This window comes from Halanaerobium kushneri (assembly GCF_900156285.1).
Taxonomy (GTDB): Bacteria; Bacillota; Halanaerobiia; order Halanaerobiales; family Halanaerobiaceae; genus Halanaerobium; species Halanaerobium kushneri.
This window is the reverse complement of sequence record NZ_FTNC01000023.1, coordinates 1-42376: the sequence shown is the minus strand read 5'-3', so window position 1 is coordinate 42376 and position 42376 is coordinate 1. Positions and strand designations below refer to the sequence as shown.

At 36.4% G+C, this 42376-nt stretch carries 39 protein-coding genes, 1 tRNA gene and 1 riboswitch; of the genes, 4 read left to right on the top strand and 36 right to left on the bottom strand.

Annotation, left to right across the window (positions count from 1 at the left end; translation table 11 throughout):
• Window positions 1-156: 156 nt before the first annotated feature.
• Window positions 157-256: riboswitch (purine riboswitch) on the bottom strand.
• A 147-nt stretch (window positions 257-403) separates the two neighbouring features.
• From ade to BW929_RS12265, 25 genes are all read right to left on the bottom strand, one after another.
• Window positions 404-2152 (bottom strand): adenine deaminase, encoded by a 1749-nt coding sequence (gene ade / locus BW929_RS12385; protein ID WP_233493629.1) that lies wholly within the window; start codon window positions 2150-2152, stop codon window positions 404-406.
• A 28-nt stretch (window positions 2153-2180) separates the two neighbouring features.
• A complete protein-coding gene (locus tag BW929_RS12380; RefSeq protein WP_076545801.1) occupies window positions 2181-3266 on the bottom strand; it encodes a 4Fe-4S dicluster domain-containing protein in 1086 nt (361 codons plus the stop codon).
• Between the two features lie 33 nt (window positions 3267-3299).
• Complete coding sequence (locus BW929_RS12375) at window positions 3300-4007, bottom strand: nucleoside-triphosphatase (protein ID WP_076545800.1); 708 nt, start codon at window positions 4005-4007, stop codon at window positions 3300-3302.
• Entirely contained in the window at window positions 4007-5002 is a 996-nt protein-coding gene (locus BW929_RS15585) for a xanthine dehydrogenase family protein molybdopterin-binding subunit (protein ID WP_076545799.1), read from the bottom strand. Before BW929_RS15585 ends, BW929_RS12375 begins: the two co-directional genes overlap by 1 nt.
• On the bottom strand, window positions 5002-6348 hold the full coding sequence (locus BW929_RS15580; RefSeq protein WP_084566210.1) for a xanthine dehydrogenase family protein molybdopterin-binding subunit: 1347 nt from the start codon (window positions 6346-6348) through the stop codon (window positions 5002-5004). Before BW929_RS15580 ends, BW929_RS15585 begins: the two co-directional genes overlap by 1 nt.
• On the bottom strand, window positions 6341-6826 hold the full coding sequence (locus BW929_RS12360; protein WP_076545798.1) for a (2Fe-2S)-binding protein: 486 nt from the start codon (window positions 6824-6826) through the stop codon (window positions 6341-6343). Before BW929_RS12360 ends, BW929_RS15580 begins: the two co-directional genes overlap by 8 nt.
• Entirely contained in the window at window positions 6826-7740 is a 915-nt protein-coding gene (locus BW929_RS12355) for an FAD binding domain-containing protein (protein ID WP_084566209.1), read from the bottom strand. Before BW929_RS12355 ends, BW929_RS12360 begins: the two co-directional genes overlap by 1 nt.
• A complete protein-coding gene (ssnA, locus tag BW929_RS12350; protein WP_076545797.1) occupies window positions 7679-9010 on the bottom strand; it encodes a putative aminohydrolase SsnA in 1332 nt (443 codons plus the stop codon). The genes BW929_RS12355 and ssnA overlap by 62 nt, the downstream gene beginning before the upstream one ends.
• Before the next feature lie 15 nt (window positions 9011-9025).
• The gene (locus BW929_RS12345; RefSeq protein WP_076545796.1) at window positions 9026-10390 is read right to left on the bottom strand and encodes an 8-oxoguanine deaminase; all 1365 of its coding nucleotides are present in this window, start codon (window positions 10388-10390) and stop codon (window positions 9026-9028) included.
• A 1-nt stretch (window position 10391) separates the two neighbouring features.
• Window positions 10392-10865, bottom strand: coding sequence for a (2Fe-2S)-binding protein (locus BW929_RS12340; RefSeq protein WP_076545795.1), 474 nt, complete (start codon window positions 10863-10865; stop codon window positions 10392-10394).
• Window positions 10858-11733: an FAD binding domain-containing protein gene (locus tag BW929_RS12335; protein ID WP_076545794.1), complete on the bottom strand. Its 876-nt coding sequence runs from the start codon at window positions 11731-11733 to the stop codon at window positions 10858-10860. The genes BW929_RS12340 and BW929_RS12335 overlap by 8 nt, the downstream gene beginning before the upstream one ends.
• Window positions 11734-11735: 2 nt before the next feature.
• Window positions 11736-14027 (bottom strand): xanthine dehydrogenase family protein molybdopterin-binding subunit, encoded by a 2292-nt coding sequence (locus tag BW929_RS12330; protein WP_076545793.1) that lies wholly within the window; start codon window positions 14025-14027, stop codon window positions 11736-11738.
• Window positions 14028-14394: 367 nt separating this feature from the next.
• Window positions 14395-15741 carry a uracil-xanthine permease family protein gene (locus BW929_RS12325; RefSeq protein WP_076545792.1) on the bottom strand — a complete coding sequence of 449 codons (1347 nt, stop codon included), beginning with the start codon at window positions 15739-15741 and terminating at the stop codon, window positions 14395-14397.
• A gap of 253 nt (window positions 15742-15994) precedes the next feature.
• A complete protein-coding gene (locus BW929_RS12320; RefSeq protein WP_076545791.1) occupies window positions 15995-17278 on the bottom strand; it encodes a TRAP transporter large permease in 1284 nt (427 codons plus the stop codon).
• Window positions 17279-17282: 4 nt separating this feature from the next.
• Entirely contained in the window at window positions 17283-17867 is a 585-nt protein-coding gene (locus BW929_RS12315) for a TRAP transporter small permease (protein WP_076545790.1), read from the bottom strand.
• A 59-nt stretch (window positions 17868-17926) separates the two neighbouring features.
• On the bottom strand, window positions 17927-18970 hold the full coding sequence (locus tag BW929_RS12310) for a TRAP transporter substrate-binding protein (protein ID WP_076545789.1): 1044 nt from the start codon (window positions 18968-18970) through the stop codon (window positions 17927-17929).
• Window positions 18971-19201: 231 nt separating this feature from the next.
• Window positions 19202-20185, bottom strand: a complete 984-nt coding sequence (locus BW929_RS12305) for an ornithine carbamoyltransferase (RefSeq protein ID WP_076545788.1) — start codon at window positions 20183-20185, stop codon at window positions 19202-19204.
• 42 nt (window positions 20186-20227) lie between these two features.
• A complete protein-coding gene (locus BW929_RS12300; protein ID WP_199505737.1) occupies window positions 20228-21469 on the bottom strand; it encodes a YgeY family selenium metabolism-linked hydrolase in 1242 nt (413 codons plus the stop codon).
• A 93-nt stretch (window positions 21470-21562) separates the two neighbouring features.
• Complete coding sequence (locus BW929_RS12295) at window positions 21563-22114, bottom strand: helix-turn-helix domain-containing protein (protein WP_076545787.1); 552 nt, start codon at window positions 22112-22114, stop codon at window positions 21563-21565.
• Window position 22115: 1 nt separating this feature from the next.
• Entirely contained in the window at window positions 22116-23363 is a 1248-nt protein-coding gene (locus tag BW929_RS12290; RefSeq protein ID WP_076545786.1) for a threonine synthase, read from the bottom strand.
• 25 nt (window positions 23364-23388) lie between these two features.
• Window positions 23389-24861, bottom strand: a complete 1473-nt coding sequence (locus BW929_RS12285) for a pyridoxal-phosphate dependent enzyme (RefSeq protein WP_076545785.1) — start codon at window positions 24859-24861, stop codon at window positions 23389-23391.
• A 224-nt stretch (window positions 24862-25085) separates the two neighbouring features.
• Entirely contained in the window at window positions 25086-25499 is a 414-nt protein-coding gene (locus BW929_RS12280; RefSeq protein ID WP_076545784.1) for an OsmC family protein, read from the bottom strand.
• Between the two features lie 109 nt (window positions 25500-25608).
• Window positions 25609-26016, bottom strand: a complete 408-nt coding sequence (locus BW929_RS12275; protein WP_076545783.1) for a DUF134 domain-containing protein — start codon at window positions 26014-26016, stop codon at window positions 25609-25611.
• An 88-nt stretch (window positions 26017-26104) separates the two neighbouring features.
• On the bottom strand, window positions 26105-27451 hold the full coding sequence (locus tag BW929_RS12270) for an FAD-dependent oxidoreductase (RefSeq protein ID WP_076545782.1): 1347 nt from the start codon (window positions 27449-27451) through the stop codon (window positions 26105-26107).
• Window positions 27452-27558: 107 nt separating this feature from the next.
• A complete protein-coding gene (locus BW929_RS12265; protein WP_076545781.1) occupies window positions 27559-28833 on the bottom strand; it encodes an L-serine ammonia-lyase, iron-sulfur-dependent, subunit alpha in 1275 nt (424 codons plus the stop codon).
• Window positions 28834-29165: 332 nt separating this feature from the next.
• On the opposite strand from BW929_RS12265, the gene BW929_RS12260 reads away from it, so the two are divergent.
• The 3 genes from BW929_RS12260 (at window position 29166) to BW929_RS12250 (ending at window position 31784) form a co-directional block, all read left to right on the top strand.
• Window positions 29166-29241, top strand: a tRNA-Glu gene (locus BW929_RS12260).
• 184 nt (window positions 29242-29425) lie between these two features.
• Window positions 29426-30325 (top strand): acetamidase/formamidase family protein, encoded by a 900-nt coding sequence (locus tag BW929_RS12255; RefSeq protein WP_076545780.1) that lies wholly within the window; start codon window positions 29426-29428, stop codon window positions 30323-30325.
• A 151-nt stretch (window positions 30326-30476) separates the two neighbouring features.
• Window positions 30477-31784, top strand: a complete 1308-nt coding sequence (locus BW929_RS12250) for a 3-deoxy-D-manno-octulosonic acid transferase (protein ID WP_076545779.1) — start codon at window positions 30477-30479, stop codon at window positions 31782-31784.
• Between the two features lie 50 nt (window positions 31785-31834).
• On the opposite strand, the gene BW929_RS12245 is transcribed toward BW929_RS12250, so the two are convergent.
• The 11 genes from BW929_RS12245 to BW929_RS12195 form a co-directional block, all read right to left on the bottom strand.
• On the bottom strand, window positions 31835-32284 hold the full coding sequence (locus BW929_RS12245) for a PepSY domain-containing protein (protein ID WP_076545778.1): 450 nt from the start codon (window positions 32282-32284) through the stop codon (window positions 31835-31837).
• Window positions 32285-32398: 114 nt separating this feature from the next.
• On the bottom strand, window positions 32399-33049 hold the full coding sequence (locus BW929_RS12240; RefSeq protein WP_076545777.1) for a hypothetical protein: 651 nt from the start codon (window positions 33047-33049) through the stop codon (window positions 32399-32401).
• Window positions 33050-33100: 51 nt separating this feature from the next.
• The gene (locus BW929_RS12235) at window positions 33101-34060 is read right to left on the bottom strand and encodes an ABC transporter permease (RefSeq protein ID WP_076545776.1); all 960 of its coding nucleotides are present in this window, start codon (window positions 34058-34060) and stop codon (window positions 33101-33103) included.
• 24 nt (window positions 34061-34084) lie between these two features.
• Window positions 34085-34897: a COG1470 family protein gene (locus tag BW929_RS12230; RefSeq protein ID WP_076545775.1), complete on the bottom strand. Its 813-nt coding sequence runs from the start codon at window positions 34895-34897 to the stop codon at window positions 34085-34087.
• A complete protein-coding gene (locus BW929_RS12225) occupies window positions 34898-35821 on the bottom strand; it encodes an ABC transporter permease (protein WP_076545774.1) in 924 nt (307 codons plus the stop codon).
• The gene (locus tag BW929_RS12220; protein ID WP_076545773.1) at window positions 35793-36542 is read right to left on the bottom strand and encodes an ABC transporter ATP-binding protein; all 750 of its coding nucleotides are present in this window, start codon (window positions 36540-36542) and stop codon (window positions 35793-35795) included. The genes BW929_RS12225 and BW929_RS12220 overlap by 29 nt, the downstream gene beginning before the upstream one ends.
• A 239-nt stretch (window positions 36543-36781) precedes the next feature.
• Window positions 36782-38902, bottom strand: coding sequence for an LssY C-terminal domain-containing protein (locus BW929_RS12215; RefSeq protein ID WP_076545772.1), 2121 nt, complete (start codon window positions 38900-38902; stop codon window positions 36782-36784).
• Between the two features lie 130 nt (window positions 38903-39032).
• Window positions 39033-40421: a sensor histidine kinase gene (locus BW929_RS12210; protein ID WP_076545803.1), complete on the bottom strand. Its 1389-nt coding sequence runs from the start codon at window positions 40419-40421 to the stop codon at window positions 39033-39035.
• On the bottom strand, window positions 40411-41094 hold the full coding sequence (locus tag BW929_RS12205) for a response regulator transcription factor (protein ID WP_076545771.1): 684 nt from the start codon (window positions 41092-41094) through the stop codon (window positions 40411-40413). Before BW929_RS12205 ends, BW929_RS12210 begins: the two co-directional genes overlap by 11 nt.
• A 42-nt stretch (window positions 41095-41136) precedes the next feature.
• Window positions 41137-41403 (bottom strand): lipid-A-disaccharide synthase N-terminal domain-containing protein, encoded by a 267-nt coding sequence (locus BW929_RS12200; protein ID WP_076545770.1) that lies wholly within the window; start codon window positions 41401-41403, stop codon window positions 41137-41139.
• A 3-nt stretch (window positions 41404-41406) separates the two neighbouring features.
• Window positions 41407-42048 carry a glycosyltransferase family 2 protein gene (locus BW929_RS12195; protein ID WP_268762636.1) on the bottom strand — a complete coding sequence of 214 codons (642 nt, stop codon included), beginning with the start codon at window positions 42046-42048 and terminating at the stop codon, window positions 41407-41409.
• Window positions 42049-42228: 180 nt separating this feature from the next.
• On the opposite strand from BW929_RS12195, the gene BW929_RS15660 reads away from it, so the two are divergent.
• A partial coding sequence (locus BW929_RS15660) for a transposase (RefSeq protein ID WP_200805247.1) occupies window positions 42229-42376 on the top strand: 148 nt, incomplete at its 3' end.

The window sequence follows — 42376 nt, the reverse complement described above, 5'->3', positions numbered from 1 at the left end:
AAACCCGAGAAAATAGATACCTCAACTAAGAGGAATCTACCTTCCCGGGTTAAATCCGAAAGATAAAACATGGGCTCCATGTATAAACTAATCTCCTGCTTTCTACCTAAAAACATCTCTACAATTAAATAAACTTTTTCCAATTAAAAAGCAGTTAGATTAATTTATTTCCCTCATAGTTGTCAGTTATCGGCTGACACTAGAAACTTGTGAACCATATCATCACAATTATACGAGGCCTATTTAAAATTTAATTTTAAGCTGAAATATTTATATATTTTAAAAATAATGATCTGACTTTAATTCCATCTATTATTATAGATAAACTTAAGCAGCTTGTCAATAAAGTTTTGAATTCAGACCATAAAAATACATAAATAGATTATTTTAAACAGGCTTTAAATCATTCTATAATTAACTCAACATTTTCAAATTTACTAACATCAAATAGTCCCTGATCAGTTAATTTCAACTCAGGAATAACCGTTAATGCCATAAAAGATAAAGTCATAAATGGCCCATCACGATTGACACCAAGGCTATTTGCAATTTCACGCATCTTCTCTAAACGATTTGCTACTTCTTTAACCGACTTAACAGCCATTAACCCTGCAACTGGTAGTGGGAGGGTCGCTTCTACTTTTCCATTCACAACTATTACCAATCCCCCCTGCATTTTTTCAATCTCACGCACTGCAAGTTCCATGTCTCTAGCTCCCAACCCTGCCACAACAATATTATGAGCATCATGACCAATAGAAGTCGCAATTGCTCCCCGACGCAGGCCAAAATTACGCAAAAGTCCCAGACCAACATTGCCAGTTCGATGATGTCTTTCTACAACCGCCAACTTAACCAAATTGTGTCCAATTAATTCAATTGCAGGTGGTTCGTCATCATATTCTGCCTCTGTGTGATAAATTGATTTTCCTGTTACTACCTGATCTTTAATTAATTCTATTACCCGATATTTCTTAGCTGCAGGCAGACGAAAATCACTTTCTGAAATATTGCCAATTCTAACCGAATTGAAAATTTTTTCTTCAATATCTTTATTCATAAAATCGTCTTTATCAAGTGAAATCTTATCATCAATTGACTTTAACAGAGTACCATCTTCAGCCACCAGGCGGCCATCTTTGTAAACTTTTTTTACAGCAAATTCTCTTAAATTATCGAAAACCAGCAAATCTGCTCTGTATCCTGGAGCAACAGCACCGATTTTTTTAATTCCCAGTGCCTGAGCAGCATTAATGGTTGCCAGCTTAACCGCCCTCAAAGGTGAGAGCCCATACTGTATTGCTTTTCTAACTGCAAAGTCAATCTGTCCTTCTTTTATTAAATCTCCTGGATGTCTGTCATCTGTTGCAAACATAAAACGAGAAGAATTACTGCTGTTGACCGCTGGCAGCAGACTAACTAGATCTCTGGTTACCGATCCCTCTCTAATCATGATATACATTCCCTTAGCCACTTTTTCAATTGCTTCAGCAGCTGTTGTAGCTTCATGATCAGCTTCAATATCTGCCAGTAAATAAGCATTCAAATCTTTTTCTGAAAGCCCTGGCGAATGACCATCCTTAAATAAATCAGCAGCCATTTCAATCTTATCCCAGATTCCAGACTCACCATTAATTACTGAGGGAAAGTCCATTACCTCTCCCAGACCAAAAATTCCTTTTTCGTCAATTAAAGTCTTTAAATCTGCTGCCGATAATTCTGCACCAGAATTTTCAAATTTTGATGCCGGAACACAGGAAGGAAGCATTAAATTAAAATTCCAGGGTTGAGCATTTCCAGCTTTAAGTAAATATTTAATTCCTGTCAGACCAGCAACATTTGCAATTTCATGAGGATCAGCAACAATTGTAGTAGTTCCTCTGGGAATAATCACTCGGGCAAATTCATCTACATTGGTCATCGAAGACTCAATGTGCAGATGAGCATCAATCAAACCAGGAGTAACAATTCTCCCTCCTAAATCAATTTCTTCTTTTCCTTCATAATCACCAATTCCAATAATAATCCCATCTGCAACTGCAATATCGTTTTCAATCAATCTTTCATTAAAAACGTCTACGATTACTGCATTTTTAAACACTTTATCTGCCTTTACCAGACCGCGAGCCTGCCTTAATATTTCCTGTTTCAAGATAAGCTCCCCCCTTTCTCTTTCTTTATTAAGCCAGTTTTAAGGCATCAAAATTACAGCGAGTTACACATAGTCCACAGCCAGCACATTTAGCTGCATCAATTACAATTTTATTGTCATCGTCTAGATAATTTGCATCATAAACACAGCTGGTAATACAGAGGCGACAACCGGTACAACTTTCTCTAATAATCTCTGGAACTTTCGTCCTGTAATTGGCTTTTTCTGGTGCTGCTTTTTGAGCCAGACCTCTAATCTGATCCAAATTATCATAATCATGTTCTTCCAGGTAATCATTAATTTCTTTAGCAATTTTACCATAAATTTTAGGGCCTTTAAGTATAGCAGCTGTACAGGTCTGAACCGCACTGGCTCCTGCCATTATCATTTTAACTGCATCTTCTCCAGTGGAAATTCCACCAACTGCAAGAACCGGAATATCAACCGTTTTTACAGCCTGAAAAACAGCTCTTAAGGCAAGTGGGAAAATTGCTTCACCCGAAAGCCATCCGTAACCATCTTCACTACCCATTAGTGGTTTTCCGCTTTCAATATTAAAATCAAGTGTTGGGCCAAAAGAATTGATCAAAACAAGACCATCGGCTCCTGCCTCTTCGGCAGCTTTTGCAAATTTAGGAATATCAATCTGTGGACTTAACTTGACCATAACAGGCTTATCAGTAGCTTTTTTAGCTGCCTTAATACTTTTTACAACTGGTGAAGTATCACTGCCTAAATAATGTGTAGATAGCTCAAAAGCATCTGCATAAGGCTCCGTCTTTTTTACCAGCTCATTAATCTGTTCTGCACTGTAGCCAAGCCCGACTATTACCGGTAAACCTAATTCTTTAATTTGAGGATATTCATTTTTGAGCCAGTGATCGGGTCCCATTTCTGACCAGAGTTCTGTATTCATAAATCCACCGCGGGTCTGTGCCATATTAGGCCTTGGCACTTCTGCTGCTTCAGTAGAAATTGTTTTAGTTACAATTGCTCCTGTTCCTCCATCTTTAGCTTTTTTAGCCATTTCTGCATCTTTGATTGGTGGGCCAGCTGCCGGCATCACCGGATTTTTTAAAGTCAGATCAAATAGTTTAACACTTATATCAGCCATTTTTTCCACTCTCCTATTTATTTTTATTTAATGTTAAAGCTTATCTTGATTATTATTTTTTAAATTTTCTAAAATATCAACTAAAATTTTTCTTCTCTGCTCCTGGTTTGATGCTGTTAATTCATAAATTTTTAGATCATCTCTCTGGCGAATTCTATCCAGAAATGGGTTTGATTCATTTTTTATAACTCCGATGACAATTTTTTCTGAATCAAGCAAAGAAAATACTTTTTTCTGAAATTTTTCTGCTTTCAGTTCAAATCGCCCCAATTCATCCATTACAACAATCTCACCCGACTGGTCCAGGAGTTCAAAACCTAAGTTATTAAAAACATCAGTCTGGATATTAAAATTATCAGAAGTAACTTCACGATAGGCGAAAATTTTTTGATGTCTTAAAAGCTTAAGTGAATCACCTGCTGCAGCTGAAAGATTTAACGTTTTTGGAGCACCTTCAAAAAGTGCAAAGGTTTCCTGACAGCTTTTTGCCTCCTGCTGATCCCGGGCTACAAGCTCCGCTGCTGAAAAATCAGTTTCTGCAGTTTTAATTAAAGCAGCAGCCCCTTTTTCCATCAATTCTGAGGCTTGATTTAGTTTAAATACTAATGGCTTTCCATTTTTGGCCCTAATTCTGGCAACTGCAAAACCTGCTATTTTTAGATCCACCTGCTGGAGCAGCTGGGTCAGCAGTGATGATTTGCCAACCCCTTTTTCTCCAGTAATTAGATAATTATTAGTCATCAGCTATTTTCTTCCTTTTCTTTTAAAGCCTTTTTAATTTTAGAAGGACTAATTGGTAGATCAAAAAATCTAACACCGATTGCATCATAAACTGCATTTGCCAGAGCTGGTGCTGCCGCAATCAAAGTTGGCTCTCCTACACCCTTAGCTCCAAATGGTCCCTCGGAATCTTCTTCTTCAACCAGATAGTGTTTAAATTTAGGCACATCAACACTTGTCGGAACCAGATAATCTGTCATTCCCGCATTTAAAGTCTTACCATTGCGGATTACCTGATCTTCCATCATTCCCATTCCCAGCCCCTGTACAGTTCCACCTTCAATCTGTCCTTCCACATTTTTAGGATTAATTGCTTTTCCTAAATCAATAGCAGAATAAACATCTAAAAGATCAATTATACCGGTATCAGTATCTATTTCAATATCAATCACCTGAGAAAGAAAAGTATAGGCAACATAAACTTTATCAGCCTGACCATTCTCATCAGGACTATAAGTCACCGGGAAAAAGCTCCCCTCTGCTTCCAGTTTTTCGCCTCTTTCTTTAACTCTTTCAGCCATTTCCCAGTAAGTTATATAGTCATCAGGATCATCATACATATAGATTTTTCCATCTTCAATTGCAATTTCGGGATGATTGCTGCGAAATTCAAGACTTCCATAGTGATAAAGATTAGCCAGCATATCTTCGGCAGCTTTTTTAACTGCATTCCCGGTAAAATAAGTCTGTCTGGTGGCAGAAGTTGAGCCAGAATTTTTTGTTTTATGGGTATCACCCTGAACAACTTCGAAATAATTAGGATTGATCCTTAAAATTTCAGCAGCAATTTGAATTACTGTTGTAATAACTCCCTGTCCGACATCTGCTGCCGCTGTTCTAATAACTATTCTCTCATCTTCTTTAATTTCAATCGAAGCAATTGAATGATCAGGAAAACCCTCGCCATAACCAAATCCAAACATAATTGTTGCCATTCCGCGTCCAAATTTTTTCATTATTTTCTGCCTCCTTTCCAGTCACTGAGCTCCATCACTCGTTTAATTGTTTCTTCAGCATTTACACTGTGAGTTAGCTGCTGACCGTTAGGAGTAATTGAATCTTTTTTGTAAATATTTTTGAGTCTAAATTCAGCTGGATCCATATTTAATTTATGAGCCAGGATATCCATCTGCTGTTCATAAGCAAAAGCTCCCTGGGCAGTACCAAAACCACGCATTGCACCGGCATAGGTGTTATTTGTATAAACCGCATGAGAAACTCCACGTAAATTGGGACAGTTATATGGTCCTGTAGCATGGTACATTCCTTTATGCACAACTGCAGGTCCACTTGAGGCATAGGCTCCCGTATCCCCAATAAATTTAGTTTCCCAGGCAGTTAAGTAACCATCCCTGTCTACACCTGTTTTATTTATAATTGTAATTGGATGCCGTTTCGACTGGGTAATCATTGATTCTTCTCTGGTAAAACAGAGTTTGACCGGTCTTCCTGTCCTCATGGCCGCAATTGCCAGATGAATATGAACCGAAACATCTTCTTTTTTTCCAAAGGCTCCACCAATAGTAGGCTGAATAATTCTAACCTGATCTTTTGATAATCTTAGAGACTGAGCCACATCAGCCTGAGTATCATGCAGCCACTGAGTTGCAGCCCAGATATCAACAACCCCATGGCGTTCATCATAAAGAGCAACCCCAGCTTCATTCTGCATCGGCAGCTGATCAATAAACTGAGTCTGATAGCGATTTTCTTCTACTATTGCTGAATCTTTAAAAGCTGTATCAACATCACCACGATTTAAATGGTGAGTTATTACAATATTACCATCAGGATGAATATTTGGAGCATCATCTTCCATAGCTCTAAACGGATCAGTGATCACTTCTAATTCTTCAACTTTAACTTTAATTAAATCCCTGGCCTTTTTGGCTGCTTCTTTAGTTTCGGCAACTACAATTGCCAGAGCATCTCCCATATAGCGCATCTTTTCTCCTGGGGCAATTAAAACCGGTTGATCACGAATAATTAAACCAAACTGTCTGACATCAGGAATATCTTCGGCAACTATGATATCAACTACTCCCTGAACCTTTTTGGCTCGAGAAATATCAATATCTTTTAAAATTGCATGTGGGTGAACTGCCCGTTTAATTTTAATGTATAGCATATCATCGAAACTGATGTCATCAGGATATACTGCATCACCTGTTACCTTATCCCAGGCATCTGCTTTAAGGACATCATGGCCGACAAAACGCTTACTCTTTTTTACTCCCTCTATTGTACAGCGGGTTGTATGCTTGCAAAAATAATCTTTAATTCTCTTACTTTGATCAGTCATTACTATCACTTCCTTCAACAGCAAGTTTATCTGCTGCCAGCATTACGGCATCGATAATCTTAGCATAACCTGTACAGCGACAAATATTACCGGAAAGTCCATAGCGAACTTCTTTTTCTGTTGGTTTGGGATTTTCATCCAGAAGTCTTTTACCAGCCAGCACCATTCCTGGAATACAATAACCACACTGTACTGCACCTGCTTCTACAAATGATTCCTGAATTGGATGTAGATTATCCCTGGTGCCCAAACCCTCTACTGTTATAATCTCAGCCTGATCTGCCTGAGGTGCAGGTACCAGACAGGAAGCAGTTAATTCTCCATTCATGATAACTGTGCAGGCACCACATTCGCCCTTGCCACAGCCCTCCTTGACTCCTGTCAAACCGAGATCTTCTCTTAATAAGTCGAGCAGCCTGGTATAGGGAGTAACTTCCAACTCTCTTTGCTCTCCATTAACTGTTAAAGTAATCTGCATCAGCTGCTCACCTTCCTTTCTATCTCTTTTAAAGCTCTAACCATCACATCAACTGCAACATCTTCTCTGTATTCTTTAGTTCCTCTTAAATCATCAATCGGATTAATACTTGCTTTAACTTCTCTACCCAGAGCTTTATAATCCAGATCTGTAAGTTTCTGATCTACCATTACGGCTTCTATTCCCTTCAGTCTGACCGGGGTTGGAGCCACTGAACCCATTGCAATACCTGCCTTAACAATTTTTTCTCCTTCAAATTCCAGTACAACAGCCAGAGTTAAAGTAGAAATAACAAGTGCTTTCCTCCGTCCAACTTTAATCCAGGAACCTTCTCTTTTATTATCTGTAAGTGGAATTATAATTTCAGTTAAAAGTTCGTCTGTTTCCATTGAATTTCTTTTTGGTCCTGTAAAAAATTCTTCTGCTTTTACAATTCGTTCTCCTTCTGTACTCTGCAGTTTAAAACTGGCTCCATAACTTAACAGTGGAGCTAAGAGATCGCCTGCCGGAGAAGAAGTACATATATTACCACCAATTGTTCCTCGACTTCTGATCTGCGGTGAACCAACATCTTCAGCTGCTGCAGCCAGCACTGCCAGATTTTTCTTAATTAAGTCTGACTTCATCAGCTGTAAATGAGTTACCATTGCTCCAATATGAAGCTCATTATCTATAACCTCAATTTTTTTCAGTTGATCCAGCTTAACCAGATCCAGCCAGTATTTAATTTCGTGCAATTTTTCGTAATTTGCAACCAGTAAATCTGTCGAACCTGCAGCTACTTCAATTTGATCCCCATATTCTGCCCTAATTTCTAGAGCTTTTTGAATACTTTCTGGCTGAAAATATTCTTTAAAATCTACGCCAGAAATCGTCTGCCTGCTCTCCTGTTTCATGGGTGATTTTCTCATCATCAACTACCTGCACCTCCCGATTTTCCATTAAAATTCTTCCTTTTACAATTGTCGTATCAACCATTCCACCATTGATTCCAAATAAAATATGCGCATAGGTATTATCACTATTTATCTCAGTCGGTGATTTATAATCCACCACAATAATATCTGCAGCTGCTCCTGCTTCTAAAACTCCCAGACGGGGCCCAAAAGTTTCTGTTGCCAGCTCTGCATTAGTCTTAAATACCATTTGAGGAATTTCAGTCCAGCCCAGACGAGGATCCCGATTCTGATGTTTGAGAATTAAATTAGCAAACTTGATACTCTCAAACATGTCAGTTGTATAACCATCAGTTCCCAGTCCAACTTTCAAGCCTTTATCAAGTGCCTCTTTTAACGGAGCTGCTCCAACTGCATTACCCATATTAGATTCCGGATTATTAATCAGATAACAATCATTATCTCTTAAAATCTCCAGCTCACCTTCCTGCAGATGCACACCGTGGATAGCCATTGTTCCCGGCCGCCAGATATTATACTGATCAAGCCTTCTGACAGCTCCATTATAACCTCTAAGTCTGCTGTCTTCTAAATCAGTCTGACCCTCAGCAACATGAATATGAAAAGAACTGTCCAGGTCATCTGCCAGAGCCGAAACTTGCTCTAAAGTCTCGTCCTCTAAGGTGAAAGAAGCATGCAGTCCAATTCTTCCATTTAAATGATCTAAATTTTTTTCCCTAATCTTGCGCAAAAAGTTCTCGCTTTCTGCAATCGAATCCTGAGACTGCTCTGGACCATTGCGGTCTGAAATTTCGTAACAGAGATCTGCTCTAATCCCGAGTTCTTCCACTGCTTTAGCAATCAAATCGAGGCTGTATCTAACCTGGCCATAGCTTGCATGGTGGTCAAAAACAGAAGTAACCCCCTGCTTTAAACCTGTCAAAAATGCATAAAGGGCGCTGAAATAAATATCATCTGCCTTTAGAGTACTGTCAACTCTCCACCACATCTTCTCTAAAATTTCTAAAAAATGACGGGGAGGTTGATCTGTTTTTAAGTCCATCCCCCGGGCAAAAGTACTGTAAATATGCATGTGGGTATTAATCATACCCGGCATAATTACTTTACCCTCTACATCCTTAACTTCAGCTTCCGAATACTTTGATTTTAAAAGCTCAGTTTCTCCTAAAGCCTTAATTTCTCCCCCATCTATTAAAACTGCTCCATTTTTGATAATCCGATTTTCCTGGTCATGAGTAATCACTGTTCCATTTGTTAATAAGAGCAAAAAACCACTCCTTTCTTAGCCATTAACCATCTCAGCAGAAATAGAATTAGCTTTTGTTATAATCTCTTCCTCATTAACTCGAGTCAACTCACCGTCCTCAACTACTATCTCTCCATTGACAATTGTATAGTCAACAATCTGAGTATCTCCTGTATTGACAATAGCTGAAACTGGATCATATAAGCCACCGGCAAAACCAAGCCTTTTAGAATTAACCAGAAACATATCTGCTGCTTTACCAACTTCCAGACTTCCAATTTCCGGCTGAGATAAAACATCACGACCACCATTGGTGGCTAAAGCCAGCACATCTTCGGCTGTAATTGATTTCATCCCGTGGACCAGCCGGTGCATCAAAAAGGCAGCCTTCATCTCTAAAATCATATTTGAAGAATCATTGCTGGCACTGCCGTCAACTCCCAGACCAACGGGTACTCCTTTTTTTATCATCTCCGGTACCTTTGCAGCTCCAGAAGAAAGCTTCATATTAGAAACCGGACAGTGGGAAACTCCAGTTCCAGTTTCAGCCATCCGGGCCAGCTCATCACTATTTAGATGAACCCCGTGGGCATACCAGATATCACTGCCAACCCATCCCAGTTTCTCCATATAAGCCAGTGGTCTAAGACCTGTTTTTTCTAAAACAAACTCTTCTTCATCTCTGGTTTCAGCCAGATGAGTATGGGCCTTAACGCCATAGTCCCGGGCCAGCTCAACAGACTCTATCATCAGCTCTTCAGTCACCGAAAAAGGCGAACAGGGAGCTAAAGCTACCCGCTGCATAGCAAAAGGAGATCTGTCATGATATTTTTCGATTACTCTTCTGGAATCCTTAAGAATTTCGGCATCAGTCTGAACAACTGAATCTGGAGGAAGACCTCCATCTTTTTCACTTAAAGACATACTACCTCGAGTTCCATGGAAGCGAATTCCTATTTCTTTAGCAGCTTCAAACTGGTTATCAATCAAATTATCAGGTTGAGATTTTGGAAAAACATAAAAATGATCACTGGTAGTTGTACAGCCAGTTTTTAAAAGCTCTCCTGCTGCCAGCAGGGTTGAATAGTAAACTGCATCCGGATTAACCCGGGACCAGATAGGATAAAGATATTTTAACCAGTCAAAAAGTTCTGATTCCTGAGCGTCAGGAAGATTACGGGTTAAGGCCTGATAAAAATGATGATGCAGATTAATCAGACCGGGAAATAAAAAGTAATCGCGACCATTAATAATTCGATCAATTTCTTCTTCAATTTCAATACCTCTACCCATTCTGGTAATTTTTCCATTTTCAATCAAAAGATCAGCATTTTTAAGCCGCTCCCGATTTTTATTCATTGTAATGATTTCTTTAACATTTTTGATTAAAATTCTGCTCAACTCAACCACCCCATTCCTCGGCAGCCATCTCAACTGCATCAATTATCTGTTGATAACCTGTACAGCGACATAGATTACCTTCCAGAGCTGTTTTAATCTCTTCTTTACTCGGCTCAGGATTGGTATTTAATAAAGCCAGTGCTGACATCAGCATTCCCGGAGTACAGAAACCACACTGGACAGCCTGTTTTTCAATAAAAGCTTTCTGCAGGGGGTGAAGTCCACTTTTTGACTCCAAACCTTCAACTGTAATAATTTTACTGCCATCAACCTGAGCTGTCAGCACCATACAGGAATTAACTGCCTGATCATCGACAATCACCGTACAGGCACCACATTCCCCAACACTGCAGCCCTCTTTAGTTCCAGTCAGTTTTAACTGTTCCCTAATTGTATCCAGCAGTCTCTCCTGACTACCTACCTGCAATTTATAATCTTCGCCATTAACTTTCAATTCTACATCTAACTTAGCCATTATATCCTGCCTCCTCAAGTAAATCTTCAACTGCTCTTTCCACCAGTTTCCCTAGAGCAGGCCGTTTATAAGGGGTTGACCATCTTTCCCCGGTAATACCTACCATCTCATCGGCTGCAATATTGCCGGCTTCAACCGGATTAATTGCTGCAAAGTTTTTCCCATTTAAATATTTATTAACCTTTCTAAAAGGAACAGGAAAAGGAGTTGCAGCACCAGATGCAACCTGGGCTTTTTTTACCGATCCATTTTCTACCTCAGCTAAAAGAGTCAAAGAAATCCTCGAAATACTTAAAGCTTTGCGGCGTCCAATTTTTTGGTAGCTGCTGTAATATTCACCTTCTGGCATCGCAAAAATAATTTTTTCTAATACTTCATCAGCTTTTATTATTGTCTGATATGGCCACTCCACAAAGTCCTCCAGTAAAATTTTTCGGGCTCCTCCTTTTGACCTCAGCACAACTTCTGCCTCCAGCGCAATTAATGGTGAAAAAGAATCAGCACAGGCAGCTGCATTAGCCAGATTACCACCAATTGTAGCTCTGTTCCTAATCTGAGTTGAACCAATACTGCTGGCTGCTGCCGCAATAAAAGGCAGTTTTTCGTTTATTGCAGGACTGTTTACCAGTTCAGCATGTGTAGTAAGTGCCCCAATTTCGCCCTTTTTATTTCCGAGTTTAATTCCTTTAAGTTCATTAACAGCTGTAATATCGAGCAGATAATCTATTTTTTCAAATTTATCATCCTGATGGTGAAGATCAACCATTAAATCAGTTCCACCAGCTAAAATTTGTACATTCTCTTTTTCGTCCAGTATTTCTAATAATTCATCCAAACTATGCGCTCTAAGTAATTGATATTCTACCATTATTATTTACCTCCCTTATGCAGAGCACGACCGATTAAAACCCGCTCTAAGTTAAGGGGAAGAGACCTAATTCTCTTACCTGAGGCATGAGCTACTGCATTTGCTATTGCTGCACTTCCAAGTTCTAATGTTGGTTCTCCAATCGATTTAGCGCCAAAAGGGCCATCTGGATCAGGATTTTCTACAATCACAGGTTTAATATCAGGCATATCTTTAATGGTCGGTATCATATAATCATGAAAATTAGTTCCCTGGATAACTCCATCTTTTAATTCCAGTTCTTCCATAATTCCATAACCAAGCCCCATCATTACACCACCATAAATCTGACCTTTAACATTTTCGGGGTTAATTGCCCGCCCAACATCATGAGCTGCAGCCATATTGATTACACTTAATTCTCCAGTTCCAGTATCAACTTCAACCTCAGCTATCTGACAGCCATAAACATAGGTAAAGTAAGGGTTACCACAACCTTTTTCTTCATCCCAGGAAATTGGAGGAGATTTGTACCAGCCATAAGCTGACATCAAAATACCGCTATTGCCCATTTCGCCTGTCAAATCAGCAAAAGTAGCCAGTCTGTTACCCTGGCCATCATATAAAAAACCATCTTTTAATGCCAGTTCTTCTGCACTTAAATCATATTTATCAGCAGAAAAATCAATTATTCTCTGTTTTAATTTTTCAGCAGCATCTTTAACCGCATTTCCACCAATTAAGGTAGCACGAGAAGCAACTGTTGAGCCGCTGTCTGGAGTAAAACTCGTATCCAGTTCTTTAAACTCAACCTCATTCATTGGCACACCCAGGATTTCAGCAGCTATCTGAGAAAAAATAGTTTTTAGACCCTGGCCATTTTCTGCCAGACCACTATAAACTGCTACACTTCCGTCTTTATTAATCTGAATCACAGAAGCCGCTGCATCAATTGCTTCTGCCCCCAGGCTGCAGCCTCTAAAGGAAATAGAAAGGCCAATTCCACGTTTTTTATCACCGGGCTGTTTCTTTGAATATTGCTCATACTTTTTCTTATAATCAATAGCTTCCATTGCTTTATTCATTACTTCATTTAAAGAAACAGTATGTCTGTCCAGTTTCTGACCACTTGCTGTAACTGAGCCCTGCTGATACATATTTTTCTTTCTCAGTTCCACAGGTGAAATCTCAAGTTCTTCAGCCAGTTCATCCATCAGTGACTCCTGAGCAAAAATCACCTGGGGTGAACCATAACCACGCATAGCCCCTGTATAAGGATTATTGGTATAATAGCCATAGGTATCAGTCTTTACATTTGCAACTTCATAAGGGCCTGTCGCCTGAACCACACTGCGCCAGGTTACAAAGGGAGTCTGACAGGCATAACCACCACTATCTGCAACAGCTTCAATTTCCATAGCTGTTAGCTTTCCCTCTTTTGTAGCTCCCAGCTTATATTTTAAATGATAAGGGTGACGCTTATAACTTTCAGTAAATGATTCTTCACGCGAATTAACCATCTTTACTGGCCTGCCGGTAGCAAGGGCCATAACTGCTGCCCGGGCAGCCATTGCTGAAACAACCTCATCCTTACCTCCAAATGAACCACCAATATGATTTTGAATAACTCTAACCTCAGCCAGTTCAACTTCCAGAACGGAAGAAACCGCGTTTCGGGTTGCATAGGGATTCTGAATAGAACCATAAACAGAAACCAGATGATTCTCTTCGTTAGGGACAACCACAACTGCTTCTGGCTCCAGATATGAATGTTCAATAAACTGAGTTGTATACTCTCTTTCTAAAATCAGATCTGCCTCTGCAAAACCCTGAGCTACATCTCCCTTCCTCAGTGGGTGATGAATCACCTGATTATCATCTTTTTCCGGGTGTAATTTTAGAGCTCCTTCTTGTCGAGCATCTAGAGGATCAAATACCCCTTCCAGTTCTTCATAATCAACTCTTATCTTTTCTATAGCTGCCGCAGCTTCTTTTTCACTTTCCGCTGCCACCATTGCTACACCATCTCCTGCCAGCACAACTTTTTCCTCAGCCAGCACTTGCTGATCCTGAACAATTACTCCAAAAAGATTATTGGGAATGTCTCTGGCGGTAAATACTCCTTTTACCCCGGGCATTTTCTCTGCCTCAGAAGTATCAATATTAAGAATTTTAGCATGAGGATATTCAGTTCTTAAAACTTTTGCCTGAAGCATATTAGCAAATTCTAAATCTGCTCCAAATTTGGCCTTACCGGTAACTTTCTCATAGGCATCAACTCTTTTGACACCTTTATTAACATGTTTAAAAGCCATTACTGCACCTCCATAATTAAGATTTAATAAAATTTATTCTGTCTGGCTGTACTTTAAACTGCTAAAATTTTTCTTAATCTAAAACAATCTTCAATTAGAAAAACTTCATCCTGAACACAGATGGACTTTCACCATTTTTGCCAACCTAAACCCTGATTAAAACCAGTATCCAGCCCGGACAGCATTCGACTGCCAGTACTAAACCTGTAAATCAAGTATGGTTACGGCATTTATCTCAATCTCAGTTGAGAGAAATGTTAAAATGGGGAAAGTCCATGAAATCTAATTTACAATATTTAATTCTTATTTATATTATATAACAAAATATTTTAAATTAACAGATTTTTAACATAATTTTTTCTTTTTATTAACAGATTTTTTTCTCATCTTTCTCAGGAAGTAATAAGTTTAAAGCAATTGCAAGTATGGCACCCACTGTAATTCCTGAGGATAAAACAGTTGAAATAACAGCTGGCAGCTGAGCAACAACATCCGGTCTAAATGTCACACCAAGACCGAAACTTAGGGCAATAGATAAAATAAAAATCTTTCTATCAGTCAATCCACCCTTGGTAACAATCTTCATTCCAGAAGTAGCTACCATACCAAACAGGGCAATTGTCGCTCCTCCTAAAACGGGATTTGGCATTACACTAACTAGAGCCCCAATTTTAGGAACCAGACCGAGTAAGAATAAAATTCCGGCAACTGCTATACCGACAACTTTACTACCAACCTTTGTAATTTGAATAACACCAATGTTCTGGCTGAAAGTTGAGTTAGGGAGAGAATTAAATACAGCTGCGATTGCACTACCAACACCATCAGCCATGATTCCACCACTGAGTCTTTCTATATGTTCTTCACTGGCAACATCTTCACCTGAAACTTCAGCTACTGCAGTTAAATCTCCAATAGATTCTACAGTCGTAATAATATAAGCCATAACCCAGGGTAGAAGATGGCTCCACTGAAATGATAAACCATATTTAAAGGGTCTGGGAATAGTAAACCAGCCGGCATTTGCTACTTCAGCCATATCAACTAAACCTAGAGGAATAGAAACTATATAACCTATGATCAGACCAATAGCAACTGCTCCAACTTTAATTAGACCTTTACCAAAACGATTAGCTATAATAATAATCGTTAAAACAAACAGGCCTAAAATTAAATTCTGAGGTGCACCAAAGTTTTCTGCTCCTGCTCCACCACCAAAATCTGTTATACCAACTTCCATTAAACCAAGACCAATCAGCATAACTACTGTCCCGGTTACAACTGGAGGAAATATTTTTCTGGTCTGTCTGATAAATCTGCTCAATATCATCTCAACCGGAGCAGTAATGAGTCCCATGCCCAGTACTAAAGGGAGACCCCCTTCACTTGCTGCAGCAATCGCCATTGGCACAAAGGTAAACGAAGTCCCATGAACAGCCAGCAATCCTGACCCAACAGGACCTACCTTTGTAACCTGAATATATGTTGTAACTCCAGAAACCATTAATGCCATACTGACAAAGAATCCAGTTTCTGCAGCATTTAAACCAGCAACTCCGGCAATAATTAAAGGTGGGGTAATAATACCAACAAACATAGCAAGCATATGCTGTAAACCTAATAACAAAGTTTCAACTAAAGGCGGATTATCATCTAAGCCATAAAAAGGTTCTTCTTCAACATAATTCTCCTGCTTCTCAATACTATTCTGCATATAATCTCTCCTTTTTATTTTTGTCTTAATATTATATTATCCCAACAAAATAATTTACCTTCTTCAATTAAGCATTTTTCTCTAATTTATAATTATTATAGCTGTATACACCTCCTGATTATTCTAAATTTTTAGAAAACTATTTCTGCAAAAATACTACTTAAAGCTTCAGTAAGTTCTCTAAAAGTTAAAAGATTATAACTTAACTTTCGGCAGTATTTAAGCTAAAATTAGAAATATTCTATTCTTTTATTTAAAAGCCCAATAATCTCGGTAAAAACATTGAAATAGGTTCGATAAAGGTAATCGCAAACAAGGTAATAATTTCAACTACAATAAAGGGCCAGATAGCTTTTGAAATCTGTTCAAGTGACAGTTTGGTAATTCCACTAACTACAAAAAGGCAGGCACCAACTGGAGGTGTCATTAAAGCAACATTTAGTGATAAAACCATAATAATTCCAAACTGAATTGCTGGAACCCCAAGGCTAACAGCTAGAGGGTGTAATATTGGTCCTAAAATTACTAAAGCTGCAGCAATATCCATAAACATCCCAACAACTAGCATTAATAAATTAATCAAAAGTAAAATTACATATTTATTATTACTAATCTGCATAAACATATTTGCTATTTGTTCTGGCACTCTCTCCGACGCCAGGATCCAGCCCAGAATTGAAGCAGCAGCAATAATTAAAAATACTACTCCTGTAGTTCTTGCAGTCTGTTCTAGCAACTCTGGAATATCTTTTAGCTTTAAAGACTTAAAAACAAATTTACCAACAATAAAAGCATAAGCAACAGCAATTGAAGCAGCCTCTGTTGGAGTAAATACTCCGGATAAAATACCACCAAGAATAATTACTGGCATTAAAAGAGCTAAAATAGCATCCCAGAAAGCTACTACCATCTCTTTAATTGAAGAACGTTTGTCTTTTTTAGGATAGCCTCTTTTTTTAGAAATAAATCCGGATAAAATCATTAACATTCCACCAAGTAAAAGACCCGGTAAAAAACCAGCAGCAAATAACCCTGCTATAGAAACCCCCATTAGAGAACCATAAATCACCATCATATTACTGGGAGGAATTGTTGGCCCAATAATTGAAGAAGAAGCAGTGACTGCAGCACTAAAATCTTTATCATAACCATCTTCAACCATTGCCGGAATCAGCATTGTACCAATTGCTGCTGTATCAGAAACGGCTGCTCCAGTCATCCCGGCAAAGAAAATACTGGCAATAATATTGGCGTGAGCCAGTCCTCCCCGCAGATGCCCTACTAAAACATTGGCAAAATTAACAAGTCGGTGAGTGATTCCAGATTTGTTCATTATCTGACCGGCCAGAATAAAAAATGGCATAGCCATCAGAGTAAACATATCCAGACCGGCAAAAAACCTCTGAGGTACCATGTTAAACATAACCGGCATATCCATCTGATAAATTGCATACAGAGCCACACTACCGATTGTAAAACCAATTGGCATCCCGGCAAACAATAAGACTATAAATGTAATAGCTATAGTTCCAAGCATTTTATCACTCCTGACCTTTTTCTGTTTCAATCTGCACTTCTTTTACTTCTCGTAATGCTTCATCTACTTCTGTTTCTCCTAAAATATCAGAGATTTTCATTCCCGGTTTAAAGATCAAAAGCAGCTGAATAAACTGCTGAATAATTGCCAGAAAACCAGAAACAGGAATACTCATCAAAGGCCAGAACATCGAAATATTTAGGGCAAGTGAAAGCTGATTTTGTGCCTTAACCGCTACCTGATAACCCTTAAAAGTTAAAACTGTCAAAAAAACAATGGTGATAACATAAACAACAAAGGTAATTAACTTTGTTATAATTGGAGGAAACTGTTTAATTAAAAGCTGAATACCGACGTGCTCTTTGTCTTTTATTCCAACACTGACTGCAAGTAGAGCTGCCCAGATCATTAAATACCGGGCCAGTTCTTCTGTCCAGCTTAAAGAATCGCGAATGATATAGCGGAAAAAAACTCCGGTTAATACTGTAATAACAAGAATCCCTGTTAGAATTATGACTATAAATAAAGTTATTTTTCCCAGCCAATCTCCAAAGTTTTCGAGTTTATCAAAAATACTAGTCTTTCCCAATTCCCTCACCCCTCAGCTTGATAAAAGGGACAGAGACTCTGTCCCTTTTAAATTTTAATTTACATTCCAAATTTCTCCTGAGCAGCTTCAATTGCATCAAGATAATCCTGAGCAAGTTGAGCTCCTTCTTCACCATACTCTTCTTCAATAAATTCCATTGAAGCAGGAATTGCAGCATCTTTAAACATCTGCATTTCTTCAGCTGTAGGTTTATATACTTCCATCTCTTCTGCTAAATAAGGAAGACCCTCATCAGAAGCTTCAATTAATCTGTTAACACCACGGCCAGCCAGGTTAGCCACTCTTGCCGCCTCGTCAACCACAACCTGTTCCTCAGAAGTTAAGGAAGAATAGAAGTCAGAGTTTAAAACCCAGACATAAGGTGTATACATATGATTGGTCAGAGTTAAGTACTTCTGCACTTCTTCCAATTTACCAATTTTGATAATTGGGATTGGGTTATGCTGACCATCAACTACTCCGGTCTGGAGAGCTGTATAAAGTTCTGCCCAGGCAATTGGAGTAGGTGAAGCACCAAGTGAACGCATAAATTCCATATGAATTGGAATAGTCATTGTTCTAAATTTTAAACCTTCCATATCAGCCGGGGTTTTAATCGGACGTTCACTATTTGTCAGCTGGAAAAACCCTCCTGATTCACCAAAGCCAAGTACTTTAAAACCTGTTTTTTCTTCAATATCTGCTGCCATTTGCTGACCAAATTCACCGTCATATACTTCATAAGCTACAGAATAATTAGAAATAGAGAAAGGAATATTTACTATAGAAAACATTGGATAGAAGGTTGCCATTCCTCCACCAGATGCTATATAACTTTGAGTAACTCCACTTTGAACCTGTTCCATACTTTCTCTTTCATTTCCTAAAACACCATTTGGATAAATTTCTACTTCTATACTGCCATTGGTGCCACTCTCAACCATTGATTTAAATACTTCTGCCATAGCTGCTGTAGCAACTTCTTTTGGCTGCTGTGGGTTTAAGTGGCTGAGTTTCAATACTTTTGTATCCTGAGCCATTGCTGTTAGGGATGCTGTGATCGCCATTACTAAAATTAAAGTAATAATTAATGTTTTTTTCATTTAAACTCCTCCTAAGTTTTAATCAAAGACTCAATTAAACAACTGCTAAACTTCTCATTATCTACTGGACAGTCCTTCCTATCAGACCAATAATTAGAGCCCAAATACTCTTACTTTAATTTTTTTCACAGCACCTCCTTAAATAAATAGCACAGGATATTTAGAAGTGTATTTCCCTCCTCCAGATACTTAAAAGAAATAATCCTCAGGTACCCGGTACTTTAAATTATTTTACTTACCACCCATTGTTAGGGTCATTACAGCTTTTGCAGTGTGTAATCTATTTTCAGCCTCAGTAAATACAATTGAATGTTCACCGTCAATTACAGAATCCTCAACTTCATTACCCCGGTCAGCAGGTAAAGCATGCATATACATTACATCATCATCAGCAAGTGCCATTCTCTCTTCTGTACACTTCCAGTGTTTATTTGATTCTAAAAGATCATCAATTACTGCATCATCCTGATTTGTAACCCAGCTGCCCCAGTTTTTCGGAATAACTATATCAGCATCACGATAAGCTTCATCCTGATCATGAGTAATTTTAAAAGTTCCATTATGCTTTTCAGCATTTTCTCGAGCCTGTTCGATAACCCAATCCGGCATCTCATATCCCTCAGGATAGGCTAAGGTCACATCCATACCATAACGTGGGAAAAGTAAAGCCTGAGTTAAAGGTACAGAAATAGGCTTTTTATGACTGGTGGCATAGGCCCAGATAATTGAAACCTTTAAATTTCTAGTTTCTTTTTTCTTTTCTTTAATGGTCATTAAATCGGCAATCCCCTGCATTGGATGATAAAGGTCACACTGTAAGTTCATCACCGGAACTTTTGCATGATTAGCCAGAGAGCGCAGATATTTATTACCAATTTCCCAGACACAGTTACGGCAGGCAATGGCATGTCCATAACTTCCCAGAATAATACCGGTATCTTTAGCCACTTCCCCGTGAGAAACCTGCATAGTACTGGTATCTAAAAAGTTAGCATGCCCACCAAGCTGAGCCAGGCCAGCTTCCATTGAGTTTCTGGTTCTGGTTGACTGTTCAAAAAACATTAAAAAAGCTGTTTTATCTCTTAAATATGGTGTGGGTTCACCCATAGCAAATTTTCTTTTTAAATCAAATGAAACATCCAGTAAAGTGTCAATTTCATCTTTAGTCCATTCCTGTAGTGTAATAAAATCTTTTCCTTTTAATTGAGTTTCCATTTTATAATTCCTCCTTTGATTTTTGTTCGGCACCCTTAAAAACTAAGCTAAAAGATTTTCTGTTTCTTCCGGCATCTGATCGGCATACTTTTCCACAAATAACTTTGGAATCACAGCATAAATTGCAGCCGCCTTAACCAGTTCTGATTTCCATGTTTTTTCGTTTGGTGCATGAGCCTGATCTTCGTGACCGGGTCCAAAACCAATACAGGGAATACCATGACGTCCCATTATTGAAACTCCATTCGTGGAAAATGTCCATTTATCAACTAGAGGATCTTCTTTAAACAATTCTTTATAGGCTTCAACTGTCGTCTGACAGACAGGATGATCTTCTTCAATCAACCAGGTAGGAAAATAAGAATCAATTGGATATACCAGACCGGTATAGGAAGGTCTTTCATATTTATACATCTCTACTTCTGCATCTGCATCATTAACTGCCGGTAAGTTTTTAACCTGCTGGACAGCAAACTGCCAGCTTTCTCCTGCAGTCAGACGGCGGTCAATTGAGATACTGCAGCCATCTGCAACTGCACAGCGAGAAGGTGAGCTGTAAAATATTTCGGAAACAGTCAGACTTCCTTTACCCAGAAAATCATGTGGTGTTAAATTCGGATGCAGGGCTTTTAATTCATTGATAATTGGTGCCATCTTGTAGATCGCATTATCTCCTCTTTCTGGAGCTGATCCGTGACAGCTAACACCATGAGTACTAACTTTGATTTCCATTCTGCCCCGGTGGCCGCGATAAATATTACAGGATGAAGGTTCGGTAATTACAACAAATTCGGGTTTGATTTCATCTTCTTCTATAATATAATGCCAGCAGAGGCCGTCACAATCTTCTTCTTGTACTGTACCGGTAATAATCAGGGTATAGTCATCTTCTAAGCCTAAATCTTTAATTATCTTTCCGGCATAGACCATTGAAGCCATTCCACCCTCCTGATCGCTGGCTCCCCGTCCTACAATTATTTCATCATCTTCATAACCTTCATAAGGATCATAATCCCAGAGAGAATCATCTCCGACACCAACAGTGTCAATATGAGCATCCATGGCAATTACATGGCTTCCATTACCTATATAACCAAGGATATTACCCATTTCGTCAATTTCTATCTTATCAAAGCCTACCTTTTCCATCTCTTCCTTTATTCTTAAAACTACCTCTTTTTCCTCACAGCTTTCACTCGGAATTCTGATCATATCTCTTAAAAACGCACTAATTTCTGAACGATAGCTTTCAGCTTTTTCCATTATTTGATCAAATTCTATCACTTAACTGGCACCTCCATTAATTTAATATTTATTACCGGTCAATTATATTTATAATAAGTACCCAAATGCTATTTCATTTCTAATTAATACAACTTAGAAGTTTGGGGGAGTAATCGCTGATATGAAATGAAGATCTTCTTCACCAATACTCTTAATTTTATGAGGCAAGCTCGCCTTATAGTATATGCTGTCACCTTTTTCCAACTCATACTCCTGATCACCAATCTGAATAAACATCTTCCCCTGCATAACAATCGTACATTCCTCTCCCAGATGATTTAAAGGTTCGTCTGTTGTCTCAGCACCTGGCTCCAGTGTTGCCTCGATAACTTCCATATCTCTATTTAAATCTGGAGAAAGCAGTTCAAAGGTCAGATGTGAACCGGGAAAATTCAAAATCCTGCGTTCATCTTTGCGCACCACTGCATTATGATTCTCTTCCTCAATCAAAAAGTAGAAAATCGGAACTTCCAGTGCTCTGGCAATCTCCCGCAGAGCAGTAATAGAAGGTTCGGCAAGCCCCCTTTCTACCTGACTTAAATAACTTGAAGTCTTCTTTATCTTCTCTGCTACATCATTTAAACTCATACCTCTAGCCTGACGTTTTTTTCTAATTCTCTGTCCAAGTCTTATATTATCACTCATCTTAAGTCACACCCTGTTCGACAAAAATAGCAGTCAATTTTTCCAGATCCGGCTCAACTTCAATAGGATTACCGGCTGCACGACGGGCATTTTTAACATCCTTTAAACCATTCCCAGTAATTACAACAGCTGCACTCTGATCTCGCTTAATAATTCCCTCTGCTGCAGCTTTTTTGAGTCCTGCCATTCCAGCAACTCCTGCAGGCTCGCCAAAAATGCCTGTCTTTTTACCTAAATTTCTCATCATAGCTAAAATTTGATCATCACTAACATTAATCATTTCTCCCGCTGAGTCTCTAATTGCTCTAACCGCCTTTAACCAGTTTCGGGGTTTACCAACTGCAATACTATCTGCTATTGTGTTCTCAGCTGTAACCTCCAGTTCCTCTCCGGTCCTAAAAGCTTCAGTGATTGGAGCACAACCTTCTGCCTGAACCCCCAGTAACCTGGGTATCCTGTCAATAAAGCCAATCTGTTTTAGATCATATAAACCTTTATAAGCTCCCGCGATAGTACAGCCATCACCAACAGAAAACACAAGCCAGTCCGGCATCTCCCATTCCAGCTGCTCAGCCAGCTCTAAAGAAACGGTTTTTTTACCTTCTACCAGATAAGGATTAATGGCAGCATTACGATTATACCAGCCCCACTTTTTAATGGCTTCTGCTGAAAGATAAAAGGCTTCTTCATAGGAACCTTTAACTGAAACTACATCAGCTCCATAAATTAACAGCTGGGCCAGCTTTCCTGCAGGAGCTCGGTCAGGCACAAAAATAACCGCATTCATTCTTCCCCCCATAGAAGCAATATTACCAGCCAGAGAGGATGCTGCATTACCGGTCGAAGAACAGGCAACTGTTTTTGCATCCGCCTCCTGTGCCTTAACAACAGCCATTGCTGAGGCTCTATCTTTTAAAGATGCAGTTGGGTTTAAGCCATCATCTTTAATAATCAACTTTTTAATTCCAAACTCTTCAGCCAAAACTGGAGAATTGTAAACTGGTGTATCTCCAACAGCAAGCTTAGGCTTTTCCGTCTCCGGCTTAATCGGCAGAAGTGGTTCAAAACGCCAGATGCGCTGATCTGGATTTGCTTTTAAATCTTCTTTTGACCATTCAGCCATAATTTTTTGATAATCATAATCTACATCTAAGATCCCATCTTCACAATCGTCACAGAGATAACGCTCAGGATCTGCTTCATACTCTTTACCACACTTAATACAGTGCAGCCCTGTTACATATTTCATCTGCTTCACCTCAATTACTATTATTCTACAGCTCTTCTAATAAACCTGTTTTGTGATTAAATTCTTCTATTAATTTGTCAATTTCTTCTGCCTGAGAGTGAATTCCACCCCAGTAATTGTCATAATCATACCACTGAGCATTGAGTTCTTCAGAATCTCTACCCTGCTGTTCAATCCAGGTATAATATTTCAGGTTATGCACCCGTCTTCTTTCTTCCAGACCCATTTCCAGAGTATATTCTGTATTAATCCCTCTCAGATAACGGTGATAATCTTTAATTGCATCTTCTCTTGTATATTCTCCTCTTTCTTCCCTCATTTCTTCCAGACGGGATGTATAGAGTTCTAATGAGTCAGTCAGCACAGTCATCAGCATTTGATTCTGATCCAGTTCATAAAATTTAGCCATCTTAATAGCCCCAACTAAATTAGCAATTCCTGAAATCCCTAAAAGTTCAAGTTTCTCAACAAAATCTTCTGAAACTCCCTGTTCTATCAAATACTCTCGTCCAGCTGTCTCATTAAATAAACGCAGCAGAGACATTGTGCGCTCATCATCAATAGCAATTGCCATATCTGTATTTTTTACATTATGAATCCAGGGTATATGTTTATCTCCAATACCTTCAATTCTATGAGCACCAAAACCATTACTTAAAATGGTTGGACATTGCAGTGCTTCTCCAACTGCTATTTTGCTCTGAGGGAACTGATCTTTAAGATGATCTCCGGCTCCCAGGGTACCTGCAGAACCAGAAGTTGCAAAAAAACCAAAATAATTATCATTATCTCTCATTTCATCTCTAATTACTTCTTCCATTGCTGAACCAGTAACTTCATAATGCCAGAGATGGTTGCCAAATTCTTCAAACTGATTAAACACTGTGATATTATCTCTTGTCTCCCGCAGTTCCCAGACTTTATCAAAAATTTCTTTTACATTACTTTCCGTACCGGGAGTCGGGATTACCTCACCTGCTACCTTCTGCAGCCAATCAAATCTTTCCTTACTCATGCCTTCTGGCAAAATTGCAATCGAATCACAGGCCAAAAGCTGAGAATTATAGGCTCCACCTCGACAGTAATTACCAGTTGAAGGCCAGACTGCATGACTGGAGGTTGGATCAAACTGTCCGGTCACCAATTGCGGAGCAAGACAGCCATAAGTTGCACCTACCTTATGTGCACCAGTGGGGAACCATTTACCCACAACTGCAAAAATCCTGGCATCAACACCAGTCAATTCGGAAGGGAATTCAATATAATTTACCCCATCATAAAGACCCCCATCTTTTTTAGGCTCATTTTTCCAGCTAATACGGAATAAATTATAACTGTTTACATCCCAGAGACCAATATCTTTCAATTTTTCTTTGATTTTAGCCGGAATTAATTCCGGATTTTTCATCTGCTCAAAAGTTGGCAGAATTATATTTTTTTCTCTTGCTCGTTCAATTGCTTTTTCTAACTGTTTTTCATTGACTTCTAAATTAATCATCATTATCCTCCCTTTTATATTAAGAGTATTTAGAAAATTATATGTTTAAAAATTTAAATCTCACTTTATATATTCAATGAGATTTAAATTAATCCTGCAATAATTTGTAGATAAAATAAAAAAAATACCCGGATATCCGGGTATTCAATAATTTCAATCATTTTTCTGTAATATATTTACTTAAAATTATTAATTCTTCTTCACTTAACATATATTAACATAATCTAATCTGTAGACTCAATTTCATAACTTGAAGTGATTTCTGCATTTAAAGAGTTGCTGGCCGAGCAGTATTTTTTTTCCGAAAGATTAATTGCTCTTTCCACCCTGCGTTCATCTAATTTTTTCCCTTTAAACTTATATTTAATATGAATTTTAGTAAATCGCCTCGGAGGTTCTTCTGCCCTTTCAGCATCAACCTCCATTGCAAAGTCTTCTAATTCAGTTTTCATCTTTTTAAGTATCAAAACAACATCAATTCCAGTACAGCCAGCCAGTCCACTGAGCAGTAATTCCATTGGGCGAGGCCCCTTATTATGCCCTCCACTTTCTGCTGCTGCATCAACTGTTAATTCATGACCTGATGGCAGTTGATTTTTAAATTCCATTTCTCCCTGCCAGTCTACATTAATTTTCATAATCGAATTAATCCTCCTTTTTGTGCACTCAACTTCTCCTTAGAGCAATTTACTCAATTAAATTTATAATCTCTTGATTATTAAAACAAGCACTAATAGATTCAGGATTTTAAGCCTCCTGATCCTCATCACATTCCGGGCACTTCTCTTTAGACATATTTTTCCCGTGCTGATGAGTTCTACCTCTTCTCATTTTTTTGCCGCATTCCGGACAGTGGCCCGGTCTCACCAGACGATAATCTCCCCCAGCAAATTTAATTGCCTTACCACAGGTTAAAGCCTCAGCAGCCTTTTTTCTGGCTGAAGTTAATACCCGCTGAAAAGTTGGGCGAGAAACATTCATCAGTTCTGCTGCTTCTGCCTGAGTTAAACCTTTAACATCTTTTAGGCGCAGGGCTTCCACTTCTTCCATAGTCATCTCTACTATTTCCAGCTGATGTCCGGGGACTCCTGCTGGTTTAAAAAATTTTATTTCAGGTAATTTTTCAATTATCCGATCTTTGGTTGGACGGGCCATACTTTTTCACTCCTGTTACATTTATTTAAAGTTTAGTAAAATACTCTATTATATTTATTATAACAGATTGGTGAACAAAGAACAAAAGTTATATCTTCTTTTCTGCAACCATTCCCAGTATTGCTACTGCATCTTTAGGACCGGAATAAGGAGGAGCATAGGCAAGATCAACTTGAAACAGTTCTCCTGCAGTCATTCTATTGTAAATTGCTGTAGCCAGCACATCAATTCTTTTATCAGAACCTTCACCGCCGATTACCTCTGCTCCAACAATAACTCCATTTTCTCTATCAAAAATTCCTCGCAGATGAATTGGAGCAGTACCCGGATAATAGCTTGCATGATTATGAGCTTTAATTTTGACAGCCACAGCATCGATTTCTTCTTTTTCTGCCTCCTCCAGATCCAAACCAGTTTTTGCCACTGTCAGGTCGAATATTTTTGTAATTCCTGTTTTTAAAATACCATAATGTTTATAATCTCCACCGGCTGCATTTTCGCCAGCTGTTCTTCCCTGCTTATTTGCAGTAGAACCAAGAGGAACCCAGACATCTTTATTGGTCAGCAGATCAGTTGATTCCGCACAGTCACCTGCAGCATAAATATCTTTAAGATTTGTTTCTAATCTCTCATTAACTTTAATAGCTCCTGTTTTACCGATTTCAACTCCAGCTTTTTCTGCCAGCTCTGAATTGGCCTTAACTCCAATCGAAAGTAAGACAAGATCAGTTTCAATTTTTTTGCCAGAAGCAGTTACAACTTTCTCTACCCTGTCTTCACCCTCAAAATGATCCACTCCATCATCTAAAATCAGTTCAACTTCCTTTTCTCTTAAATGTTCTGCTACAATCTCGGCCATTTCTTTACTATAAGGAGGCAGCACCTGATCTTCCAGTTCAACAATTGTAACATCCATCCCCAGCTCCCTAAAAGATTCTGCCATCTCAAGACCAATCAGGCCGGCACCAATAATTACAACCTTTTGAGTTTCTTTTCGACTTAAAGCCACTTTTATCTGGTCGGCACTCTCAACAGAGCGAAGAGTAAAAATATTTTCCAGATCCAGACCTTCAAATGGGGGTTTAATTGGAGAAGCACCGGTAGCAATAATTAATTTATCATATTTATACTCACCCGTTTCTCCTGTGTTTAAATTCTTATATTTTAATTTTTTGCCATCTGTTTCAATTTGAGTAACCTCGTGTTGGAGCCTAACTTCGACATTATATTTTTCCTTAAAATCTTCCGCTGTATTCATTACTATTTCAGAACGGGAAGGTGTTACGCCAGAGATATAATAGGGAAGTCCACAGCCAGCATAAGAAATATCCGTTCCCTTTTCAAAAACTACAATTTCTGCTTCTTTATCTGTTCTCCTTGCTTTAGCTGCAGCACTTGTACCTGCTGCAACAGCACCAATAACAGCTATTTTCATCTTAAATTCCTCCTGTTAAAAATTTATTATAATTCAGTAAAGCATTTACTTAATTTAATCAATGTCTTCAGCCAGAAAAATACTTAACTGTCTGGAATAAATGTTTTTCAAATTTCACAGGCATTTTTCTCAACAACCTTAAATAGTGTATTATTAACTGTATTTTCTGAAGGTCTTGAAATAGCAGCCAGGTTTTCAAATGTTTTACTTAAAGAACAGTTAATAAATCCTGAAGGAAGATGACAGTTCAGATCCTGCATAATCAAATCAAAATGCCTCAATGCAAGTTCAGCTGCTGTAAGCGACTTTAAAGCACAGCTCCCCTTGGCTCCATCACAGTAAACTCCACTTGTATCACTGATTAAATTATTGATCGCCTCTTCTATTTTATCTTCTTTACCGGCCAGATAAAGTAAAGCTGCCAACACTCCCGGTGCTGCAGCATAAAAAAGCCCACAGAGTGCAGAAAGACGCCCCAGGTAAATTTTGGCATAATGACCAACCAGATGAGCAATCATTGTTGCCTTAAAAATTTCTTTATCTGAGATATTAAAATAATGTCGGGCACTGTGATAGGTAACCAGCGAAATAAAAATGCCCTGGTTACCACTACCTGAAGATGCCAGGGCTGGAGAAGCTGCTCCGGCCATTCTGGCTCCTGTACCATCAGCAGCTTTAGCTGCAATTTCATTTAGCTCATTAAAATCAGTTCGTTTTCTATATTTAACCCCAACTTCCGAACCAACTCCCTCTCTGCCAGCTCGGGCGATTACCGAGTTTAGTTTCAAGCCATCTTTTAATAACTGAAGCTGCCTATCTGAAAATTCTTTTTCTACTAGCTCAATTAACTGATAAATATTCATCGTCTTTAATTGAGCATTAAGATTTTTTAACTGCTGGTCAGCAGAAATTTTACTCTGATTTTGATAAACTATTTTACCATCAACTGTAATCTTTTTTAAATCATCATGACTGCCTTTAATCAGAGAGCGAACCTGATTATCAGCTTCAATAATTGCTTCCACATAAACTGGCATCTTTTCTTCCAGAACCTCAAATTCCACTCGCTCAATAATCCCCAGGGCCTGATCCAGTTTATCTTCTAGATCAGCTAATATTGTCAGTTTTCTTGCTAAGGGTTTATCGGCAAAATAACCTAAAGCGGCTGCTGTTTTATTTCCATAATACTTATTAATCCCCGGCAGGCCGGTTGACATACCATTTTTATAAACAAAACCATCAATCTTAATCTTGATTTTCTTTAGCTCACCCCGACTGTGTTCGGCTGCAGCAGCCACTGCAAAAGCCACCGCTCCCGGTTCAGTACATCCCTGAGCTAGAACAAGCTCTTTTTCTGCAAAAAGGTCCAGCAGTTCTGACATTTGATCACCTCAGCTTAATATTTTCTTTAAAACTAACCAGTAATAATAATCTCTTTAAATTTATAAACAGAGCATTTCCTTTATAAAGAATAATTCCTACTCTTAACTATACTATTCTAGATTTAACTGCTACTTCCTTGTCATAAAATTAATTATTATGAACAAATGTCAAAAAGATTAATTGTTTCAAAGAAAAACAGGCCCAAAACACTGACAGAACAGTAAGGAATAGAGAGAAAATTTTAAATTATATTTCTTCAGCAAAATTCTTGACGCCAGTTAGTTCTTATGCTATTATATTTATTGCAGTCAACAAAATTATATAAAAATTTGCCCTCATCGTCTAGGGGTCCAGGACACCAGGTTTTCATCCTGGCGGCAGGGGTTCGAATCCCCTTGAGGGTACCATTTTGAATCTAAGACAGCCAATTGGCTGTCTTTTTTGTTTATGCTCGTTTATGTTTGTTTATGTACACGCACCGTGAACCTGTCAGTTTTTGTCGATTAGCTGACAGTAGAAAAATTCTATGTTATAATTTATAATAAATATTCTCAATTTTAAATATATTTAATTAAAATCTGGAGGGATAGAATGAAAATATCAGCCGACAAGCATATCTATTCAATGTCTGCCCACAATAAGGAGGCTGCCAGCTGTCAGCCAGGTGAAACAGTAATTTTTGAGACACAGGACTGTTTTAGTAATCAGATTCAAAGTGAGGAAGTACTTTTTGAGTCGACAGACTGGGAGACAATTAATCCAGCAACTGGACCTCTAAAAATTGAAGGTGCTGAACCTGGAGACACACTGAAAATAGAAATCAAAAAAATCAAAGTAAAGGATCAGGGAGTTATGATTACCTCTCCGGAAATGGGATTTCTGGAAGAATTTATTACTGATTCGGAGACTAAAATTATTCCTATCGAAAATAATAAGGCTATTTTTAACGAAAAAATTAATATTGATCTCGATCCAATGATTGGAGTAATTGGTACTTCACCTGGCAAAGACGAGAAAGCTGTTCCCTGTGGTACACCAGCCTCCCATGGAGGAAATATGGACACCAAAGTAATTAAGGAAAATGCAATTCTTTATCTTCCGGTTAGAGTTCCTGGAGCAATGCTGGCAATAGGAGATCTGCATGCAGCCATGGGTGATGGCGAAGTTGTTGTAACAGGTATTGAAATTGCTGGTGAAGTTACTGTCAAAGTTGATCTAATAAAAAATAAGGAATTAAGTGATCCAATAGTTGAAACTGAACCAGCTTTTTATACTATTGCTTCGGGTACAGATCTGGATGCCGCTGCCAAAAAAGCGAGCAACAATATGTTTCAATTTTTGAACGAAAGACTTCCACTGAGTAATAATGAGCTTGCAATGCTGATGAGTATTATTTGTGATCTCCAGATTAGTCAGGTTGTTGATCCTCAAAAAACTGCCCGCATGAGAGTAGAAAAAAGGGTGTTAGAAAAATATGGTTTAAAGTATTAATTACAATTTTTATAATTTAAACAATGGCTGGCTTTTTTAGGTCAGCCTTTATTATTGCCGAAAAGCTAGCAAGCTCAAATTTCAGCTATTTGTCATTATTTTTTAGTTCTGATATAATTCAGATAGCATTTAATTTTAAGGGGTTTTAATCATGTACATAATCTATAATTTATTACTTGTTTTAATTTTCATAATCTATTCTCCTATCTTAATCTATAAAGAGCTTACTAATACAAACAAAAAAAATACCAAAGAACTTTTTGGCTTTTATGCAAATAAAATAAAAAGTCTAGCCACCAATAATAAAGTCATCTGGATTCACGCAGTTTCTGTCGGGGAAACTGTGGCCGCCAGTCCTGTTGTAAAAGAACTAAAAAAAGAACTACCCGAATACAAATTAATTTTTTCTACTACCACTTATACCGGCCAGAATATGGCCCACAAAATCATTGAGGATGCTGATGCTATAGTCTATTTTCCCTTTGATCTACCGTTTGCTGTTAATAAGGCTTTAAATATAATTAATCCTGATCTGATTATGATTATTGAAACTGAACTCTGGCCAAACTTTATCAAGATTGCAAACAAGCGAGGGCATAAAATAATCTATGCCAATGGTAGAATAAGTGATAGTAGTTACAAAAAATATAATTATTTAGGCTCAATTATGCCGGATATGCTTAATAATATTGACTGTCTGGCCATGCAGTCTGAACAGGATAAAAATAGAGTTATAGAACTTGGAGCTAATGAAAAAAAAGTATTTAACCTGGGAAATACAAAATTTGATCAGAATTATTCTCTAATTTCTGAAAACAAAAAAGAAAAATATCGAAAATTGTTTAAAATAAATAAAGATAATTTAGTTTTTGTTGCTGGTAGTACTCATCCTGATGAAGAAAAACATTTAATCCAGATTTATCAAGAGCTAAAAAAGGAATTTCCTAATTTATATTTTATTGTTGCTCCCCGTGATATTGAAAGAGCAGCTGAAATCAATGAAATTTTTAAAACAAATAATATTGATGCTGTAAAAAAAACAGAGCTTAAGAATAACAATTCTAAAAAAATTGAAGCTCTTATTTTAAATACTATCGGGGAACTGGCACAAATATACAGTATTGCTGATCTAGTTTTTGTAGGAGGCAGTATGATGGGAAAAGGGGGGCATAATGTACTGGAGCCTGCCGCCCAGGGAAAACTGGTGTTTTTCGGTCCGGATATGTCTAATTTTAAAGACAGCAGGGATCTTTTAATTAAAAATGATGCCGGAATACAGGTAAATACCTGGCAGAGTTTAAAAAAAGAACTTAATTATTATTTAAATAATAAAAACAATTTAAAGAACAGGGGAGAAAAAGCCAGAAAAGTAATTCTAAATAATAGAGGTGCTTCTAAAAGAATTCTTAACCATACTTTAAAAATAATCAAACAGAAAAGCTGTCAGCATCAAGACTGACAGCTTATAAGTTATATATTAGCTATTTTCAAAAATAACTTTTTTCTACATTATTCGCTTTCATAGTCGTCATCCTGATTACTGCCGCTGTCATCATCTTCTCCATGTTCTTCTGATTCATTATCCTGATTATCATAGTCTTCTGTCTCATTACCTTCATTATGATGTTCTCCACTTTCATTCTGATAATTATTTTTCTCATCTTCAAAAGATTTTAATATTTTACCAGTATCTGCATCAATACTTACCTCATGATTTCCATTTGAATCAGTAAATTCTACTTCAAAAAATGTTTTACCATTTTCCAATTCTTTGTCAACTGATTTAACCTGGGCATTAGTATATTTCTCTTTTACAACCTTAATAGCCTTTTCCATATTAAAAATATTAGATTTCTGATCAGCTGCCTGAACCCTATTTTCGGATAAAGTAAATATACCTCCCACAAAACCAAAAACAAATACAGCTAACATTGATGTTGCTATTATTTTCTTCAACATATTTTTCATCCTTTCCTTTTTTTAATTTCTTTTTTACTACAATTTCATTTTATACTTTAAAAATTAAACAAATGTTAATTATAGATTAAAGTATTTTAATATTCATATTGATTTTTAGTCAGCGACTTCTGCAGCACCTGCATCCTTTTCTATCTTAAAATTAAGAGTTTTATAGCCTTTCACATGCAGATAAACATCAAAAATCAAACCATTAGTTGAACTTCCATATAATCCATTCATATTTGCAGAATAATGATCTTTAGCAATTTTATTGTCAAAATGAAGAGTTAATTCACTTTCTGCAGCAATTTCTGAATTAAGTTTCTGATAATACGATTCTTCGGCACCTGTTTTTTTATCAGTTATTGTATAATAGAGTTCTATATTGCTCAAAGATTTTTTCCCTTTATTTAATAATGTTATTTGCAGATGGTCAGGAAGATCCGAATGATTAGTATCAAAATTATCTTCTACCCTTGCATCCTTTACCCTTATTTGTAAATCTCGGCTGCCGCTTTCTTTAATAGGATTACTCAATTGAACAGGATTATTATCATCTTTATCATTCATTCCATCACCATCACTATCAGCAGCATAAGGATTAGTTCCATATACTTTTTCTACATCATTGGGAATTCCATCTTTATCACTGTCCAAATTATTTCCAGCCGCATATATTTTACTAGCACCTCCAAAAAAAACTATTAATGCTGCTAATAATAGCAAAGTCAATGTGAGCCAATTACTCTTTTTTACTTTCATCATAATCTTTTACCTCCATAGTTATTATTTTTAACTTTTTAATATATTATCTATTTAAAGATTTTCTCTGCGCAAAAAAACCAGATAAGACAGCATACTTAAAATTATATTAGGCACTAATAAACCTGCCAGATTTAGCCACTTTAGATTAGCTATTTCCCAGGCAGTATTATTTTTAAAACCAGGTTTAACTCCTAAGAGAGCAAAACTAATTCTTTCAAAATGTTTGGTTGGAGAAAGTTCTTCTATTCCATTTCTAAGTGTTTCATAGAATTTAAATTTATTGACTATCTGTTTCTCCTGAGCTCTGTTGAGTCCCATACTTGCGAAAAATCCACCAGGAAGTTGGTTATCCATATCCATGGTATCGCCAATTTGAGGGAATATAAAAGCAAATACAAGCCAGATAATTATTACTGTAAGCAGGGCATAGTTTTTATATGGTAGAAGCAGAGTTACAAACAAAGAAATTATAAAAAACAAGGCCATATATAAAAATGAAGCGGCAAAGAAAAAGATTAATCTTATTAAATCCGCCTGACTAAGACTAACTCCCCCCAAAGCAGTAAGAAAAATAATTGTTACAGCTGCAATAGCAAAGTTAATTAAAGCTAAGAGCAGCAGATTCCCACCCAACTTTCCATTAATAAGCTGGTCCCTATAAATTGATCTGGATAGTATCAGTTTAAATGTACCATTTTTCCTCTCTTTGCTTACTGCATAATTACCGAGGACTATTGCTAATAAAGCACCAATCATAGCAACATAATTTACAAAGCTCTTTGATACTGAGAGAGGATTAAGGCTGGGCATTGGTGGTAAATTAGTTTTACCCATTGACTTTAAAAACTCAATAGACCTATTGTACTGTGCTATCTGGGAGTGGACCTGTAAGGTCCCCAAAACTATTGATACTATAGTTAAAATAAGCAGCAAAATAAGTATGGAAAGAAAAAATTTATTATTTAAAGAATCTTTAATCTCCTTTCTAGCAATCACTATCATTTCACTCATTAAGTTCACCTCCATTTAAAATATTTATCTTCTTCCAAATCTGCGAAAATAATATATTGTTCCCATTATCATAATAATCAGCAGAATCAGGATTACCAAAAAGTAATTTGGATTCTTTTTAACAGTAATTGAGCCAATTAAAATTTTTGTCTGAGAATGCTGATTATAGGCAATTACTGAAATCTCTTTGTTAGCAGCTGCCTGTGATGAAGGAACAAATATATCCACATTAAATGATCCTTTTTCTCCAGCTTTAAGATCCATTTGTTTGGGTTTAATATTTTCTATTAACCACTTTTTCGGCAGCTCAAATTTAAGTTTAATATTTTTTAGAGTCTCTGTTCCTATGTTTCCAACTGTAACTGAAAAACTTTGATTTTCACCACTGATCAAATTCAAATCTCGAGGATAATCTGCGATTGTGAGCTGATAATCTTTATTAATTTTAATGTTAAGTGGTAGAGATTTAGTAATATTACCCTCTTTTTTCAAGACTGCCCGGAATGAAAGATGATCAGCTTTTGAGTTTTCTGGTATTTTTAATTTCAAGTCTATTTTTTTACTATTCCCTGCAGTTAAACTAAAATTGGTTTCTGAAAATGACTTATAATCCAGACTGCTGATATATTCTTTTTGAAGATTTAATATCTGAAAAGAATAATTATGTTCTCTCTGGTCATTATTTTTAATTAGAAAAGTATAATCAACCTGCTGACCCCCTGCTGCCTCTTTGCTGAGATAAATAGGACTGGTAGCAAAAGTCTGAGCTGCTGCTCCTGAACTAAATCCTGGTGCCAAGACTATCCAAATTATTAATACAGTTAATATTCTTTTCATTTAATTACCTTCTTTTAAAAAACTATTGTATGAACCAAAAAGCATAAAAAGCCCAGGAACTAGAAGATATATAATAGATCGCAGATTAAGCTTCAATAATGTAAAAAGAGAAAGTTGAGCATGTTCTGGAACTACCTGCAGAAGGTCACGACCTATATTTTTAAATTGTACTGTAGGAGAAAATATCTCTATTGTCTTAGAGATCAGTGTATCCTGCGGCATTTGATTCATGGTTTGACTTATATTATTCAGTACATAAACATAATTTTTTTGGCTTTCAGCCAGCTGTGGAATAACATAACTTACTCCCATCCAGATAATTAGCATTAATAAAAAAGCAAAAGTACTGTTTTGACTCTTGAGAGAAACAAATAATGAGGCAAGATAAAAACTTATCATATAATAAAAAGCAAAAACAAAAAAAACAGTTAAACGACTAAATTCAGCAAAATTAATATTCATTCCAGATACCACTGTAAAAAGGAAACAATTAAAAACTAAAGTTATTATTAATAAACCTGCAATTACGAACGCTCCTCCAAAAAGTTTACCATTTATCAGCTGATCTCTGTAAATTGGTCTTGAAAGTAAAAGCTTAATTGTCCCCTCCTCTCTTTCTTCACTAAAAGAATTGAACCCAAGAAATATAGCAACAATCGAGCCTATTACCGCAACATAATTTATAATATTTTTCAAAATTGATAAGGGGAATATCTTCGGCTCTGCTGGAATAGAAGTAGCTCCCTGTGATTTCAATAAGTTAACAATATCCTGATATGCTGTGATTTCAGCATTTTTGGTTGCTGACCCTATATACACTGATAGAATAGAAAGCAGAAGGAAAAGTAAAGCAACTGCAAGAAAAGCCTTATCTTTAAATGCAGTTTTTATTTCTTTAGATGCTATAGACAGTATTTTCCCCATTATTTTGATCCCCCTCAATCCGGAAATATATATCCTCAAGAGATTTTTCACTACCAAATTTTTTCTTAATATTTATTAAAGAATCTGTCATCAGCAATTGCCCGTGACTTATTATTCCAATACTACTGCAGATTTTTTTCACTTCTGATAAAAGATGGGTATTTAGAAATATAGTCGTATTCCACTTATTATTTATATATAAGAGCAGATCACGGATGCTTTTGGTCCCCTGTGGATCCAAACCTGATGTTGGTTCATCTAAGAATAATATCCTGGGTTTATGCAGTAAGGCCTGAGCTATACCGATACGCTGTCTCATTCCTTTAGAAAATTCCCTGACTTTTGTATCTTTCCAGGAGTGCATCTCTAAATCCTTAAGAACCTCATTTATCCTTTTCTCAACATTTTCAACCCCAGATAAACTACCAAAAAAATAGAGATTTTCAAAAGCTGTTAAGTTGCTGTATAAGTTAACATTTTCTGGTAAATAACCAAGCATGCTTCTTACTTTAAGATTATCTTTTACAACATCATAACCAGCAATCTCAGCACTTCCACTGCTTGGTCTGATTAATGAGACCAGCATAGAAATTGTTGTTGTTTTCCCTGCTCCATTATGTCCCAGGAAGCCAAATATTTCACCCTCTCCTACTTTAAAACTTAAATTATCAACAGCTGTAAAACCATCGTAATTTTTAGTTAAACTATTTATTACCAACATTTTTATCACCACTTTTTAAGATTATTATTACCTCTTGCTCTGATTTAAATTTTACAACTTAGATATTAGAGATTTATTAATTAAAAATGAGATTTTTTTAATCTTTAAAATAACAGAGATAAAAAAAGGCATCGCCCAGCTGGAGTTATCTCAGCTGAACAATGCCTTTAATAATTATCAAAAATTATTTATTTTTTAATAAAACTTTGAGTTAATTAAATATTTTAACTGAACTCTATTTATTCAACTACCAATATATATGCTTTGCCATCCGTGAAAAAAGGATCTCCTACAAAATTACTTCCCAGTTTAGGCGCGACAAATTGATATTTTTCTGCAGATTTGATCAGAGAAGTAGTCTCTAAATCATCAAAAAGATATTCCCTCTCACTATCAATATCAGGATCAATCTTATGAGTTATACCCCACTTAATTCCACTATCAAAACTTGCCGTACCTACATATATTTTCTCTCCATCATTGGTTATAAAATTAGTCTCCCAGAATCGAGCATGATGACGAACTCTAATATTATCACTAGAATCTGGTTTTTCAAAAGCAAGATCATTAACCTTTGAATTCCAGAAATCAGGTGTAACCGGTGCACTGGGATATGGTTTTTTTAATAAAGCCGCTTTTGCAGCTTTATATAAAGTATATATGTTGATTTCATCTGCTGTATTCCAGCCAGCACTTTGAAAAGTTCTGATTAATTGTTTTTCATTATTAGCCACGATAATAAAACTTATCGGTTCTCCTTTTTCTCCTAAAAGCGACTCTGTATATTTAAGCCTACTGCCTTCAAAAACATTGAGAGCTTTACTAACAATTAGTGGCTTCTGTGGGGGAGTTGTTCTATATGGAATTTGATATTCTAAGGAAAAAAATGTATATGAGCCAACTGCTAAAATTATTATTATAACTGAAATTATTTGTTTTACCAGTCCGGACAATTCTACATCTTTAAATTTATGGAAAATATTTTTTTGATTAAGAGTTAAATATTCTGAAACACTTATTGCTATAATCAACCACAGAGCTCCAACTAAATATCCAGCCCAGACATCACTTAAAAAGTGTACACCCAGATAAAGTCTACTGAAACCAATAGCTATAATTAATATCAAACCTGTAAAAAATATATTTATCTTATTTTTCCAGCTAGAAATTTCCTTCACTAAAAAATAAGTTAAAAAACCATAAAACGCAACTGAAATTGTAGCATGACCACTGGGAAAAGAAAAAGAACTTTCTTGATAAATTGCAACAACCGGCCTTGGTCTATGAAAAAGTAATTTACCGATATAGGTAAATAACACACTACCTGTAATGCTAATCAGGATTGGAATTATATATGATTTTTTATTCCAGAGCCATAAAATTAAAATTATACTAAATGTAAAAACTAATATAACCTGCCATTTCCCGAGAAAAGTAATCCAGAAAAATATATCTGTAAGAGTTTCATTTCTAAAAATCGTCAAAAGATTTGCTATTCTATGATCCACACTAATAATTAAATCAGTAGTTAGAAAATCTTCAATAATACCTCCTAAAAGAGCCATTACATAGATTAAAGACAAAACAAAAAGAGTAACTGGAAGACCAAAAAAATTATTCCTATCAAATCTTTTTCTTAGAAATGAAAAGAATGCCTTATGCTGCTCAACAAATTCTTTTACTTCTTTATTTTCGATCACAGCCCTTTTTATCGATTCACCTATTGAAACAAGTAAAGTTAAAAGTTCCTTTCCTCTACTCAAAGCAAAATGTTTGAGTAAATATATTAAAATCACAAAAACAATTAATCCTGTAAAGAAAATTGTAAACCTTGTAGACCAGAGGGCAACAAGCTGCCAGGTTCTACCAAAAAAGTAGCCAAGAGCAATATGAGACGCTGCCCATAATATGCTGCTTAAAATATTCCACAGCAAAAAAACTTTAGCATCTAGCTCAAAAAAACCGGCTATAAATGGGATAATAGGTCTTACCCAGCCAACGAATCGCCCCAGAAAAACACTTTTAGCTCCATAATGTTCAAAAAACTTTCGGCCTTTTATAAAAAGTTCCTGATTAAATATTTTACCATCCTGATTAAAGGGGACTTTTTTATTTCTTCCTAAACGAAAACTATAATTATCTCCTAAAACAGCAGCCAGAAAGACTAAAAGATATAAAATGATAATATTCAAACTGCCGTGAGCTGCTAAAAATCCTCCAATAATAACAGCTATACTTCCCGGTACTATTAAACCTATAAAAGCAAAAGATTCAAAAAAAGCCAGAATAGCTATTAATAGATAACCAAAAATAGAGAAATTTTGAATTAATGATATTAGATAATTATAATAATTACTCATAGCGAAATCCCCTCTTTAATAAATTTAATTTCATGAAGAATTATATTCATTCTGAAGATAGATATATAGCTTATTGAAAACAAATAAAAAGCTTATTTTTATAGTCCAGGTAGCAAAATAATATAAATTTTTAAACTACAGGGAGCTTAATTATAAAGGTTGTTCCTATACCAGCACTACTCTCAAAATTAATACTTCCTTCGTGAGACTCCACTATCCATTCACAAATAGCAAGCCCCAGACCAGTGCCCCCCTTTTTACGAGACCGTGACTTATCCACCCGATAAAATCTCTCAAATATATTATCTTGATCTTCTTCAGGAATACCCCTACCGGTATCTTTAATTTTAATTATTAAATTTCCATCATTTTTTTCGGTAATTATCTTAACTTCTCCACCTTTTGGTGTATATTTAATAGCATTATCAATTAAATTAAGAAGTAGTTGAATAATCATACTTTGATCTGCTAAAACACTTATGCTTTCGCTCGACTGTTCAGTAATTATTTTTATATTTTTATTTTCAGCAACTGCGCTAAACTCTCCCGCCACAATTTTCACTAATTCATTAATATCAAACTCTTCTTTTTCAATAATCTGCTTTCCACTATCACTTCTTGCAAGCAGTAAGAGCTGTTCAATTAAATGCCCCATATAATCAGACTGCTTTTTTATGATTTTCAGGGTTTCTTCACATTCTTCTTTTAAATCTTTTCTTCTCAGAATCTTTTCCGATTGAGCTCTGATTACAGTTATTGGAGTCCTTAGTTCATGAGAAGCATCTGAAGTAAACTGTTTTTCTCTTTCAAAGGCCTTCTCCAGCCTTGCAAAAAGCTGATTTAAAGTTACAATCAGACTGCCCACTTCATCGTCAGTATTTTTTTCTTCAATTCTTTGCCCCAAACTACTGGAACTTATTTCTCTGGCAGTAGTACTAATTTTCTCTATTGGGGAAAGAGCCTTCCCAGCCAAAAAGTAGCCGCCAGTAATAGCTGCTATTAAAAAAATTGATATACCCAGTATTGAAATTAATATTAATTTATCTAATATTTTTTCTTCCGAATCCAGCCGTTCTGCTACCCTAATCCAGCCCGAAGTACTTTGACTGGTTATCGGTAAAGTTATTAACGCCCAATCTTCATCAATATTATCATTTTCTAATTTAATGACAGAAAAAATATTATCAGTCTTCAATTTGTCTGGTAAAATATAGTTTTGTTTATTGGTTAATACCAAATTCTTATTCGCAGCATAATAAGCTATTAAATAATCTTTATCAGCATTTTCTTTTACTTCATTAATGATTGGACTGATTTCGATGTTTTCCTCTCTAAGATCATTATTCTCAATTTCTCTAATGATTTGTTCTCCCTGATTTTTTAGCCTAATTTCTACCTGGTTATATATATATTGTTCTACATTTAAAAATATAAAACTGCTAAAGGCAATTAAAGTCATTGTTAAAATAATTATATACCATAAAGTTAATCTTGTCTTTATTTTTAATCTAAGTTTCATTTTCAATTACCTTTATCCTGTAGCCTCTACCATGAACCGTTTCAATTAATTTTGGCTCGAAATCATTATCAATTTTTTGTCTCAAATAACGTATATATACATCAACAATGTTAGATGTATTTCCATATCGATAATCCCAGACATGTTCTTCTATCTGGGTTCGAGACAGTACCTGGCCTCTGTTCCTCGTCAGATATTCCAGAACAGCATATTCCTTAACTGTTAAAGGTATTTCAATTCCTCCGCGTAAGACTTTATGGTTTACCGTATCAATTACAAGATCTCCGGTCATAAGTTGATTATTATTCTCTTCAATACCTCTTCTAAGTAATGCTCTAACTCTTGCAACCAGCTCACCAAAAGCAAAAGGTTTGGTTAGATAATCATCTGCACCGCTGTTTAATCCCTTTATCTTATCTTCTACCATATCCTTTGCTGTTAATATTAAGATCGCTGTATTAATACCGTACTCTCTAATTTCTTTTAAAGCTTCCATTCCATTTTTAACTGGTAGCATTAAATCTAATATTATTATATCGTATTCATAATCCCAGGCAAAATTAACAGCCTGCTGGCCATCACTTACTGTATCAACAACAAAGCCTTCTTCCTCAAGCCCTTTTTTAATTACATCTGATAAATCCTTTTCATCTTCTACAACTAAAATTCTCATTTATCAGCACCTCTTTAAATAAATATGTAAAATAACTTTAGTTCACTGATTACTTGTGCTCTTTCTGTTCTTTTTAATTAAATATAAATTTCGTAGATAAATAAAAGAACCGGTTGACTGTCCCACAATAAAAACTGGATCTCGCCGATGAATTGCATAAACTAACAAAGTAAGACTTCCTGCAATACTAAAATACCAGAAAGCATTTGGAACTATACTTTTTTTTGCTTTTTCTGAAGCAATCCATTGAATAATAAAACGTAAGGTAAACATCGCCTGACCAACAAATCCAATTATTATCCATATCATAGATTAATCCCTCTTTATATTATAATTAATAATTCTTTTCTTCATCCACCGCATAACTAGTGTATCAAATAATCCTCTCCACATTCTGTTATTAATCCCATATTTAGACTGACCATATTTTCGGGGATAATGGTTAACCGGAACCTGTTTTACTTCATATCCATTAATTCTGGCTAAAGTAGGGTAAAATCTGTGCATACCTTTAAAAGGATAAAATTCTTTATGAATCTCATTTTTAAAAACTTTTAGTGGGCAACCTGTATCAGTAATCTTTTCACCGGTAATAAAGTTTCGAACCCCATTACCAACTACTGAAGAAATTTTTTTAATCAAACCATCATTCCGGTTGGTCCGCATCCCGATTACCATATCATAATCATTTAAAAAGGGAATCAGTTTAGGTATATCAGCAGGACTGACCTGGAGATCTGCATCTAAAGTAATTATATATTCTCCTTCCGCTTCTTTAAAACCAGCTAAGAAAGCAGCAGTCTGACCATTATTTTTAGTAAAATGTATTGCTGAAAGTCTATTTATTTTTTCCTGCAGCAAATCTATTTTTTGACTGCTGCCATCCTGACTTCCATCATCTACATAAATTATTTGATAATTATATTCTTGTTCATTTAATTCATTAACCTGAATTATTCATAGCAACCACGAAATAAATTGTCAGGCCCAGTATATCAATAATCTATTAAAATATTGTTTTCACCCAGTGGGTGAAAGAGTTTTATTAAAATTTTTCTCTAAAAGCATAGAAAAGGGAGCCCCTTTCCTTTATAATAATAGTAACTACACCAAAATTAAAAGGAGGGACTCCATGTGGTTACTATATCTGAAAAAAAGGTGAATTTCAAGTCGAATATAAGAATAAATTTTAATGGTGGTGATTTAACTTCCGATTCCGGTCTGCTAATTTTTAAAGAATTTGATAATCAAATTGGCTTCAGTCAGGAAATAAAGAACGTTT

Bases quoted from the DNA above. Each gene is read 5' to 3' on its own strand.
- BW929_RS12245 (WP_076545778.1), bottom strand. From the start codon at position 32,284: ATGTTGAAGAAAATAATAGCAACATCAATGTTAGCTGTATTTGTTTTT.
- BW929_RS15580 (WP_084566210.1), bottom strand. From the start codon at position 6,348: ATGACTGATCAAAGTAAGAGAATTAAAGATTATTTTTGCAAGCATACA.
- BW929_RS12275 (WP_076545783.1), bottom strand. From the start codon at position 26,016: ATGGCCCGTCCAACCAAAGATCGGATAATTGAAAAATTACCTGAAATA.
- BW929_RS12290 (WP_076545786.1), bottom strand. From the start codon at position 23,363: ATGAAATATGTAACAGGGCTGCACTGTATTAAGTGTGGTAAAGAGTAT.
- BW929_RS12265 (WP_076545781.1), bottom strand. From the start codon at position 28,833: ATGTCAGAACTGCTGGACCTTTTTGCAGAAAAAGAGCTTGTTCTAGCT.
- BW929_RS15585 (WP_076545799.1), bottom strand. From the start codon at position 5,002: ATGAAAAAATTTGGACGCGGAATGGCAACAATTATGTTTGGATTTGGT.
- BW929_RS12230 (WP_076545775.1), bottom strand. From the start codon at position 34,897: ATGAAAAGAATATTAACTGTATTAATAATTTGGATAGTCTTGGCACCA.
- BW929_RS12295 (WP_076545787.1), bottom strand. From the start codon at position 22,114: ATGAGTGATAATATAAGACTTGGACAGAGAATTAGAAAAAAACGTCAG.
- BW929_RS12200 (WP_076545770.1), bottom strand. From the start codon at position 41,403: ATGATATGGATAATAATTGGATTTGTTGGTCAGGCGATGTTTACCTTA.
- BW929_RS12325 (WP_076545792.1), bottom strand. From the start codon at position 15,741: ATGCAGAATAGTATTGAGAAGCAGGAGAATTATGTTGAAGAAGAACCT.
- BW929_RS12205 (WP_076545771.1), bottom strand. From the start codon at position 41,094: ATGAGAATTTTAGTTGTAGAAGATGAAAAGGATTTATCAGATGTAATT.
- BW929_RS12335 (WP_076545794.1), bottom strand. From the start codon at position 11,733: ATGGTAGAATATCAATTACTTAGAGCGCATAGTTTGGATGAATTATTA.
- BW929_RS12215 (WP_076545772.1), bottom strand. From the start codon at position 38,902: ATGAGTAATTATTATAATTATCTAATATCATTAATTCAAAATTTCTCT.
- BW929_RS12280 (WP_076545784.1), bottom strand. From the start codon at position 25,499: ATGAAAATTAATGTAGACTGGCAGGGAGAAATGGAATTTAAAAATCAA.
- BW929_RS12250 (WP_076545779.1), top strand. From the start codon at position 30,477: ATGTACATAATCTATAATTTATTACTTGTTTTAATTTTCATAATCTAT.
- BW929_RS12220 (WP_076545773.1), bottom strand. From the start codon at position 36,542: ATGTTGGTAATAAATAGTTTAACTAAAAATTACGATGGTTTTACAGCT.
- BW929_RS12360 (WP_076545798.1), bottom strand. From the start codon at position 6,826: ATGCAGATTACTTTAACAGTTAATGGAGAGCAAAGAGAGTTGGAAGTT.
- BW929_RS12305 (WP_076545788.1), bottom strand. From the start codon at position 20,185: ATGGAAACTCAATTAAAAGGAAAAGATTTTATTACACTACAGGAATGG.
- BW929_RS12340 (WP_076545795.1), bottom strand. From the start codon at position 10,865: ATGGCTAAGTTAGATGTAGAATTGAAAGTTAATGGCGAAGATTATAAA.
- BW929_RS12225 (WP_076545774.1), bottom strand. From the start codon at position 35,821: ATGGGGAAAATACTGTCTATAGCATCTAAAGAAATAAAAACTGCATTT.
- BW929_RS12210 (WP_076545803.1), bottom strand. From the start codon at position 40,421: ATGAAACTTAGATTAAAAATAAAGACAAGATTAACTTTATGGTATATA.
- BW929_RS12320 (WP_076545791.1), bottom strand. From the start codon at position 17,278: ATGCTTGGAACTATAGCTATTACATTTATAGTCTTATTGTTTGCCGGG.
- BW929_RS12310 (WP_076545789.1), bottom strand. From the start codon at position 18,970: ATGAAAAAAACATTAATTATTACTTTAATTTTAGTAATGGCGATCACA.
- BW929_RS12355 (WP_084566209.1), bottom strand. From the start codon at position 7,740: ATGATGAGAAAATCACCCATGAAACAGGAGAGCAGGCAGACGATTTCT.
- BW929_RS12375 (WP_076545800.1), bottom strand. From the start codon at position 4,007: ATGACTAATAATTATCTAATTACTGGAGAAAAAGGGGTTGGCAAATCA.
- BW929_RS12330 (WP_076545793.1), bottom strand. From the start codon at position 14,027: ATGGCTTTTAAACATGTTAATAAAGGTGTCAAAAGAGTTGATGCCTAT.
- BW929_RS12380 (WP_076545801.1), bottom strand. From the start codon at position 3,266: ATGGCTGATATAAGTGTTAAACTATTTGATCTGACTTTAAAAAATCCG.
- BW929_RS12235 (WP_076545776.1), bottom strand. From the start codon at position 34,060: ATGAGTGAAATGATAGTGATTGCTAGAAAGGAGATTAAAGATTCTTTA.
- BW929_RS12285 (WP_076545785.1), bottom strand. From the start codon at position 24,861: ATGATTAATTTAGAAGTCAATGAAAAACAGTTAGAAAAAGCAATTGAA.
- BW929_RS12255 (WP_076545780.1), top strand. From the start codon at position 29,426: ATGAAAATATCAGCCGACAAGCATATCTATTCAATGTCTGCCCACAAT.
- BW929_RS12240 (WP_076545777.1), bottom strand. From the start codon at position 33,049: ATGATGAAAGTAAAAAAGAGTAATTGGCTCACATTGACTTTGCTATTA.
- BW929_RS12270 (WP_076545782.1), bottom strand. From the start codon at position 27,451: ATGAAAATAGCTGTTATTGGTGCTGTTGCAGCAGGTACAAGTGCTGCA.